Raw genomic sequence first — 55,138 nt, forward strand, 5'->3', positions numbered from 1 at the left:
GAGGCGGGCGGCAAACGCCTGCGCCCGATGCTGACGCTGGCCGCAGCGCGGCTGTGCGGTTACGCCGGGCCTTACCATGTTCATCTGGCGGCAACGGTTGAATTCATCCACACCGCAACGCTGCTGCATGATGATGTGGTGGACGAAAGCACCCAGCGGCGCGGGCGGCCGACGGCCAACCTGCTGTGGGACAACAAATCCTCGGTTCTGGTGGGCGACTATCTGTTCGCCCGCAGCTTTCAGTTGATGACTGAAACCGGCAACATGCGCGTGCTGGACATTCTGGCCAATGCATCGGCCACGATTGCCGAGGGCGAGGTGCTGCAACTGACCGCAGCCCAGGATCTGGCGACGGATGAGGGGATTTACCTTCAGGTGGTGCGCGGCAAGACCGCCGCGCTGTTTTCGGCGGCAACCGAAGTGGGCGGCGTGATTGCTGGCGCGGAAGAGGCGCAGGTGCGGGCGCTGTTCGACTATGGCGATGCGTTGGGCATTGCGTTCCAGATCGCCGATGACCTTCTGGATTACGGTGGCACCAGCGCCGTGATCGGCAAGAACACCGGCGATGATTTCCGCGAGCGCAAGCTGACGCTGCCGGTGATCAAGGCGGTGGCCCGCGCCAATGCCGCAGAGCGTGCCTTCTGGACCCGGGTCATCGAAAAGGGCCAGCAGGGCGACGGCGATCTGGAGCAGGCGATTGCCCTGATGCAGCGCCATGGCGCGATGGAAGATGCGCGCAGCGATGCGCTGATGTGGTCGGCCAAGGCGTGCGCCGCGCTGGAGCGGTTGCCCAATCACCCGTTACGCGATGTGCTGGCCGAGTTGGCCGATTTCGTTGTGTCGCGCATCCGCTAGGGCTGCGGGCGGTCTAACTCGCCATCGCAGCGGCCTGCACCCACCAGCCGGGTTGCGCGCGGCGCAGGGCTTGTGCCGCCCCCTCGGCCTGCGCTGCCCCGGAAAACAACCCGAAGCAGGTAGCGCCCGATCCTGACATTCGCGCCAACAGGCAGCCCGCTTGCGCCCCCAGCGCCGCCGTGACCTGTCCGACCTGCGGCACCAACGTCAGGGCAGCGGGTTCCAGATCATTGCGCTGCTGGCGCAGGAACGCCGCCAGGTCCTGCGCCGTTGACCAATACGGCAGCGCATCGGGCAAGCCCGGATTGTCACGCCGCGCCAAGGCACGAAACACCGCCGGAGTGGACAGCGAAACACCGGGATTGACCAGCACCAGCCAAGCGGCGGGCAGGCCACGAACCGGATCAACCTGCTCGCCCACCCCGCGCATCCGCGCAGGCACCCCGGCCAGACAGACCGGCACATCTGCCCCCAGCGTCAGCACCGCCGCCGCGTCTGGCAAGGCCACGCCCCACAGCCGCGACAGCGCCCCCAGCACCGCCGCCGCATCCGCCGACCCACCCCCGACGCCAGAGGCGACGGGCAGATGCTTGTCCAGTGTGATCGCCGCCCCCAACGACAGGCCAAAGACCCGCGCCGCCCGCAGGCACAGGTTGTCCGGACCGTCTCCCAGCCCAGCGCCTTGCGGGCCGGTCACCGTCAGAGAAAGATCAGCGGCCGGGGTGACGGTGATCCGGTCGCCGGTTCCGGCAAAAACCACCAGCGAATCCAGCAGATGATAGCCATCTGCACGCTGCCCCATGACATGCAGGCACAGGTTCACCTTGGCGCGGGCAAGCGCCATTTCAGCCGCCATTCGTCGCCGCTTCTTGCTTGACCGGATGGGCCGTCTCATCCGCCATCACCGCATCAAGGCCAATGTCCAGCTTTTGGCGAATGCGCTTGGCGTCGGCCTCGGTCGGCTTGAACGACAGGGCACGGTGCCATTGGAATTCCGCTTCGCGCTGGCGCCCGGCCTTCCAGTAGACATCGCCCAGATGGTCGGTAACCACGGGATCCACAGGTTCCAGCAGCGAGGCTTTTTCCATCGGCTCTACCGCATCGGCATAACGGCCAAGACGGAAATAGGCCCAAGCCAGACTGTCGATGATCATGCCCGACTCCGGCTCTGCCTTGACGGCGCGTTTGATCATGTCCAGCGCCTCATCCAGATTCTGGCCGCGATCGACATAGCTGTAGCCCAGATAGTTCAGCACCTGCGGCTGATCCGGGTTCAGCTTCAGCGCCTGCCGCATATCGGCCTCGGTCGCGGGGAAATCGCCGGACCGTTCGGCACAGATGCCCCGGCTGAAATAGATCGCCCAGTGGTTCGGCTGCGGGTCGGGCACCAGCGCAAGGGCGGCGTCATAGGCGGCACGCGCCTCGGTAAAACGCTCCTCGCGGCGCAGAATGTCACCCAGACCGACCTGCACCACCAACAGATCGGGGTGGCTGCGGGCGAGTGTCTGCATGATCTCGACCGCCGCGTCCTTGCGGCCAGATGCATAGGCAGCATCGGCGCGGCCCATTTCGGCAATGTGGAAAATCGGACTGTCGGCAGGCACCTTGGCATAGGCCTCGGTCGCCAGGTCGTGCTGGCCCAACTGCTCCAGCAGGCCCGCCGTCATCAGCACGGCATCGGCATTGTCGGGCCGCAGGTCGGTGGCGATCCGGCTGTAAAGCAGGGTATAGGCATCCTCTGCCTGCCCGTTCAGCGCGGTGGCAAGGGTGTAGAACGCCTCGGCCAGACCATCCTTGGCGTTGCGCGCCATGTCAAAAGGCAATGGCTCGCCCGCCGTCAGGCGGCGGCGCAGATCATCGGCCAAAGGGTCCGGCCCGGTGCCAAAGGCCTGATCCAGCAGTTTCAGCGCATCGGCGTTCCGCTCCATCTGGCTCAGGATCTGCAAATGCGCCACCACGCCACGCCGCGTCATCGAGATCGGCCCGGCGGCCTTGCCCGACAGGATGTTGTCGGCGCTTTGGTAGTCACCAGCCGAGGCAAGGGCCAGCGCCTTGTGATACAGGGCAAAATTGGCAAGCTGGCGGGTTTTGGCCAAGGTATCAAAGGCATCCAGCGCCTCGGACATGCGGCCTTGGCCCAGTTCGGACCACGCCGTCACCAGCCCAACCAGCAGCGTGCCTGCCCCCGGATCGGATTTGACGGTGGCCAAAACGGCACCGAAATCACCCTTGCGGGCACCGGCATCAATCTGGGTCAGAAAGCTGACAAGGCCGGGCTTGTCCGAGGTAGTCATTGCAGCGGCCAGCCGCGACGCCTCGTCCATCCGGCCAAGCGACAGGTTCGACAGGGCCGCCCCTTCCAGCAACAGGGGGTTCGTCGGATCGGCCAGCAGCGATTGGCCATACCAATCCGCCGCCCCGGCAAAATCATGCTGGGCCAGCGCCGCCTGCGCCGCAAGATAGGCTCCGGGGTTGCCGTCATCCGCCCATGCCGGATGGCCCAGCACCCACAGGGCCAAGGCAGAAGTGGCAAGGGCAGCTTTGACGGAACGCAAGACCATGAACACAATCTCCAAAGACTGGGGCAAAGCTAGAACGCGCAGGCCGCCAAAGCAATGCGGGCCGGGGAGATGTGCCCCCCGGCCCGCCGATTCTCGCGCAGATGTGTGGCGTTACATATTGGGATAGTTCGGCCCGTCACCGCCCATCGGCGTGGTCCAGACGATGTTCTGCGACGGATCCTTGATGTCGCAGGTCTTGCAGTGAACGCAGTTCTGGAAATTGATCTGGAAGCGCGGGTCTTTGCCCTCTTCCGCGATCACCTCATACACGCCCGCCGGGCAATAGCGCTGCGCCGGTTCGGCAAACTCCGGCAGGTTCACCTTGATCGGAACGCTGGCGTCTTTCAGCCGCAGGTGCGCGGGCTGGCTTTCTTCATGGTTGGTAAAACTGAACGCCACGTTGGTCAGCCGGTCGAACGACAGCACGCCATCGGGGCGCGGATAGTCGATCGGCTTGTGCTTGGCGGCCTTTTCGGTTGCCGCAGCATCGGTCTTGCCATGCTTCAGCGTGCCCAGAACGGTCAGGCCAAAGGTATTGGCCCACATATCCGCCCCGCCCGCCAACAGCGAGGCGATCAGGCCATAACGCGACCACAACGGTTTGACGTTGCGCACCTTTTTCAGATCTTTGCCAATCGCGCCGCCGCGCACATCAGCCTCATAATCATTCAGTTCATCGCCCGAACGGCCCGCCCCGATCGCGGCATAGGCGGCCTCGGCGGCAGCCTTGCCCGACAGCATGGCGTTGTGGTTGCCCTTGATGCGCGGCACGTTCACCAGACCTGCGGTGCAGCCCAAGAGCGCCACGCCCGGCGCCACCATTTTCGGGATCGACTGCCAGCCGCCTTCGCTGATCGCCCGCGCGCCATAAGCCACACGCTTGCCGCCTTTCAGCAGCTCGGCCACCATCGGGTGATGCTTGAACCGCTGGAATTCCATATAGGGGTAGAGGTAGGGGTTCTTGTAGTTCAGGTGAACCACGAAACCGACGTAAACCTGATTGTTCTCAAGGTGATAGATAAAGCTGCCGCCGCCGGCATTGCTGCCAAGGGGCCAACCCATCGTATGCGTCACAGTGCCTTCGCGGTGCTTCTTGGGATCAATCTCCCAGATTTCCTTCATGCCGATGCCGAATTTCTGCGGGCAATGTCCTTTGGACAGGTCGTATTTGGCGATGACTTCTTTGGCCAAGCTGCCGCGCACGCCTTCCGACAGGAAAACGTATTTGCCGCGCAGTTCCATCCCCGGCTCATAGTTCGGGCCGGGCGTGCCATCGGCAGCAAGGCCCATCTCACCGGCCACAACGCCGACCACCTGGCCTTTGTCGCCATAAACCAGTTGCGAACAGGACATGCCGGGGAAAATCTCGACCCCCAGCCCTTCGGCCACCTGCGCCATCCAGCGGCAGACATTCGCCATCGAGACGATGTAATTGCCATGGTTGTTCATCAGGGGCGGCATGGGGAAATTCGGGATTCGCATCTGACCGGCCGGGCCGAGGATGTAGAAATTATCCTCTTTCACCTCGGTCTTGATCGGCGCACCCATGCTGCGCCAGTCGGGCAGCAGCGCATCAAGGCCCGAAGGGTCCAGCACCGCACCAGAAAGGATGTGGGCGCCGACCTCGGAGCCCTTTTCCATCACCACGACCGACAGGTTCGGGTCCAACTGCTTCAGCCGGATCGCCGCAGACAGGCCCGACGGCCCCGCGCCAACGATCACGACATCATATTCCATCGCCTCGCGCTGGATATCCTGTGGCATGGCTGTTCCCCTCGTCCCGGTTCTGGCTCGCGTCTGCGTGATTGCCTTAAGGCAGGCCACAGGTCAACCACGACGCAACATCATATTTCGGCATCGCAGCATGAGGGAAACTTTCTTACCCGGTCGCGACAGACCATCGCCGAAACCCGGCATACCCTCTTGCAATCCATCCCTCCATCGGGTCAGGTGAAGCGAACGAGGTTCCAAGGTCATGGCCCGCAAGGCTGTGACCTTATCATTTGCGTGAATAAGGCCATGGAAAAAATTCCGATGACACGCGCGGGTTTCAACGCGCATGACGAAGAACTGAAGATTCTCAAGACGGTGGAGCGCCCCTCCGTGATCCGCGCCATTGCCGAGGCGCGCGAGCATGGTGACCTGTCGGAAAACGCGGAATATCATTCAGCGCGCGAAAAGCAGAGCTTCATCGAGGGCCGCATCAAAGAGCTGGAGGGCGTCTTGTCGCTGGCCGAGGTGATCGATCCGTCCAAGCTGTCGGGCGCGATCAAGTTCGGCGCGACAGTGACCCTTGTTGATGAAGACAACGAAGAGGAAAAAACCTATCAGATCGTGGGTGAGACCGAGGCGGATATTGAGGCGGGCAAGCTGAACATCCGCTCGCCGCTGGCCCGCGCGCTGATTGGCAAGGACGAAGGCGACAGCGTTGAGGTCCGCACCCCCGGCGGCCAGCGCAGCTATGAAGTTGTCACGATTCGCTACCTCTGACCACAGCGGGAACGGTGCATGACCCTGCCCGAAGACCAACGGCCCGACCCAAAGCTGCGCGATCTGACGCAAGCGCCAATGACCGAGATTTTCGCGGCATTGCTCAGTTTTGTCTGGATGGGGGCGGTGGGGGCTTATGCGCTGACCGCGCCGGGCGAATCCGCGCCGGGGCTGGCGCTGTCACTGCTGGTGGTGTTTTTGCCGCTGGTGCTGATCTGGACCGCCGTGGTCACTTTGCGGTCACTACGCACCCTGCGGGCCGAGGCGCGCAGGCTGCATGCCACGGTCGAGGCGCTGCGCCGCGACTATGCCGCCAATCAGGCCGGACCGAAGCCCTCTGTCGAGAAAAAGCTGACCGAGATCGAGCGCGCGACCCGCAGCACCGAAACCGCGATGGCAAGCTTTACCTCGCGCCGTGACAGCAGCCTGTCGGTGCCCTCGGCCGACCGCAAGGCGGCGATGGCGGCCCCCCGCCCCGAACCGCAGGCCGAGCAGCCTGCACTGGCGCTTGGCACTCCGGCAGAAGATCTGCGCCCGCCACTGTCGGTGCCCGATTTCATCCGCGCGCTGCAATTTCCCGAAAGCCCCGATGACAAAGAGGGCTTTCGTGCCCTGCGTCTGGCGCTGGAGGACCGTACCGCCGCCAAGCTGATCCGCGCGGCACAGGATGTGCTGACCCTGCTGGCGCAGGACGGCATCTTCATGGATGATCTGAAGCCCGACCGTGCTCGCCCCGAATTCTGGCGCAAGTTTGCTGCCGGAGAGCGCGGGCGCTCCATCGCCGCCCTTGGCGGGGTGCGCGACCGATCCTCTCTGGCGCTGACCGCCGGGCGTATGCGCGAAGACCCGGTGTTCCGCGATGCGGCCCACCATTTCCTGCGCACCTTCGACCGCGCCTTTCAGGAATTTGAACATAACGCCAGCGATGCCGATCTGGCCGATCTGTCCGACACCCGCACCGCTCGCGCCTTCATGCTGTTCGGGCGGGTCACGGGGACGTTCGACTAGACGCTGCTCTTTTGGCTGATGCCGGGGGGTTCACTCCCCCGCGACCATGGTTTCTTGAACCAATGGCGCAACCATGGTCGCACCCGTGGGATATTGCTACCAATGTGAAAGCAGAAGAGGGGCTGTGCGGGCTTTACGCTTCTCGGAGAACCTCGAGGAACGCTGCGCCGAAGCGGTCGATTTTCTGTTCGCCCATGCCGATGATCTGCGCCAGTTCGGACAGGGACGAAGGGCGCTGCTCGGCGATATGGCGCAAGGTTGTGTTGGTGCAGGACATCGGTTTGCCGGTGCCATCCTGTCCGCGTTGCAGGCGCAGTTGCACCTGCGACAACTGATCAAACAGGGTGCCCGCAGGCCGCCCCGCCAGTTTCATCCGCACAGGGTGCAGGGGCACCGCAGGCGCGCCGGTGATCACGGCCAGAAATTCTGCCCCGAAACTTTCCAGCTTTTTCGCGCCGATGCCCGTGATGCCCATCATGGCATCCAGCGTCTGAGGTCGCTGTTCGGCCAGTTCGATCAGGGTGCGGTCGGCAAAGATGACATAGGCAGGCACGCCCGCCGCCTCTGCCAGCGCGCGGCGCTTGGCCTTAAGGGCCGAGAGCAGCGGTGCATCCTCTTCCGCGACCTGCGATTTCACCGCCACCATCGGGCGGGCGCGGTCGATGGTATCTTGGCGCAGGGTGATGCTGGCCTCGCCTTTGAGCAGCGGAATCGCATTGTCGGTCATCCGCAGCGCGCCGTGTCGTTCGGCATCGGGGCGCAAGAGATCGCGGCCCATCATCTGGCGGAACACCGCGCCCCAGGCGGGCTTGGACAAATCCTTGCCCACACCAAAGGTGGGCAAGCCATCATGGCCGCGTTCCCGCACTTTGGGCGTGGCGGTGCCAGTCAGTACATCGATCAGATGGCCCGCGCCGAACCATTCGCCGGTGCGCAACACCGCCGACAGCGCCTTGCGCACCACCTCGGTTGCGTCAAACACCTTGGCCGGGCGGTCGCACAGGTCGCAATTGCCGCAAGGCTCGGCCAGCACCTCGCCAAAATAGCCCAGCAGCAGGCGGCGGCGGCAATCCACCGCCTCTGCCAGACCCAAAAGGGCGTTCAGGCGACCATGATCAGCCTCTTTCCGCTCTGCCGGGGCCAGCGATTCGTCGATCTGAGAGCGGCGCAGCCGGATATCATCGGGGCCATAAAGGGTCAGCGTTTCCGCCGCCGCCCCGTCGCGGCCACCGCGGCCGATTTCCTGATAATAGCCCTCGATCGACTTTGGCAGATCCGCATGGGCGACCCAGCGGATATCGGGCTTGTCGATGCCCATGCCGAAGGCCACCGTCGCCACCACGATCAGGCCGTCTTCCTGCTGAAACCGGATTTCCACACGGCGACGCTCATCCGCCTCCATCCCGCCGTGATAGTGGCAGGCGGGGTGGCCCGCCTCGCGCAGCGCCTGGGCAAGGGTTTCAGTCTTGGCGCGGGTGGCGGCATAGACGATGCCCGATTGGCCCCGCCGTGCATCGGCAAAGCGCAGGATCTGGTCGCGGGGGCTGTCCTTGACGGCAAAGGCCAGATGGATGTTCGGCCGGTCGAACCCGCGCAGAAAGGTTTCGGGCGGCTGGCCATCGAACAGACGGGCGACAATCTCGTCCCGCGTCTCAGCATCGGCCGTGGCGGTAAAAGCGGCCAGTGGCACGCCCAGGGCGCGGCGCAGCTCGCCGATGCGCAGATAATCGGGGCGGAAATCATGGCCCCATTGGCTGACGCAATGCGCTTCGTCCACTGCGATCAGCGACACACCGACGCGGCGCAGCATCGGCAGGGTCGCAGATTGGGCCAGCCGTTCGGGCGCGATGTAAAGCAGCTTCAGCCGCCCCTCCTCCAGCGCCTGAAACACGGCCTCGGTCTCTTCCTCGGTGTTGCCCGAAGTCAGCGCCCCCGCCTCGACCCCCGCCGCACGTAAACTGCGGACCTGATCGCGCATCAGCGCAATCAGCGGCGAGATCACCACCGTCACCCCCGTCCGGCACAGCGCGGGCAGTTGAAAGCACAGCGACTTGCCGCCGCCCGTCGGCATGATGGCCAGAGTGTTGCGCCCGGCACAAACCGCATCAACAATTTCCATTTGACCAGGCCGGAACGAGGCAAAGCCGAACACGCGCGCCAAAAGCACCTGCGGATCATCGGTCAAAGGGGAATCGAATGTCATTTAGACTGGTTTGCCCCGCTGCGGGTTAAGGCCGTTTCAAAGTCAGCCAAGGGCATACATGTTGTTCACTATGGCCTGCCGCAGCGCGAAAATGCCGATCAGCAACACCAGCGGCGCAAAGTCAATGCCGCTGATCACGGGAACCACTCGGCGGATCTGGGCATAGATCGGCTCCAGAATGCCTTTCAGCCCATACCAGATTTGCGAAACGATGGGCTGGCGCAGGTTCAGCACCTGAAAGTTCACCAGCCAGGACATGATCACATTGGCCAGCACGATCCATTTCGCAATATCGACGATCAGCAACAGCACCTGAAAGATGGTGGTCATATTCGGCTCCGGCCACAAGGGATTGTGGATTTCTAGGGCGATACCCCCAAAAGGGCAAGGCTTGCCGCAGCGTTTCGCTTGACGCCCGCGCAGGCGCGCGGCACCGATGGCCCGGAACAGGAGCGTACCGATGTATCCCTATCTTCGCATGTGGCAGGAGCTGTGGAAGTTCCGCAAAGCCCCCCGTCTTGGCCCGTTTGAGCCGCATGTCTCTACCGTCCGCATCTGGCCCTGGGATCTGGACCCGTGGCGCGAGCTGAACAACGGCCGCACCCTGACGCTTTATGATCTTGGCCGCCTGCCGATGCTGAAGCGGATCGGCTATGACCGGCTGGTCAAGGAAAAGCGCTGGGGGGCGACGGTCGCGGGCAACACCACCCGCTATCGCCGCCGGGTTACGCTGTTTCAAAAGCTGACCATGGTCAGCCGGGTGATCGGCTGGGATGCCCGGTTCATCTATATTGAACAAAGCATGTGGCGTGGCGGCGATTGTACCTCGTCCATCCTGATCCGTACCGCCGTCATCTCAAAAGGTGGGATGGTTCCGGCAACCGAGGCGATGGCGGCCCTCGGCGTGGCCGAGGCCAGCCCCCCTCTGCCCGATTGGGTTCAGGCCTGGATCACCGGTGATGCGGTGCGCGCCTGGCCGCCCGAAACGCCCGGGGTCACACCATAGCTTGCCATTTGCCAAGGCATCGGGCTTGATCGCCTGAAACAAGGGGGCAGGAATGGCAACGCAGCGACAGCGCATCTGGGGCTGGTGGTTTTTCGACTGGGCCAGCCAGCCCTATAACACCCTTCTTCTGACCTTTGTCTTTGCCCCCTATTTTGCCGAGGTCGCCCGTGGCTATTACATGGGCACCGGGTTGGAGGAAGAAGCGGCCAAGGCGGCGGCGCAATCCTACTGGAGCTTCTGGTATGCCTGTTTCTCGGTGATCATCGCGCTGATGGCGCCGGTTCTGGGCGCGGTGGCGCAGGGCACCGGGCGGCGGCTGGTCTGGGTCTGGCTGTTCTCGGTGCTGTATGTCGGGGGGGCGGCCAGCCTGTGGTGGATGATGCCGGGGGGAGAGTTGAATACCCTGCGCTGGGGTGCCATCATGTTCGGCATCGGCCTGATCGGCATGGAATTTGCCACGATCTTCACCAATGCCCTGATGCCCACGCTGGCCGAGGGCGATGATATCGGAAAGGTTTCGGGCAGCGGTTTTGCCTTTGGTTATCTGGGCGGGTTGATCGCGCTGACACTAATGCTGGGGTTCTTTATCTCAAAGGGCGATACAGGCCTTTCTTATTTTGGGTTGCCCCCTCTTCTGGGCGATGATCCGGAAACGCGTGAAGGCACTCGCGCGGTTGGCCCATTCACCGCGATTTGGTTTATCGTTTCCATGGTCCCTTTCTGGCTATGGGTAAAAGAGCCACCGGGCGGAGCGGGCGCGCTGCATGTGGGTCGCGCACTATCCAGTCTTTGGGAGCTGATTAAGGGGCTGCGGTTCCGGAAAAGCCTCTCTGCCTACCTGGGTTCTTCACTGGCCTATAGCGATGCGCTGACAGGAATATACGCCTTTGGCGGCATCTATGCCTCGAACGTTATGGGCTGGGAGATTGGTCAGATCGGCGTATTCGGCATTCTTGGCGGGGTGACGGCGATGATCGCAAGCTGGTGGGGCGGCAAGCTTGACAGCCGCTTTGGGCCGAAACCCGTCATCGTCGGGTCGATCATTGTGCTGATCCTGGTCTGCGCCGTGATCGTCGGGATGGAGCGCGACAGCCTGTGGGGCATACCGATGGATTCGGCGTCGAACCTGCCGGACATCATCTTTTACATCTGCGGCGCACTGATTGGCGCTGCGGGCGGGCCGTTGCAGGCCGCCAGTCGCACCATGGTGCTGCGCCACACCACGCCAGACCGCGCGACCGAGGCGTTTGGCTTGTTCGCCCTGTCGGGCAAGGTCACCAGCTTTATCGCACCCGCGCTGATCAGCATTGCCACCACCATCACCGGCAGTGCGCGGCTGGGAATTTCGCCCATCATCCTGTTGTTCCTTGTGGGGCTTGTGCTGCTGGTCTGGGTCAATCCACGGGGGGAACAGGCATGATCCGCAAGCTGCTGCTTCTTGCCCTTCTGGCCACCCCCCTGCCGGCAGAGGCCGAGAAACTGGCCAACAAGCTGTTCGGCGCTGTCGATGGGCCCAGCCAGCAAGACCCTATGCCCGTTGGCAGCTATGCCAAGGGCTGTGCGGCGGGGCTGATGGAACTGCCGGAAACCGGGCCGACCTGGCAAGCGATGCGCCTGTCGCGGCACCGCAACTTTGGCCAACCTGCGATGATCGGTTTTCTGCAAGACCTGTCGGTGATGGCGACGCAGGTTGGCTGGCCGGGCATCTATGTGGGCGACATCAGCCAGCCGCGCGGCGGCCCGATGACATCGGGGCACGCCAGCCACCAGATCGGGCTGGATGCGGACATCTGGTGGCTGCGGCCCCGGTCCCTGTCGCTGTCGCGCGACCAGCGGGAAAGCATCTCGTCCATCCCCGTCCGCTCGGCCGACCAGAAATCGGTGACCGAGGCCTGGACACCGGATCGCGCGGCACTGTTGCAGATGGCCGCCTCTGACCCGCGGGTGGACCGGATTTTCGTGGCTGCCGCCGTCAAAATCCAGATGTGCCAGTCTGCCAGCAAGGCCGACAAGAAATGGTTGCAGAAAATCCGTCCCATCGGCGGGCATGACACCCATTTCCATGTGCGCCTGAAATGCCCCAAGGGCGCGCGCCTGTGCGACACGCAAAAGCCCACCGTGGCCGATCTGTCAAACGGTGGCGATGGCTGCGACGATACGCTGATGTGGTGGGTGTCGGATGACTATCTGCACCCCAAACCGTCGAAGAAAAAGCCCGAGGATGAGGACACGCCCAAAAAGAAGGGCCCGCGCCAATACACCATGGCCGACCTGCCCAAGCAGTGCATGGATGTGCTGACATCGCGCTAGGCGATTGACGACCATCACCGTTTGGGGCTAAGGCCACGCGTCCCCGACTTGGGGCCAAGTCTCCGCGACCTTGTAAAAAACGGATCAAATCATGCGCGCACTTCTTCCCGCCGTTCTGGCGATGGCCGTCATTGTGGTGGCCTCCAACATCCTTGTGCAGTTTCCGGTCGGCCAATGGCTGACCTGGGGAGCCTTCACATATCCCGTGGCCTTTCTGGTCACCGACCTGACCAACCGCTTTTACGGGGCAGCCGCCGCGCGGCGTGTGGTCTATGCCGGTTTCGTCACCGGCCTGCTGTGTTCGATGATCGGCACGCAGATCATGGGCGAGTTTGGCCCCATCGTCACCCTTCGCGTCGCAGTGGCCTCTGGTACGGCCTTCCTGATCGGGCAGTTGCTGGACATTGCAGTCTTTTCCCGCCTGCGCCGCGCGCCATGGTGGCAGGCACCATTCTTTGCCTCTTTTTTAGGCTCTGCCATTGATACCGCGATTTTCTTCCCGCTGGCCTTTGCCACCGCTTTTGTCTGGATCGAACCGGCGAATGACGTGTCCTGGGCCGCAGGATCAGTGTCGCTTTTGGGCTTTGGGGCAGCGGTTCCCCTTTGGGCATCGCTGGCTGTGGCCGACTTTTGCGTCAAGGTTCTGGTCGATGGCGTGGCACTTTTGCCCTTCAGACTGGCAGTTGCACGACGCACGGCACGGGTAGCGTAAAAACTTTTGACAAACACAAAATCTGTGTCAGGCTCACCTCATCGGCAACTTTTCGAAAGGAGGTGATCCAGTGTCTAGAGTGACGTTGGAGAGACGTGTCGGGACAGTCATCAGGGGGATTTTTAGGGCAAACCCTTGAAATCACACTATGATTGGGCTTGAACCTAACTGGCCCATCTCCTTGGATCTCGGAAGGGGTCGCCACCAACGGCGGCCCTTTCTCTTTGGTGCGATATGCTGCGAATTACAGATACCCTGAGCATCGCCGACTGGGAAATCAGCGAAAATTTTGTGCGGTCTTCCGGCCCCGGCGGGCAGAACGTCAACAAGGTGTCAACTGCCGTCGAACTGCGGTTCGAGGCAGAGCGGTCGCCCCATCTGCCTGCCCCGGTCAAGGCACGGCTCAAGCGGATCGCCGGTCGGAAATGGACATTGGAAGGTGCACTGGTGATTCAGGTCGAAGACACCCGCAGCCAGGCGCGCAACCGCGAAATCGCGCGTGAACGGTTGGTCGAGATGATCCGCGCCGCCCTTGTCACCCCGAAACGCCGCATCGCAACCAAGCCCACGCTGGGCAGCCAACGCCGCCGTATTGCCGCCAAACAGGCGCGCGGCGATGTGAAATCCCTGCGCGGGAAAGTGGACGACGACGAATGACTGACACCCTTGCTCAACAAGCCGCCACGCACTGGGGGGCCGAGGTGGTCCGCCTGCTCAGCCACCGCGAAAACGCGGTTTACGAGATTCGCCTGCCCGGCGGTGCCCGCGCCGCCCTGCGCCTGCACCGCCCCGGCTATCAGGATTTTGCGGCGATCCGGTCAGAGCTGTGGTGGTGTGCCGCGCTGGCGGGCGAAGGCGTCGCGGTGCCCGCCGCCCTGCCGCACCAAGGCGGTGACCTTTTGGCCGAATTGCCCGGCGGCCGGGCGGCCTCGGTCATCGAATGGGTTGCGGGCATCCCTCTTGGCGCGGGTGGCACGCTACTGCCCTATCCGCCCGCCCAGACCCTGCGACTGCACCACGCTTTTGGCGCGCTGGTTGCCCAGTTCCACGCCGCGACCGACCGGCTTACCCTGCCTGCCGATTTCACCCGCCCCCGCTGGGACATTGCGGGCCTTGTGGGCGAGGCCCCCCTGTGGGGCCGGTTCTGGGACCACCCGGAGGCGACGCCCACCCAAACCGCCCGACTGGCCGAGGCGCGCGACTTTCTGCATGACCGCATGGCCGCGCATCTTGCGGCGGGCGCCAAAATCGCCCCGATCCACGCCGACCTGCTGCGCGAGAATATCTTTGTAGATGGCGACCGCCTGTCGCTGATCGACTTTGATGACAGCGGCTGGGGGTTCCGCCTGTTCGATCTGGGCACGGCGCTGGCGCAGAACCTGGACGAACCCGCCTATGCCGACATTCGCGATGCGCTGATGCAGGGCTATGGCACCGCTGACCGCGCGATGGTGGAAACCTTCACGCTGATGCGGTGCTGCGCCTCGGTCGGCTGGGCGATGACGCGGCTGGGGCCGGGCGATCCGGTCCACCCCCGCCATCTGGCCCGCGCGCTGGATTGCGCGGCCCGCGTGATCGGCTGATCAGACGCGCACCTCGGTTGCCACCTGATCCCCCACGCCGAACACCCGTTTATAACGCGCAACCTCCTCGGCCGGGCCCATCGCCTTGCTGGGGTTGTCCGACAGTTTGACGGTGGGGTGACCGTCCGCCGACACCGCCTTGCACACCAGACTAAAGGGTGCCAGCGCATCATCCGGCACCAGCCCGCGGAAATCATTGGTCAACAAAGTGCCCCAGCCGAACGAAGCCTTCACCCGCCCGTTGAACTGGGCATAAAGGCTTTCGATCTGTTCCACATCCAGCCCGTCGGAAAAGATCACCAGCTTTGTCATCGGGTCTTCGCCGCGTTCCTGCCACCAGCGGATCGCCAGCTCACAGGCCCCTGCCGGATCGCCCGAGTCAATGCGGATGCCGGTCCAGCTTGCCAGCCAGTCGGGCGCGTTTTTCAGGAAACCCGCTGTGCCATAGGTATCGGGCAAGATGATGCGCAGATTGCCATCATGCTCTTCATGCCAGTCGGCCAGCACCTGATAGGGGGCGCGCGCAAGTTCTTCGTCACTCTTGGCCAGTGCCGAATAAACCATGGGCAGTTCATGGGCATTGGTGCCGATCGCCTCGATATCGCGTTTCTGCGCGATGCGGCAGTTCGAGGTGCCGATGAATTTGGACCCCAGCCCTTCTTGCATCGCCTGCACGCACCAGTCTTGCCACAGGAAGGAATGGCGGCGGCGGGTGCCGAAATCGGCAATCTTCAGGTCGGGCAGCGCGCGCAGGCGCTCAATCTTTTCCCAGATCCGGGTCATGGCGCGGGCATAAAGCACCTGAAGTTCAAACTTGCGCATGTCTTTCAACACCGCCCGGCTGCGCAATTCCATCAGCACGGCCAGCGCGGGAATTTCCCACAACATCACCTCTGGCCAACTGCCTTCAAAGGTCAGCTCATACTGGCCGTCGCGCTTTTCCAGATGGTAGGGCGGCAGGCGCAGCTTTTCGAACCATTCCATGAAATCGGGGCGGAACATCTGGCGCTTGCCGTAAAAGGTGTTGCCGCGCAGCCAGGTGCTTTCGCCACGGCTCAGCGACAGGCCGCGCACATGATCCAGTTGCTCGCGCAGTTCACCCTCGTCGATCAAATCGGCCAGCCGTACGTTTTTGGAACGATTGATCAGGCTGAACGTCACCCGTGTGTCGGGCTTGTTGCGAAAGATCGACTGGCACATCAGCAACTTGTAAAAGTCATCATCGATCAGAGACCGGACAATCGGGTCGATCTTCCAGTTGTGATTGTGGACCCGCGTCGCGATATCGACCATGCCCTGCCCCCCTGTTCAGCCGTCTTTATGCCATGCGCCGGGGCGGGCTCACAACCCGCCTGCCCGGCAATGCGGGCGATCAGCGCATAAAGATCGGCCCGCGACAAGGGCTTGGTCAGCACGCCGTCAATTCCGGCAGCACGGCGGGCGGCTTCGTCCTCGGGCGCGGCAAAGGCGGTCAGGGCGTGAATCGGGCAAGGGGCCAGCCCATGGGCCGCCTCATGAGCACGAATGGCGCGGCTGGCAGACAGCCCATCCATCTCTGGCATCGAGACATCCATCAACACCAGATCGGGCGGCTGATCCAGATAGCGCTCTACCGCGATACGGCCGTTTTCCGCCTGCGTCAGGCGGGCCACCGCGGGTTCCAGCAGCTTGCGCGCGATCAGCATGTTGGTGCGGTTATCTTCGGCCACCAGCACATGCAGCGACGTGCGCGGCACAACCACACCCTGCCGCGACGGGGCGGCAACCGCCGCCGCCGCTCGCGCCAGCCGCACCGTCAGCGTGAAGACCGACCCTTCACCGATGACAGAGGCCACCTCGATATTACCGCCCATTTGTTCCGCCAGCAGGCGAGAAATCGTCAACCCCAGCCCGGTGCCGCCGAACTGTCTGCTGATCGTGGCATCCGCCTGGGTAAAGCTGTCGAACACCTGTCCGATGCGGTCAGGGGCAATGCCAATGCCGGTATCGGCCACGGCGATGCGAATTTCGTCATGCCCAGCCAGCTGGGTCACGCCCAGACTGACCGCCACCTGCCCTTCGGCGGTGAATTTCACCGCATTGCCCATCAGGTTCAGCAATATCTGCCGCAACCGCCCGGCATCGCCCAGATAGCGCGGCAAGCCATCAAGGCAGTCGGCGGTCAGCGCGATGCCCTTCTTCTCTGCCGTAGGGCGCAACAGATCAACTGCCCTGACCACGCTTTCCGTCAGCGAAAACGGCTCCAGCCGCAGCTCTGCCTTGCCTGCCTGCAACTTGGACAGGTCAAGCACATCGTTCAGAATGGTCAAAAGCGCGCGGCCAGATTCGACGATGGTGGCGGTATACTGGCGTTGCTGGGGGTCAAGCTGTGTATCCTCCAGCAACTCCCCCATTCCGATCAGGCCGCCCAAGGGAGTGCGGATCTCATGGCTCATCGTGGCAAGAAATGCCGCCTTGGCCTGCGCCGCCGCCTCGGCGGCGATGCGCGCGGCAGACAGTTCGGCAGCATGGGCCTTGGCTTGCGTCACATCACGCTCAATGGCGATGTAAACATCTGGCCGCCCATCAGGTTTCAGGACAGGCGTCATCGACACCTCCATCCAGATATCCCGGCCATCCTTGGTGCGATTGGCGATCTCTACCAGGCAGGGGCGACAATCCTGCTGCGCGCCAGCCAGAATCTGGAGGGATTCGTCCGAGGTCAGCGGGCTGTTCAGAACATCGCTGGGCATCCTTCCAACAGCCTCGGCTGCGGAATAGCCGGTCACGCGGCTGAACGCCTCATTCACCCATTCGATGCGCCCATCTGGCGTGGTGAAAATGATGCTGTCATTGGCCTTGCGCGCCACCAGCGCCAGCCGTTCCGACAGACGCGCCGCCTGATCCAGCGCGCTGCGCGAGGCTTCAAGCGCGCCCTGCTCCTCTAACAGCGCGGCTTCAAACCGCAACCTCTGTTGTCGGCCATGCTCCATCGCCTGAATGAACAGCGCCGCGACATAGGCCAGAATCGTGATCGAGAGAACAACGAACCAGTCGCTGGCCTGCCCATGCAACAGGCCGGGCGCGATGCTGCCCGTCATCACCAGCCCGGTCAGCGTGTAAACCACCAACCGCATCAGGCTGCCTTCGGCGAAATGGTGGCGCACAAGGCCCGCGTTGATTGCTGCGCTCATCAGAAAGACGGCAGCGAACAGGCGCGCCTCGGAATAGGGCACCTTGGCCCAGCACAAAAGGATGCAGGCCGAAATGGTGATGGCCTGCACTGCCCCGCTGGCCGCCGCCGCCCGCCGCAAGCGGGCCGTTATGCTGACCTGTCGCAGCGTGGTGGCCAGAACAAGACAATCGACCGCCTCGCCCAGAACCGCCGTGAACGCGGCGACGAAACCGATCCAGGGGGCGCCAAAAATACCGATGGTCAGCGCCCCGAACACCGTCATGGTCTGGCGCATCGCAAAACCGCGCACCCGCGCGCGGGCATAGCGGCGAAACCGCCCCTCAGCACTGTTGCGGGCCGCAAAATCCGCCAATGCGGTGCGCTGCCCGATGGCAGGTCCGGCATCAGGTGTGGTGGCCATCCCCGTGGTCATCCGCGCAAAATCCCCTTTTCGGGGCAGATTGCGCGGGAAAGGTTAAGGCCGGGTGCAGGGCGCTAGCCCCAGATCACCCCGGCAGAAATCGTGTTGGCCCGCGCCTCGGCCAGACTGCCGTTCATGTCAATCGCGCGGCAGGCCACCTCGAGAATGGTCACGGCAAAGCCAAGCCGGGCTGCATCCAGCGCCGAATAGGCCACGCAGTAATCGGTCGCCAGACCGACCAGCGTGACCGTGCTGATCCCGCGGGCGCGCAGATACCCCTCCAACCCGGTCGGCGTGGTGCGGTCATTTTCGAAAAAGGCGGAATAGCTGTCGATCTCGGGGCGAAAGCCCTTGCGAATGACAAGTTGCGCCGGATCGGTGCGCAAACCTGGGTGAAAGGCCGCGCCGCTGGTACCTTGCACGCAATGCACCGGCCACAGAACCTGCGGGCCATAGGGCATTTCGGTCAGGCTGAAGGGGGCAGCGCCGGGGTGATTGGCGGCAAAAGACGCATGGTCGGCGGTGTGCCAGTCTTGCGTCAGCACCACGGTTTCAAACTCTTCCATAAGATCGTTGATCTGGGCGATGATCTCATCGCCCCCCGCCACGGCCAAGGCACCGCCGGGGCAGAAATCATTCTGCACATCAATCACGATAAGGGCTTCGGTCGGTGCGCGCATGGAAACCTCCGGTTCAGGGCGGGCAAAGGGTGGCGCGCAATGGTCGCATGGTCAACCGCCGGGCTTGCCCGCAGCCTGCGGTTGGCCTATCCCCGCCCACATGCTGACCATTGCCGCGCTCTATCACTTTACCCGCTTTGACGACCCCGCCGCCTTGCGCGGGCCGCTGTTGGATCTGTGCCTTGCCCAAGGCGTCACCGGCACCCTGCTGCTGGCGCGCGAAGGGGTGAACGGCACCATCGCCGGGCCACGCGACGGGATTGATGCGGTGATCGCCCATCTGCGCGCCCTGCCGGGGTGCGAGGGGCTGGAGTGGAAAGAAGCCACCGCCGACACCCCGCCCTTTGGCCGGATGAAGGTAAAGCTGAAGGCCGAGATCGTCACCATGGGTCAGCCTGATGTGGACCCTACTGCCCGCGTCGGCCATTACGTTGCCCCCGAAGATTGGAACGCCCTGATAAGCGACCCCGACGTGGCCGTGATCGACACAAGGAACGATTATGAGGTCGCCATCGGCACCTTTCGCGGCGCGGTAGACCCTGCCACCCACAGCTTCCGCGAATTTCCCCAGTGGTGGGAAGAAAATCGCGAGAGATTTGCCGGCAAGCGCATCGCCATGTTCTGTACCGGCGGCATCCGGTGCGAGAAATCTACCAACTTCCTGCTGGGGCAGGGCATCAATCAGGTTTACCATCTGAAGGGCGGCATCCTGAAATATCTGGAAGAGGTTCCGCAAGAGGACAGCCTGTGGGACGGAGAATGCTATGTCTTTGACGGACGCGTCTCGGTCGGGCACGGGCTGGTGCAGGGTGCCTATGACAGTTGCCACGCCTGCCGCCGCCCCCTTTCACCCGAGGACAAGCTGCGCCCGGAATATGAACGCGGGGCCTCGTGTCACCATTGCCTTGCTGAATATTCCGATGACGACCGCGAGCGGTTCCGTGAACGGCAAAAGCAGATGGATCTGGCCGAAGCGCGGGGCGCGCGGCATCTGGGGGGCTGATCGGCCTGTCCCCTGACCCGAGGTGCGATCTGGCGAAGGCCATCGCCTTCGCCATGCGATGAAGGTGCAATCAGAACCGCCGGGCCTCAAAGGCCCGGCCAGCGCCCGACCCGCCCCCGGCGGGCGCTGGCCTCTCGGTGGCTCTTGCTACCACCGGCTCTAGCGGACATGTCGCGCACGGGCGGGGAAACGCGGTGCGTTTCCTGAACCGCCCGAACATGGGCGGCCTAAAACCCCGCCCCTGATCATCCCCGCGCAAGTCCTGTGCGCCAATCCGGCTTTCCCGACCCGCCCGCACCCCCTATGTCTGATCCAACAGCAAAGGGGCACAAAGATGAGCGCGATTGAACTTGGCCTTGATACCTTTGGCGATGTGACGGTCGATGAAACCGGCGCGTTGAAGCCAATGGATCAGGTGCTGCGCGATGTGGTCGAACAGGGCGTGCTGGCCGATCAGGTGGGCATCCATTTCATCGGCCTTGGCGAACATCACCGCCCGGATTTCGCAATCTCCTCGCCCGAAATCCTGCTGGCCGCCATCGCCGCCCGCACCGAAAAGATTCAGCTTGGCACCGCCGTGACTGTTTTGTCCTCGGACGATCCGGTCCGCGTGTTCCAACGCTTTTCCACCCTGAACGCCATTTCGAACGGCCGGGCAGAGGTGATTCTGGCGCGCGGCAGCTTTACCGAAAGCTATCCTTTGTTCGGGTATGACCTGAACGATTACGACATGCTGTTCGAGGAAAAGCTGGACCTGTTCGCCAAGCTGGTTCACGGGGCAGATGTCACCTGGCAGGGCCAGCACCGCACCGCCCTGACCAACCAGCGCGTCTATCCGCCGGTGGGTGACAAGCCCTTTACCACCTGGGTCGGCGTCGGCGGCAGCCCGGAGTCGGTGGTGCGCGTGGTGCGGCAAGACCTGCAACTGATGCTGGCGATCATCGGCGGCGATCCGCGCCGGTTCCTGCCCTATATCGATCTCTATCAACGCGCCTGCCAGCAGATGCAGCGCCCGGAACGGCCCGTCGGCATCCACTCCCCCGGCTTTGTTGCGGCGACGGATGAGGCCGCGCGCGAAACCTTCTGGCCGCATTACAAGGACATGTATGGCCGTCTGGGGCGCGAACGCGGCTGGCCGCCAGTCACCAAGGACCGCTATATCGACGAGATTGAAAACGGTTCGCTTTACATCGGCGGCCCGGAAACCGTGGCGAAAAAGATCGCCGCCGCAATGCGCGACCTTGGCATCCAGCGGTTTGACATGAAATACACCACAGGCCCGGTGCCCCACGAACAACAGATGACCTGTATCGAGCTTTACGGCACCAAGGTCATTCCGATGGTGAAGGATATTCTTGCCCGATGATCAGCGACCAGATTGCCAGCAAGCTGCAAACCTCGTCCCTGCCGCGCAATCTGGGCATCCGCGTGCTGCGTGCCCTGCCCGGCGACAGCACGCTGGAGGTGACGGTTGCGGCCGAGCATCTGAATCTGCACGGCGCCTGTCATGGCGGGCTGATCTTTACGCTGGCCGATACCGCCTTTGGCTTTGCCGCGAATGCGGGCGATGAAAATGCGGTGACGCAGGAAGCCTCCATCCACTACGTCACCCCGGCCCGGCTGGACGAGGTGCTGACCGCGCAGGCCACCCAGATCTCGCGGCAGGGCCGCAGCGCGGTTCTGGATGTGACGGTGACGGCAGGCGATGGCCGGGTGGTCGCGCTGTTTCGCGGCCTAGCCCGGTTTGTCGGCTGATCAGATCATGCGGATGGCATCCTTGCCCACCGCCAGCATATAGCCGCGCCGCGCGACGGTTTTCACCAGCAGTTCGCTGACCAACTGGTTGCCAAGGGCATCGCGCAGGCGTTTCACCCGCGTCGCCCCCGCCGCCTCTTCGCAATCCGCCTCATTGCGGCCAGAGATGACGGCTTCAATCTGAACGCCGGTCATCACCTCATCATCCAGTCGCGCTTCGGCCAGAACCGACAGGGTTTCAATCGCCGCCTCGGTCAGTTGAAACTCCATGTCGTTGATGTAAACCGCCCGCGCCTCGCGGCTGATCAGCATCGACGACACCTGAATGCCCGACCGCTGAATGGCCGAAATCCGGCGGTTCAGCGTGACGATGGTGACCAGAAACACCAGCGACGCCACCAGCAGAGCGGTGGAAAACAGCAACAGCACAAAGATCACGCTGCGATAGCTGGCCAGAACTTCGGAAAAAGAGGTGCCGGATTGGGCAAGGATTTCCAGCAGCTTGATTTCCGCCGCCGTCGTCAGGTCATTGTTTTCAACGAACAGCCGTTCAACCCGTGCGTTGAAGGCATTGGCGTCGGGCAGGCTGACAAACAGAAACACCGCCGCGCCCAACAGGATCACGACAATGGCAGCGATACCGTAAGCCACCACGCGGTTGCCCGCGCGCAGGCTGTCAGAAACGGAGGAAGTAGTCTCCGGCACTGCCTTTCCTTTCATTCAGACCTTCCGGCCCGAACACCGAAAGCACGTTCAACAATGTCCAACCGGCCTGCTCCAGCCGGGGCCGCAATTCTGCCGCTGCCGCCTTCTTGTCGCAGGCAGACACCTGCGCAACCCCGTAATGCAGGCGCAAGGGATTGTCTTGCTTGGCCTTGTAATCGGCATAGCAATCGGCGGACGCAGGCCCACACAGCGCAAATAGCACCGCAAAGGCCATAAGGAAGGGCGCTAGGCGCGTCATCTCGCTTCTCCGTCAAGGTAGCCTCATCCTGCGCCGGGCGGGTGGGGTTATTCAATAACCAACGGCGGGTTTCCGCGTTGATATCGCATATCACCGCCGCGTTATTGTCCTTCACCACGGCTAAGGCGCAGGTTTGCTGCATGGTCCCATCGGCCGAGTCGCCAGTTGGCTCCTCACTTTGGCGGGACACAAGAACGGCAACAGGAGGTCACGATGACCGCATACAGCTTGAACGACATGAACTCGGAAACCCTTGCCGAGACAGCGCTTTTGCAGGCCCGCAACGCGGCTGCTCCCAAGCCGGTGCGCCTATGGAAAGGCATCGCCATGCTGGCTGCCGCCGCTGCGGTTGTTCTGGTCGGCGCCACCCCGATGCAGGCCGATGAAGACAGCGATAATCTGGCCAAAATCATCGTCGGCGGCCTGATCGTCGGTGCCATCGTGAATGACATGAAGCACCGCGATGGCGACCGTCCGCAGTATGACGACGAAGATTACTATGGCAGTGGCGATTATTACCGCGGGGATCATTACAAAGCGCGCGACCGTCACAACCGCCGCCGCATCCCCGAGGATTGCGCCATCACCATCGACAGCCGCGACAGTGGCAGGGTGACGTTGTATGGCGGGCGGTGCCTGCGCGACTATGGCTTCCGTGACCTGCCAGACTGCGGCCGCTCGGTCCGTATCTATGGCCAGCGCGACAAGCTGTTTTCGGCCCAGTGCCTGCGCCGCGCAGGCTTTGGCGGATCAAGATTGCCGCGCAGCAGCGACCGCGACTAAGCCCCCAAGGTCGCGCTGCGCCGGGGCTGCGCAAGGCAAGTTGTGGCCCCGTTCGGGGGTGGGGGAACAGGCGCCCTCACCCCCTTTTTTCGCGCCCGGTTTCGCGCTAGGCCAAAGCCATGCCCAGACCGATCCCCGATTTCAGCTTTGAATCCGCCGCCCTTGCGCGCGGCCTGTCCCCCATATGTGGTGTGGACGAGGTGGGGCGCGGCCCCCTTGCCGGGCCGGTCACCGCCGCCGCCGTCATCCTGGACCCCGCCCGCATTCCGTCCGGCCTGTCGGATTCCAAGGCCCTGACCGCCCGCCAGCGAGAGGTGCTGTTCGACCAGATCGCCGAAACAGCACAGGTTTGCATCGCCCATGCCAGCGTGGAAGAGATCGACACGCTGAACATCCTGCGCGCCTCTCATCTGGCGATGGAGCGCGCGGTGGCAGGGTTGGGCGCGGTGGGCCACGCGCTGATTGACGGCAATATTTTGCCCCCCGGGCTGCGGCCCCGGGCCGAGGCGATCATCAAGGGCGATGCCAAAAGCCTGTCGATTGCCGCCGCTTCGATCATGGCCAAGGTGACGCGTGATCGCCTCATGGTGGATTTGGCGCAACAATACCCCGGCTATAGCTGGGAGCGGAACGCCGGATACCCGACAAAGGCCCATCTTCAGGCGCTTCTAGATTTGGGCGTAACCCCCGTTCATAGACGTTCCTTCGCGCCCGTCCACAAGATATTGTATCAAGATATTTATATAACCCCTTGATTCAAAAAAGAATTTGACGGCGAATCAGGTCTGAATCATCTTTTCGTCAACGAACGGCGCATCAAGCAGCCGTCAGACGAGGCAGATATGGCGACCAAGAATGCTCCGGCCAAGGCACCGACCTTGCCGCTGAACCAGATCATTGCAGGTGACTGCATCGAGGTGATGAACGCCCTGCCCGCAGGGTCAGTGGACCTGATTTTCGCCGATCCGCCCTATAACCTGCAACTGAAGGGCGACCTGCACCGGCCCGACAACTCCAAGGTCGATGCGGTCGATGACCACTGGGATCAGTTCTCCAGCTTTGCCGCCTATGACAAGTTCACCCGCGACTGGCTGGCTGCCGCCAAGCGGCTTTTGAAGCCGAATGGGGCGATCTGGGTCATTGGCAGCTACCACAACATCTTCCGTGTCGGCTCTGCCTTGCAGGATCAGGGGTTCTGGATGCTGAATGATGTGGTCTGGCGCAAGTCGAACCCAATGCCGAACTTTCGCGGCAAACGCCTGACCAACGCCCATGAAACCCTGATCTGGGCCAGCCGGGATGAGGACAGCAAATACACCTTCAACTACGAAGCGCTGAAGGAACTGAATGACGGCGTGCAGATGCGGTCCGACTGGGTGATCCCGCTGTGCACCGGGCATGAGCGGCTGAAGGATGACAACGGCGACAAGGCGCATCCGACACAAAAGCCAGAGGCGCTGTTGCACCGCGTGCTGATCGCCACCACCCACCCTGGCGATGTCGTGCTGGACCCGTTCTTCGGCACCGGCACCACCGGCGCCGTGGCCAAGATGCTGGGCCGCGATTTCATCGGGATCGAACGGGAAGAAGCCTACCGCAAGGCCGCGCATGCCCGCATCGAACGTGTCCGCCGTTTCGACGCCTCGGCCCTTGAAATCACCGGGTCCAAGCGCGCCGAACCGCGCGTGCCCTTTGGCCAGGTGGTCGAACGCGGCATGCTGCGCCCGGGCGAGGAATTGTTCTCCATCGGCAACCGTTTCAAGGTCAAGGTCCGCGCCGATGGCACGCTGATCGGCAATGATGTGAAGGGCAGCATCCACCAGGTTGGCGCCGCGCTGGAAGGCGCGCCAAGCTGCAACGGCTGGACCTATTGGCACTTCAAGCGCGATGGCAAGATGGTGCCCATCGACCTGCTACGCCAGCAGATCAGGGCCGAGATGGAGGCCGATCAGGGCCGCCCGCACTGACCTTTCGACATTCCAGAACGCCTGTGCCGCGGTCCGCCTGCGGCACACCTCCCCGCCATGTCCGCATGGCGGGGCTTTTTGCTTTGGCCTAGCATGGCTCCAGTCCCGCGTGATTCCCCCTTCACCCCGAGGCCGCGATGTTTTCCACCGACCCGGAAGTCTATGGTGCGGGTCTAGACCTGCGCAGCGCCGCCGCCCGGATCGAAACCGGGCTTCGACCGCTGGTCATAGCACTGGCGCAGGAGATCCGGCCCCCCTTCACCCCGGCCCGCCGCCGCGCCATTCTAGGCGCACTCCATATTGCGCAGGAACAGGTCATCCGCCTGGGCCAGATCACCGCACGCTATTTCGTTGAATCCCAAGACCCGCTTGCCGCGCGGCTCGATTTCCTGCGCCGCTCTCGCAGCCTTAGCCTGTGGTACGATTGCACGACACGACTGGAACAGGTGATCCACCAGCGCCCACTGCCTCTGTTGCCCGACGTACCAGCCGACTCCACGCTCGAGCGGCTGTTCGAACATCTGCATCTGGCCCTGTCACCCACCGCTCCGGCGCTGATCGAGGACGGTCGGCATGGCGATATACCGTTGCCGATGGGCCGCTTCCTGCACCTGATCCGCGCTGCCGGGCGGCTTTTGCGCGCCATGGACCGGCCAGAGCCATGGTCGTTCCTTGATGTCGGCTGCGGGCTGGGTCTGAAACTTTTGGCTGCGCAAGAGATGTTTGATTATCTGGAAGGGATCGAGATCACACCTGCAACCGCCCGTCGTGCCAAAACGCTGTTGGCAACCGCCCGCCGCAACCGCGCTGCTGCCGAGGCGACACCAACCCCTTGGCTGACCGGCAACCTGCCGCTTGCCCGCACCCATATTCATTTCGGAAATGCGCTGGATTTTCCAGATTACGGCAATTTTGACGTGATCTACGCCTACCGCCCGATCGCCAATACCGCCCAGCGCCATCTGCTGGAACACCGCATCGTGGCACAGGCCCGCCCCGGCGCTTTGCTGATCCTGCCCTATCCCGATGCAGAAGCGACGGGCTGCTATACCCTTGCGCCCGGCCTTTATTGGAAGCAAGCGCCCGGCCTGACCACTGCCTCATTGCTGGCACGCGCCGCCCATATCGGCCCACAGCGCGCGGTGCCGGTGGCCGAACGCCACAGCGACGAAGGATTTGTCGCCCCCTTGGCCCAAGCCCTGCGCCACTGGGGCCACCTGCCCTGACAGACAGGCCCTTACGGCGCGCCCTTTGGCAGCGGGTTCAATGCCTTGTTATAGGGTTTCCAGTCGGTCACATCGGGGTAAAACTGCCGCCGCCACGCCTTGACCCGCCGGTTCATCACCCGTTTCCATAACGGCGGAATCATCGCCACCGCACTCATCAGCGGATAGCCATAGGGCAGTTGCGGCGCTTCTCGCGCGTCATAGGTCTGCAACAGGGGAAACCTTCGGTCGGGCTTGTAATGATGGTCCGAATGGCGTTGCAGGTTGATCAGCAGCCAGTTCGATGCCTTGTGCGCCGCGTTCCAGCTATGGCGCGGCAAGACATGCTCATACCGCCCTTCGCCCAGATACCTGCGGGTCAACCCGTAATGCTCAACGTAATTCACCAGTTCCAACTGCCAGACGGCCACCCCCGCCTGCCAGACAAACAGCCCCAGCCCCAGCCAGCCCCCCAAACCAAAGGCCAGCGCCAGCATCACCGCTTGCAGCGCGCCATAACGCCAGACCGGGTTGCTGCGGTGCCACCACGGGCGCCCCTGCCGCGCCAGCATCGCCGCCTCGGCCCGAAAGGCCGATTGCGGGCAGCGCCACAACACGCGCGGGAAAAAGCGGTGAAAGCCTTCATTATACCGCGCGGTCACCGCGTCGCGCGGGGTGGCGACGTACAGGTGATGCACCCGTAGATGCTCGGAGCGGAAATGGCTGTACAGCACCATGGCCAGCAACAGATCGCCCATCCAGCGCTCAACGGCAGCTTTCTGATGCATCAGCTCATGCGCGTAATTGATGCCAATGGTGCCCGAGGCAACCCCCATGCCCAAAAACAGCACCAGCCGCTCGGCCCGGTCCAGATGCGGGGCCTGCGGCACATACCAGATCAGCCAGAACAGCAGCCCCGCCTGCACCGGAAACCAGATCAGCGTGATCAGCCGATACCAGAGCAACTCGCTCTCGGGTGTCGTGGGATCAACATTGTCGCGGTTCATCCCCAAGGCCGCATCCAGCAACGAAAACAGCACCCAACTGTAAACGGGCAGCAGACAAACCGTCCATCCGCCGACCAACGCCCCCAGCACCGCCAAAGGCACCGTCCCCAGCGAGGCCCAGAATGGCAAGGCATCGGTCATTCGCACGCGCGTCATCCCTCCTCCCCCTCCATACTGCCCGGCAGGCTTTCATACTGGCCCAAATATCCCACGGGGTGGGACAATTGGTTCGCCATTGGTTCAAGAGCCAATGGTCTCGGGGGGTGTGCCCCCCCCGCTGCCACGGCCAGATCATGCGCCTTGCGCATCAGCGTGGGCAGATCGGTGGCATGAAACGCGGGCATCGCCATCCACTCTCCGCGCAACGGCACAGCCTCGGTATCCGCAACGGCAACCGACAGGATCAGGTGGAAATGGGTAAAGGTATGGCGCACCTCACCCACCACCCGCCAGTCGGCAGACAGCGGGGCTTCCCCGCCCGCACCATCCCAGCCATCCCCCGGAAAGCCCAGCATTCCGCCCAAAAGCCCCTTGTCCACCCGCCGCTCCAGCACCAGCGCGCCATCGGGCCGCCGCGCCACCCAAACAATGCCCTGCCGCGTGGGCTTGGCTGCCTTTGGGACCTTGCGCGGCAGATCGTCGGCGATGCCCTGCTTGCGGCCTTCGCAGAACGCCATCACCGGGCAAATCCCGCAGGCCGGTTTGCGCGGCGTGCAGATCGTGGCACCCAGATCCATCATCGCCTGCGCATGATCGCCGGGGCGGTCGGCGGGGGTCAACAACCCGGCCAGCCGCGTCAGTTCCGCCTTCGCCGCTGGCAAAGGTGTTTCCACCGCAAACAGCCGCGCCACAACCCGTTCCACATTGCCATCCACCACCACGGCAGGCCGGTCAAAGGCAATCGAGGCGACGGCGGCGGCGGTATAGGGCCCGATGCCGGGCAAGGCGCGCAAGCCCTCAACCGTGTCAGGAAAGCGCCCGCCATGACGCTGTGCCACCGCCCGCGCGCAAGCCAGCAGGTTGCGCGCCCGGGCATAATAGCCAAGCCCCGCCCATTCCCCCATCACCGCCGCATCGGGCGCGGCGGCCAGATCGCCCACCGTCGGCCACAGCTCGGTGAACCGGCGGAAATAGGCGCGCACGGCGGCCACGGTGGTTTGCTGCAACATCACCTCGGACAGCCAGACGCGATAGGGATCGGGCCGAACCCCGGCGGCCCGATCCGCCGGACCGACCCGCCACGGCATTTCCCGCGCATGGGTGTCATACCATGCAAGCAACGCAGCACCCGCCGCATCCAGATCGCCCCCGGCAATCACTTCGGCAGTCACTTCGGCGTCACGCAATCTTTATTCCTTTCCCCCAGCCTGACGGCTGGCCCTACCGGCATCTGCCCGCGTAAGATAGCGCCAAGCAAAGCAGGAACCAGTGGCCAAATCACCGCCCCCCCATTCGCCGTTCCGTCGGGAACGCGGCTTCGAGCCCGCCTCGCGCCTTTTGGCCGAGCGGATTCGCACCGCCGGGGAATCGCGCGGCTTTGCCGTGGCCCGGCTTTTGACCCAATGGCCAGAGATCGCGGGCGAAGAGCTGGCCCGCATCACCCGCCCGGTCAAGATTTCCTATGGCCGCGAAGGCTTTGGCGCCACGCTGACCCTGCTGACCACCGGCGCGGTCGCCCCCATGGTTGAAATGCGCAAGGATCATCTGCGCGAACGGGTCAACGCGGTCTACGGCTATTCCGCCATTGCCCGCATCCACCTGACGCAAACCGCCAGCACCGGCTTTGCCGAAGGTCAGGCCCAGTTTGCCCATGCACCAAAGGCTCCCGCCGCGCCCGATCCGGTCCTTGTCGCAAAAGCCACCGAAACCGCCGCCGAGATCAAGGACGATGGCCTGCGCGCCGCCCTTGAACTTCTGGCGCGCAATGTCTTAACTCGCCGCAACCCGAAGGAAGGCGCATGACCATGACTTTCAAGACCGGCCTGACCGCATTTGCCCTGGCCATTGGCCTTGGCTTCACGGCAGCCCCCCTGCTGGCCCAGACCGCAACCACCCCTGCCCCCGCCACCGAAACCGCCCCTGCGGTTGGCGACATCTCGATCGGTCAGGCCGATGCCAAGGTAAAGATCGTTGAGTACGCCTCTTTCACCTGCCCGCATTGCGCCGATTTCCATGAATGGAACTGGGCCAAGCTGAAGGCCGATTACATCGACACCGGCAAGGTGCAGTTCACGCTGCGCGAGGTGTATTTTGATCGCTATGGCCTGTGGGCTGCGATGATGGCCCGCTGCGGTGGCGAGATGCGCTATTACGGGATCGTCGATATCCTCTACAGCACCCAGCGCGAATGGGTGAATTCGGAAGACCCGAATGTCATTGTCGGCAACCTCAAGAAAATCGGCCGCACCGCTGGCATGGATGACGCCAGCCTTGATGTCTGCATGAAGGACGGGGCGACGGCAGAGGCGTTGGTCAAGCAGTTCGAGACCAACTTCAAGGCAGATGGTGTGGAAGGCACGCCCACCATCTTTATCAACGGCGTCAAGCATTCGAACATGCAGTATGACGAGCTGAAGGGCCTTCTGGACGCGGAACTGGCCAAGTGACGACTGCGCCGCTGCATGGCCTGAAGGTCGTCGAACTGGCGCGGATTCTGGCTGGCCCCTGGGCCGGTCAGACCTTGGCCGATCTGGGCGCCGATGTGTTGAAGGTAGAGGCAGCAGAGGGCGATGACACCCGCCGCTGGGGTCCACCCTTCATAGACCACGACGGCGAACGCGCCGCCGCCTATTTCCACGCCACCAACCGTGGTAAGCGGTCGGTCACCTGCGATTTCCGCACTGCCGAAGGGCAGGAAATGGTGCGCCGTCTGGTGGCCGACGCCGATGTGGTGATCGAGAATTTCAAGGTCGGCGGGCTGGCAAAATACGGGTTGGACTGGGAAAGCCTTCGCAAGGTGAACCCCAGGCTGATCTATTGCTCGATCACCGGCTTTGGCCAGACCGGGCCTTACGCCCACCGTGCCGGATATGACTTCATCATTCAGGGTATGGCCGGGTTGATGAGTGTAACAGGCGAGGCCGAGGGCCAGCCGCAAAAGGTGGGCGTCGCGGTGGTTGATGTGTTCACCGGCATCTATGCCGCCACCGCCATCCTTGCCGCGCTGCACCAGCGTGACCGCACGGGCCTGGGCGAGATGGTTGACATGGCGCTGATGGATGTGGCTGTGTCCGTGATGGCCAATCAGGCGATGAACTATCTGGCGACCGGGGTCGCGCCGGTCAAACTGGGCAATGCCCACCCCAACCTTGCGCCCTATGCGGTGTTTGACTGCGCCGATGGCTGGATCATCCTTGCCACCGGGAATGACGGGCAATATCAACGCCTTTGCGCAATTTTGGGGTTGCAGGCGCTGGCCACTGACCCCCGCTTTCTGACCAACGCCGACCGGGTGACCAACCGCCCCACGCTGACTGTGCTGCTGACCGAAGCCACCCGGCGCTGGACCAAGGCCGACCTGCTGGCCGCGTGCGAGGGCCAAGGCGTTCCCGCCGGACCGATCAACAACATGGCCGAGGTTTTTGCCGATCCGCAGGTGGTGGCGCGTGGAATGCAGATTGCGCCCGGTGGTGTGCCGGGCGTTCGCACACCGATCAGCTTTGGCAGCGCCAGCCTGTCGCTGGATCGACCGTCACCGCATCTGGGGCAGGACGACTAGCCCCAAAGGTGAAGCCGTCGCAACGCCGCGTCCAGCGGCGCGCCATGCGCCAGCCGCAGCCGCACCACCAGCGTCAGCACCCGCTGGCGAAAGGCGGGCGGCAGGCGGGCGGCGTCTTTCTCGGTCGTGACCAGGTGCGCGCCGGTGGTAAAGGCCTCCATCTCCAGCCGCTTCAACAGCGCCTCGGACAGCGGCTGATGATCGTCCAGCGCCTCGGCCCGCACCACGTCGGCCCCCTCGGCGCGCAGGGTGGCAAAGAACCTTTCGGGCCGACCGATCCCGGCAAAGGCAATGACCCGCTCGCCTGCCCAATCCATCCCCATCCTCAGCGGCTTCAGCTCACCCTCAACAACTGGCATTTCCTTCAGCGCCCCAACCCATTGCTGGCGAAACGCGCCACGCGCCGCATCGGGGCCGATCAACATCACCAGATCGGCCCGCGCAAGGCCAACCGCCACAGGCTCGCGCAGTGGACCGGCGGGCAGACAGCGGCCATTGCCGAACCCCTGTTCGGCATCGACGACGACAATCGACAGATCCTTGATGACCGAAGGGTTCTGAAACCCGTCATCCAGCAAGACCACCCCTGCCCCCGCCGTCTCGGCCGCCTTGACCCCCGCCGCGCGATCCTTGGCCACCCAGACCGGGCAAAAGGCCGACAGCAGCAGCGGCTCGTCGCCCACATCCGCCGCGACATGGCGCGCGGCATCCACCCGCACCGGCCCCTCCAGCCGTCCGCCATGGCCGCGGCTGACGACATGCACCGCATGGCCCGCCGCCACCAACCGCTCGGCCAGCAGCACGGCGGTCGGCGTCTTGCCGGTGCCACCTGCGTTCAGGTTGCCGATGCAGATCACCGGCACCACGGCAGTATAGCCCGCCTGCCGCAGCCGCCGCGCCGTTCCCGCCGCGTAAAGTGCTCCCAGCGGTGCCAGCAGCCGCGCCCATACCCCCGGCGCGTCGGGTGCCCGAAACCAGAACCCCGGCGCGCGCATCAGCCGCCCCCTTCGGTCAATTGCCGGATCAGGCCCAAAACCTTCTCGGTCGCCTCCGCCCCGTCAGAGGCGACAGCCCAGGCCGCCTGCGCCAGCCGCGCCGCCTTGTCGGGGGCCAACAGATCGCCCAGCGCCTCGGCCAGATCATTGGCCGACCCCACCGCCCGCGCCGCCCGTGCCGCGCCCAATCGGCCAAAGGCGGTGCCGTAAACGCCGGTGCGCGGGCCGTGCAGAATGGCCGACCCCAGCGCCGCAGGCTCCATCGGGTTGCGCAGCGCCCCCTGCGCGGCAAGCGTTCCACCGACAAAGGTCACCGGCGCAAGCCGATACCACAGGCCGAATTCCTGAAGGTTATCTGCGATATAAACCTCAACCTCCGGGTCCGGCTCCTCATCGCGCGCCCGCAAGGCAACCGTCCAGCCTTCATCCTCAGTCAACCGCGCCGCAAGCGCCTCGGCCCGGTCGGGGTTTTCCGGCACCATCACCAGCAACAACCGATGTGCCAGCCGCAGGCAGGCGCGATGTGCGGCAATCACCGTAGCCTCTTCGCCCTCTGGCACCATAGCGGCCAGCCAGACCGGCCGCGTCGCCATCACCTTGGCCAAAGCGGCGCGTTCAGCCTCCAGACAAGGTAGAGCGGCGCTTTCCTCTTCCAGCCGCCCGGCCACCTCGACCTGCGCCGCACCTGCCCGGCGAAAGGCCCGAGCCGCGCCATCATCCAGCGCCAGCACCAGCCGTACATCGGCCAGTGCGCTGCGGATCAGACCGGGTAGCAGCGCCTCTCGGCCCCGCACCAGCCATGGCTCACGCGCCTCCAAGAGCAGAATGGGAATGTTGCGCTGCACCGCCTCGCGGAACAGGGCGGGCCGCAACTCGCCCTCGGCAATCGCGATCAACTCTGGTCGCCAATGGTCCAGAAAACTGCGCACTTCTGGCGTGCGGTCAACGGGCGCCTCGGCGCCAAGGGGGCTGCGCAGTATGGCGAACCCGTCCTCTTCGGCCAGCCGCCGCCCCAGTTCAGCCATGCCACAAGCCACCGTGGGGCGCGGGCTGTGCAGCCAGATCAGTCGCCCGGCAGGCCGGGGAGGCCAAGCGGGGCGATCCGTCGCCTCGCTGCGCCAGGCAAGATCATAGAGCCTGCGGCCCAGCGAAAACGCCATGACCCGGCCTTAGGACCGCAGCTCTTCCGTAACCGATCCCTGCGTCGCTTCGTCCCGCAGGCGGTGGATATGGGCGATGAAATACCGCATGTGGGCATTGTCCACCGTGCCTTGCGCCGCCGCCTTCCAGGCCGCAAAGGCCGTGGCATAATCGGGAAACATTCCTACGATATGAATGTCGGCGACATCCCTGAACACGTTCTTTTGCGGGTCCACCAATTCGCCGCCGAAAACAAGGTGCAGGCGTTGGGTCATCTTCTCGGCTCCGGCCATGAGGTTTGGCGCAGGGTATCCGATACACCCGCACCGTCAAGCCGTGCCGCAACGCAGCATCCCGCCGCCGCTTGCCCCCGCCCTGCCACCCGGCTAGCGTGCCCCGAATATCTGCCGGAACAGGAGGCCGCCATGTCCACCATCGAAACCCGCCTTGCCGAACTGGGCGTCACCCTGCCCGACGCGCCTGCACCCGCGGCCAATTATGTGCCCTTCGTGATCGTGGGCAATCTGGTGCATATCTCGGGCCAGATCAGTGCCAATGCCGGGGGCCAGATCAAGGGCCGCCTTGGTGACAGCATGAGCGTGGAACAAGGGGCAGAGGCCGCAAAAGCCTGCGCAATTTCGCTGCTGGCACAGTTGAAAAAAGCCGTGGGCGGTGACTTCAGCCGCGTGGTGCGCGCAGTAAAACTGGTGGGCTTCGTCAACTCGACGCCAGAATTCACCGACCAGCCCAAGGTGATCAACGGCGCTTCCGATTTCATGGTTGCAGCCCTTGGTGATGCCGGTCGTCATGCGCGCTCTGCTGTCTCCGCCGCCTCGCTGCCCTTTGGCGTCGCGGTGGAAATCGAAGGCATTTTCGAGATCAAGTGATGCGCGTTCCCCTGCCTGCTGCTTTTCTGACCACCCCCCTCGCCCACCGCGCCTATCACAAGCGCAGCGAGGGGCGGCCGGAAAACTCGCTGCCCGCCATTCGGGCGGCGATTGCAGCGGGCTACGGCATCGAATGCGATCTGCAACTGACCAGGGACGGCCAGGCCCTTGTTTTCCATGATGAATGGCTGGAGCGGCTGACCAAGGCCACCGGCTTTGTCAAAGACAAGACCTTGGCCGAAATGCAGGCGATAGGGCTGAAAGACTGCGCCGAACCGCCGCCCTCTTTCGCCGAAATGCTGGCACTTGTGGCGGGCCGTGTGCCGCTGCTGGTCGAGTTGAAAGACCCGACCGACAGCATGTCTGACACCGATGGCCGTCTGGAGGCAGCGGTGGCAAAAGCCCTTGAAACCTATCGCGGCCCCGTCGCCCTGATGTCCTTCAACCCCCATTGCATCGCCCATCTGGCCCGGCTTGCCCCGCATATCCCGCGCGGGCTGACCACCGCCGCCTATGACCATGCCGGCTGGGCCCCGCTTTCTCCTGCCCGCTGCGATGAACTTCGCCCGATCCCCGATTACGACCGCACCCTGTCCAGCTTCATCAGCCACGAAGCCGCCGACCTTGCCCGCCCCCGCGTGGCCGAGTTGAAAGCCCAAGGCGCCGCGATCCTGACCTGGACCATCCGCTCGCCCACCGAAGAGGCACAGGCCCGCAAGGTCGCGCAGAACATCACGTTTGAAAACTACCCCGCCGCCCTGCCCGCTTGACACAAGGCCACAGCACCCCATTTGCACCTTTTGAAATACTCTCGGGGGCACGGGGGGCAGACAGCCCCCCGCCGTTGCAAAAGGCGACCGCCATGATCGTTAAAGCATGACCTTAGACGCCACCCTGCATACCGGCATGGCAGAGATTCCCGCGCCGGAGTGGGATGGGCTTGCCTGTCACGAATCCGGCCGCCCGCACGACCCGTTCACCACCCACCGCTTCCTGTCGGCGCTCGACCGTTCCCGGTCTACCGGCAAGGGCACTGGCTGGCAGACGCGGCCCTTGGTGCTGCGCGATCAGGGCCGCCTTGTCGCGGCGATGCCGCTTTATGTGAAAAGCCACAGCCAGGGCGAATACATCTTTGATCACGGCTGGGCCGAGGCGCTGGAACGGGCGGGCGGCAGCTATTACCCCAAACTGCAATCTGCCGTGCCCTTTACCCCCGCCACCGGGCGGCGGTTTCTGGGCGCGCCGGACTATCGCACGGCGCTGATGGAAACGGCGATAGACCTGACGCGCGGCAACGGCCTGTCGTCACTGCATGTGACCTTCTGCACCAAGGAAGAGGCACTGGCGCTGACCGGCCTTGACGGGACCTTGCGCCGGATTACCCAGCAATATCACTGGGAAAATCCCGGTTACACCAGCTTCGACGCCTTCCTTGCTGAACTTTCCAGCCGCAAGCGCAAGATGATCCGCAAGGAACGCGAAACCGCCCGCAGCCACGGCCTGACGATCCACGCCCTGACCGGCGATGACATCACGCCCGACCATTGGGCGGCGATGTGGGCATTTTATCAGGATACCGGCAGCCGCAAATGGGGCCGCCCCTATCTGACCCGCGAATTCTTTGACGAGTTGCACACCACCATGCGCGACGATGTGCTGCTGGTGCTGGCCTATGACGGCACGAAACCCGTCGCGGGGGCCTTGAACTTCATCGGGCGGCAAACGCTTTATGGCCGGTATTGGGGCTCTGTGGCCGAATATCCCTGCCTGCATTTCGAACTGTGCTACTATCAGGCGATGGACTACGCCATCGCCCATGGCCTGCGGGTCGAGGCGGGGGCGCAGGGCGAACACAAGCTGGCGCGCGGCTATCTGCCGGCCGAAATCCATTCCTTGCACTGGATTGAAAACCCCAGCTTCCGTGCCGCCGTTGCCCGCTATCTTACCGAAGAACGCCGCGCCGTGGGCGAAGAGATCGAGGTCTTGACCAGCTATGGCCCCTTCCGCAAGGTGACCACCGACGACTGAGCCAAACGGGAGGAACCAATGGCCCTGACGTTTTACACCAACCCGATGTCGCGCGGCCGTATCGTCCGCTGGATGCTGGAAGAGGTGGGCCAGCCCTATGACACCGTTGTCATGGCCTTCGGCCCGCCGATGAAAACGCCCGACTATCTGGCGATCAACCCGATGGGCAAGGTTCCCGTGCTGGTCCATGATCATGGCGTGGTGACCGAGGCGGGCGCTATCTGCACCTGGCTGGCCGATACCTTTCCGCAGGCAGGCCTGATGCCCGCCGATCGGGGTGCCTTGTATCGCTGGATGTTCTTTGGCGCGGGGCCGCTGAAACAGGCCGTGACCAACGGGTCCAAAGGCTGGGTGCCCACGGCAGAAGAGCGCGGTCGCTTTGGCTATGGCAGCATGGATTCGGTGATGACCACGCTGATCGGGCATCTTGGCCGCAACACCTATTTCTGTGGCGATACTTTCAGCGCCGCCGATGTTTATGTCGGCAGCCAGATCGGCTGGGGTCTGCGCTTTGGCACCCTGCATACCGACCCGATGCTGCAAGCCTATTGGGACCGGATCGCCACCCGTCCCGCCCTTTCCCGCGCCAATGCGCTGGATGATGCGCTGATGCCGCCAAAATCCTGATCGCGAAAGGACAGACCATGCCCGCAACCCTGTTGTCAGACGAAGACCGCGTGACCCGCCTGCCCGCCTTGGGCGAAACCGGCTGGATGGGCGTGGCCGACCGCGACGCCCTGCGCAAAATATGGAAATTCAAAAGCTTTTCTGAAGCCTGGGGCTTCATGTCCCGCGCGGCACTGGCGGCGGAAAAGCTGAACCATCACCCGGAATGGTCGAACACTTACAATGTGGTCGATGTCACGCTGACCACGCATGACTGCGACGGCCTGTCAGCGCTGGATGTGGAACTGGCGCAGCGGATGGACAAGCTGGCGGGCGACGCCACCGTGGTGCGCAACCATTCCGAGCCGGTAGACTGCCTGTGCAAGCTGCACGCAGGTGGCAAAGGGGCGGCCTGAGCCGCCCCCCAAAGATCAGATCGCGTCCAGCATCGCCTCGCCGCCCGAAATCTCGCAGGCGCTGGTTTCCTGCCCATGGTGCAGAACCTTGACCACGCCATCTTCGGCATAAAGCGCATAGCGCTTGGACCGGTCATTCAGCCCCAGATGCGGTACCGAAAACTCCATCCCGATTGCCTTGGTAAAGCTGGAATCGGCATCGCCCAGAAAAGTGATGCCCGCCGTGGTTCCACCCGTGCTGTCACCCCAGGCCTTCATCACAAAGGGGTCGTTGACCGAAAGGCAGATGATCTCATCGACACCCTTGGCATCAAACTTGCCTTTGGTACGGATAAAGCTGGGCACATGCGCCGTGGTACAGGTGCCGGTATAGGCCCCCGGCAGACCAAAGATCACCACTTTGCGGCCCGCGAGCTTTGCCCCCAGATCGACCGCTTCGGCGCCATTTGCCCCCATCTGCAAAACCGTTGCCGCTGGCAGCTTGTCGCCCACTGAAATCGTCATTCTTCGTCCCTCGTCACGTTGCGTTTCCTGTATCACGGGATATAGGGTCCGGCCCTGACAAGGGCCAGAGGGGGCAAAGATGGCGCATGTGGTGATTGTGGGCGCGGGGCAGGCAGGAGCGGCGGTGGCGGCCAAATTGCGCGCGCTTGGCCATGACGGGCAAATTACGATGATTGGCGAAGAGCCGAGTCCTCCCTATCAACGCCCGCCCCTGTCAAAGGCCTATCTGTTGGGCGAGATGGAGGAAGAGCGTCTGTGGCTGCGCGCGCCCGATTTCTGGGGCCAGCACAACATCGCGCTGAAACTGGGGACCAAGGTGACGGCTATCGACACCGGCGCACAGACCGTGACTGTTGGCGGCGAAACCATTGCCTATGACGATCTGGTGCTGACCACCGGGTCCACCCCCCGCCGTCTGCCTGCCGCCGTGGGTGGCGATCTGGGTGGCGTCTACACCGTGCGCACCTTGGCCGATGTCGATGCGATGCGGGCCGAGTTTCAGCCGGGCCGCAATCTTGTGGTTGTTGGCGGCGGCTATATCGGGCTGGAGGCGGCGGCAGTTGCGCGCAAGCTGGGCCTGAATGTCACCGTGATCGAAATGGCCCCGCGCATCCTGCAACGGGTGGCGGCGCCCGAAACCTCGGCCTATTTCCGCAAGTTGCATGGCGATGCGGGCGCGGTCATTCTGGAAGAAACCGGGTTAGACCGGCTGGTGGGCGACGGGCATGTCAGCGCGGTGCGTCTGAAAGACGGGCGCGAGTTGCCCGCCGATTTCGTCATTGCAGGCGTGGGCATCACGCCGGGCGCGGAATTGGCCGAGGCTGCGGGCATCGCGATTGAAAACGGCATCCGCACCGATGAGACGGGCCAGACCAGCGCGCCACATGTCTGGGCCGCGGGCGATTGTGCCAGCTTTCCGCATAACGGCGGGCGCATCCGGCTGGAATCTGTGGGCAATGCGATTGATCAGGGTGAACTGGTCGCCGAGAATATCATGGGCGCGGGCGTGGTCTATCAGGCCAAGCCGTGGTTCTGGTCCGACCAGTATGATTGCAAATTGCAGATCGCGGGCCTGAACACCGGCTATGATCGCGTGGTAACGCGCCAGACCGAGGGCGAGGCGGTCAGCTACTGGTATTATCAGGGCGACCGCCTGCTCGCGGTGGATGCGATGAACGACAGCCGAGCCTACATGGTGGGCAAGCGCCTGATCGAAATGGGGAAAGCCCCGGACGCTGCCAAAATTTCCGATCCGGCGACGGATCTGAAGGCACTGCTCAAGGGATGATGTCCGCTCCCATCTCCATCCCCTTTCCCCGAACGGGAGAGGGGTGCGCCCCTTTGGCAGCGCCATGAGGATCATCGGCGGCGCAAGGCGCGGGCTGAAACTGGCCGAGGTGGGCGAAGGTGATCCGGCGGCGCATCTGCGCCCCACCTCTGACCGCGTGCGAGAGGCGATCTTCAACCTGTTGATCAACGGGGGCTATGGCGACCCGGTGACCGACGCACGGGTGCTGGACCTGTTTGCAGGCACCGGCGCGCTGGGGCTGGAGGCGCTGTCGCGTGGGGCGGCGCGGGTGGCATTTGTCGATGATGGCGCCACTGCCCGCGCGCTCTTGCGCCGCAATATCGAGGCCATGCAGGCGATGGGCACCACCGATGTCTGGCGGCGCGATGCCACCCGCATGGGGCCGAACCGGGGGCCTGAGTATGGGTTGGTGTTCCTTGACCCACCCTATGGCAAGGCGCTTGGCGAGGCGGCCCTGGCAAGCTGTGTTGAAGGCGGCTGGCTGGCCCCCGGCGCGCTGGTGGTGTGGGAAGAAGGCACTACCCCCCTCGTGCCCGACGGGTTCGAGGAGTTGGATCAGCGCAAATACGGCGATACGCTGGTTACAATCCTGCGGGCACCGGATGGTGCGTGAAATCACGCACCCTACCGCCAGACCATGAGACTTAGCGTGCTACGCACGCACCGCCTATTCCCAGCCCTTGAAGAACTTGCCCGCAGGCGACGCGGTGAAAATCTCGCATCCCGTGGCGGTGACGCCGATCGAATGCTCATATTGCGCGCTGTCGCGGCCATCGCGGGTCACGGCGGTCCAGTCGTCTTTCAGCACCTTGGTTTCGGGGCGGCCCAGGTTCACCATCGGCTCGATGGTAAAGAACATGCCCTCTTCAAGCACCGCGCCCGACCCCGGGCGGCCATAGTGCAGCACATTCGGCGGGGCATGAAACACCCGGCCCAAGCCGTGGCCGCAGAAATCGCGCACCACAGACATGCGCGCCGCCTCGACATAGGTCTGAATGGCATGGCCGATGTCGCCAAAGGTGTTGCCGGGCTTGACCGTGGCAATCCCGCGCATCAGCGCCTCATGCGTGATCTCGATCAGCCGCATCCGCCAGGGTTTGACGTTGCCCGCCACATACATCCGGCTGGAATCGCCGAACCAGCCATCGACGATCACGGTCACATCGACGTTCAGAATGTCACCATCCTGAATCACATCCGACGAACGCCCCGGAACCTTTGCCCCCGGAATGCCGTGGCAGACCACCTGATTGACGCTGATGCACGAGGCGTGCTGATAGCCCTTGTAGCCGATGGTCGCCGACACCACCCCGCGCCGGTCAACTTCGGCGCGGATGAAATCATCAATCTCGCCCGTGGTGGCGCCGGGCTTGACCAGCGCTGCCACCATGTCGAGGATTTCGGCCACAACCCGCCCCGCCACGCGCATTCCTGCGAAATCCGCATCCTCATAGATACGAATGCCATCACGGGTCACGCGGCCGCGGGTCTCTTCCAAGGTGTCCTCATCGCATTTGGCGCCAGATCACGGCCTAGATAGGGGATCGGGCGGGGCTTGACCAGTAGGGCGCAGGTCACACCTATAACGAACATCAAGATCGGAGGCACAGATGCCGAATCCTACCGCCGCCATGCTGGTCATCGGTGATGAAATCCTTTCGGGCCGCACCCGCGATTCGAACATGCACTATCTGGCGGGCGAGCTGACCCGTATCGGCATCCGTCTGGTCGAGGTGCGGGTGGTGGCCGATGATCACGCCGCTATTGTTGCGGCGGTGAACGCGCTGCGGGCGGGGGTGGACCACCTTTTCACCTCGGGCGGTATCGGACCAACGCATGATGACATCACCGCCGATGCGATTACGGCAGCCTTTGGGGCGCATATCGGCCACCGTGCCGATGCCATGGCGCTGCTGCAAGCCCATTACGACCGCGCGGGCCTGCCTTTCAACGAGGCGCGCCAGCGCATGGCCCGCATTCCTGACGGAGCCATTCTGATCGACAATCCAGTCTCGACCGCGCCCGGTTTCACCCTTGGCAATGTGCATGTCATGGCAGGCGTGCCGAACATCTTTCAGGCCATGGTCGCCAGTGTCCTGCCCACCCTGACCGGCGGCGCCCCCCTGTTGTCGCAATCCCTGCGCGTGAACCGGGGCGAGGGCGAGATCGCCAGCGATTTCGGTGCGCTGGCCGCACAGTTCCCCGATCTGTCGATGGGTTCCTATCCCTTCATCCAGAACGGTGCGCATGGCACCAACCTGGTGATCCGCGGCACCGATCCGGCCCTGCTGGCCGAGGCGATGAAGCGGCTGGTGGCGCTGTTCGGATGACGAAGGCCCCATCCCCTACCCCCGATCGCCTGTTTGCCGCGATGGAGGCAACATGGCCCCCTGCCCGGCGCTGGCCACTTGGCCCCTTTGCCCTGCGCGATGGTGCGGGGGGCGGCAAGCGCGTGTCGGCGGCAAGCGCCACCGGCCCATGGCTCTCGGCTGATCTTGACGCAGCAGAGGCCGCGATGGACGCCCCCCTGTTCCTGATCGGCCCGCAAGATCAGGCGCTGGACATGGAACTGGCAGCGCGGGAATACACGGTGATTGATCCGGTGCTGGCCTATGCCGCTCCCGTGGCCGATTTGGTGCAGATGCTGCCGAAACGGATGACCACCTTTCCCCACTGGCCACCGATGCAGATTGCCCGCGACCTGTGGGCCGAGGGCGGCATCGGGCCCGCACGGGTGGCGGTGATGCACCGCGCCAAGGGGGCCAAGACCGCCATTCTGGGCCGCGCGCAGGACCGCGCCGCGGGTGTTGCCTTTGTCGCCTGCGACGGTGATCTGGCGATGCTGCACGCGCTGGAGGTGTCGCCTGCCTTTCGTCGGCAGGGTTCCGCGCACAACATCCTGCGGGCGGCAGCACTTTGGGCGCAAGACCAAGGGGCAACCACCCTCTCGCTGGTGGTCACAACCGCCAATGCCCCGGCCCGTGCCCTTTATACTTCCGTCGGAATGCAGGTTGTGGGACACTATCATTATCGACAGAAATGAGCCCGCGAGAGGCCAGAACTGGTGAAAGCCACAAGACCCAGATTGCAGCCGCTTTGCACGGCAGCCCTTGCGGTGCTTGCCGCCTGTCCGGCCATTGCCGTCGAGGCGCCCCTTACATTTCCGGCCACCGCCGAAATCACGGCCAGCCATAGCCAACCGATGACCTCTTATAGCCTTGCCATCGGCCCGTTTCGGGATGGGGCATTGCAGGTCCGTCCGATCGAGGGCGCAGTCGATCAGACCGCCTGGCGCTTTGGAGCCGACGGGGTAGGCACACTGGAAATTCTGGCACCCCTGCGACAACAACTTCGGGATCAGGGGTTTACCTCACTTTACGAATGCCAGAGCGAGGGCTGCGGCGGCTATGATTTCCGCTATGCCAGCGATGTGCTGGCCGAACCGGATATGCACGTCGATCTGGGCGATTTCCGGTATTTCGCCGCCGAACGGGCGGGGGCTGCGGGGCCGGTCTATGTTGCGTTGCTGATCAGCCGGTCGGCCCATGACGGCTTTGTCCAGATGACGCGCATCGGCCCCGAACTTGCGGCACCCGATGCACTGACCACCTCGACCAAATCACCACAGCAACTGGCCCCCGCCACGCCCTTGGACGCTGTTGCGCCAGTCGCGGCTGCGCCCGTGACCGCGCCGCCCGACATGGCGGGCAAACTTGCCTCTGGTCAGCCGGCGGTGCTGGACGGGTTGGTGTTCCCGTCCGGCTCGGCAAATCTTGCCGCAGGTGAGTACCCGGAACTGGTGGCACTCGGTGATTGGCTGCGCGCCGATCCGGCGCGCAAGGCGCTGCTGGTCGGCCATACCGATGCCTCTGGCACGCAGGCGGCCAACCTGCGGCTGTCAAAGGCGCGGGCCGAAAGCGTGCGGCGCTGGCTGATCGATACGCTTTCGGTCGATGCCGCACAGGTTTCGGCCGATGGCGCGGGCTTTCTGGCCCCCCGCGCCAGCAACGCCACCGACGAAGGCCGCCGTCAAAACAGAAGGGTCGAGGTCATTGCGACCTCGACCCTTTCCGTCAGCCCTTAGGCAGATTTCACCAGTTGTCGGGGCCTTTGTCGAGGAACCGCCGTGCCAGAAAGTCGATGAAGGCGCGCACCTTGGGCTGGGTGAACCGGCCCGGCGGATAGACGGCATAAATGCCCAGAACTTCGGTCGGCAGGCCGGGAATGGCCTCTTCGATCTGCCCAAGACGCATCGCATCAGCATAAAGGAACGACGGCAGGAACGCGATGCCAAGGCCCGAAATCGCAGCATTCAGCAGGCTTTGCCCGTCATTCACCGTCAGCCACCCGGCAGAGCGGACCTGACGCTTTTCCCCCGATGGCGCGGTGATTTTCCAAACATTGCCATTGGCTTGGTTGGAGTAATGCAGCAGCTTGTGGTCGTTCAGATCGTCGATCTTCATCGGACGCCCGAACTTCTGGTAATAGGCGGGCGAGGCGATCATCCGCTTGGTCGTCTCGGTCAGCTTGCGGGCCCGCAGCGACGAGTCTTCCAGTTCACCCACCCGGATCGCAAGGTCAAAGCCTTCGCTGATCAACTCGACATAGCGGTTGTTCAGCACCATGTTCACGGTGATGTCGGGATATTCCAGCAGGAAATCGCCCAGGATCGGCGACAGCAGGTTCACCCCGAAATCGGTGGCGACGCTGATCCGCAACAGACCCGAAGGCGCGGATTGCATACTTGTCACTAGGGCATCGGCCTCTCCGGCGTCGTTCAGAACGCGGCGGGCACGGTCGTAATAGGCCAAGCCGATTTCGGTCGGCGAAACGCGGCGAGTCGTGCGGTTCAAAAGCCGGGCGCCGAGACGCGCCTCCAGCGCAGAGACATGCTTGGAAACGGCGGATTTCGAAATCCCCATCTTCTTCGCGGCATCCGTGAATCCGCCCTGATCCACCACGGTGGCGAAGGCTTCCATTTCTGTCAGTCGGTCCATTTGTTTCCCCAAGGTGGCAGCAAGGGCAGATGGAGTGTTATTGACCGCCAATTCGGGCAGGATCGGGGCGCAGACGCGACCGATCCGGGGTAATGTCGCGGATCGTTGAAGGCAGGGAAACGACCAAGCAAGGCAAATCCGGCGAAAGCGCCACGAATGACCCAAGGATTACTGATCAACGCAGGGTATTTTGCCTGATTTTCGCTCGCAACTATAGAGAGAATTTTTCGGGCGGCAAACGTAGGATCAAATTCGGATCAGGCGAGACAGATTGCCATAGCTCCCAAAGGCTTTCATGGCCCACGCCAAAGAAGTTGCCCTGATCCTGAGCCAGAAGGTCGGTAATCACCTGAAAATGCAGATGCGGCGCCCAACCGCCATTTTCAGGCCAATCCCCCAGATGCGCGATGGTTTGGCCGGGGCTCACCGGATCGCCCAAACGCAAGATATGGGGAAGGCTTGCCCCAAGATGGCCATAAAGTGTGTAGAACGGCACGCCATCGGCCTCATGTTCCAAAATCAATGTGTGGCCATAGTCCAGCGGATCGGCGTTGTAGGTCAGATATCGCACCCGCCCGGCCAGTGGCGCATGAACCGCGGTTCCGGCGGGCGCGAACACATCGATGCCCAGATGAATCATCCGCCGTTCAGAACTCGCGGCATCAGCGAATTGTGCGGTGGCATAGATACTGCGCTTTTCGCCATAAAGGCCAAGACCATAGGACACGCCCTGCGCCGCGAACCAGTCATCAAAGGCATGATCGGAAAAGGCGGGCATGTCGGGGCGCTCACCCCGCGTTGGCAGGGCGATACTGGTTGCGTCGGCAATCGCCGGGGCAAAGACCGGCGCGACCGCAACGCGGCCCAGATGCTGGCGCACCTGCGCCTCTGCCGCGCTGGCGGGCAGGCCGCGCCCAACCCGCATCACGGCGCGCAGCAGCCCCAGATCAACCTGCGCCAGCCGCCGCGCCACAGCCTGCGCCGCCGCATCGCCCCCGGCCAGCCCGCCCAGAACCTGCGCCAGCGTCATATCTGGCACCCGCGCCGCCAGCGTCCGCAGGGCGGCATAAAGATCATCCTTGCCGATCAACTCCCTGTAAATGCTGTTCATCTGCCCCACCCAAAGCATCGTTCATCCGCAGGTTGTCCGCCGCGGCCCCGATTTGTCCAGCCTATTCCGCCGGAAGTTTTCCGCCGTTGCCCGCTTGCCCCCGCCGGATGCGCGCCCTATCCCTAGGCCAAACCAGCCGGAAAGAGCCTGACGTGACGCCGCCAATCCCCTCTTTGCCCCGCCGTGCCCGCGTTGCCGCCTTGTTGCTGACGGGGTTGGCGCTGGCGGCTTGTCAGGTTGCGGGCAGTGCCCGGCAGGCGCCGGTTCTGGGCGGAGCCGTCACCATGGGCCTGCCCGCCGGCTATTGCATTGATCGCAGCACCAGCCGCGAGGGGGCGGATTCCGCCGTTATCATCATGGGGCGCTGCAATTCGGACGCCAGCGCCGTGCCCGCCATCGTTACCGCCACAGTTGGCCGTCCCGGTTCTGCCGGGGTGATGACGGCCAGCCCCGCCGAACTGGCGGCCTTTTTCGCCACGACCGAAGGCCGCGCCACCCTGTCGCGAGATGGCAAGGCCCGCGATGTGCGGCTGATTTCGGCGGTTACCTCGGGCAATGCGCTGCTGCTGCATTTGGTGGATCGCAAACAAGGCGAATACTGGCGGGCCTTTGTCGGCGCGCGCGGGCGGCTGGTGTCGATCTCGGCCAGCGGCACACCCGGCATTCCGCTGGCGCCAGAAGCAGGGCGGCAGGTGCTGGACGCCTTTGTCGCCGCGCTGGCAACCGCAAACGCCACCCGCTGAACCGGGCATGACACCGGGGGAATACAACTTCTCCGTGGACCGCCGCAGACCAAATCTTTACTCCTTTGTTTCAAGAACGAATCGTTTCCATGCCGTGGGCAATGGCGACAACGACACAAACGGGCAGGCATGTCGGGCGTACTCTCGAACCTTCTGGAGAATTTCCTGCACCGGCGGGTCTTGCGCCGCTGGGCGCAATCGGCCGATGCCGCCCCTGCGACAGATCTGGAATCCCTGCGCAGCCTGCGGTCGCGCGCGCGGGGCCTGCGCCGCAACCTTGACCGTGTGATCCACGAGGCTGACCACCGCCTTGCCTTGCCGGTCATCGGATCAAACGCGATCCGCAAACCCTTTGGCACCGATTGGGCCTGGCGCCCCGAAATGTGGAAGGGTCCGATGCCCGTCCCCGGTTTCTCCGGCGTGCCCGGCAAGGCCGAGATCGGCCCCGGCACCACACTGTTCCATGATTGCCGCCGCAGCGAGCTGACCGCCCGCCAGATCAGGAACACGCGAGAAGCCGACATCGCCCCCTTTGGCCTGCGGATGGATGTGTTCCGGTTCGACGGGTCGTTCCTGTCGCTGGTGCTGGAGCTGCCACCCGAGGCTGCACTTGGCCTGCGCCTGCGCCACCTGATCCGCTGCGATGTGATCGTGGAGATGGAAAAGCCGCTGGAAATCTTTGCCCGGCTGAACATCAAGCACGGGCCCAACGTCGAACAGATCGTGCGCGAACTGCCCCTGAACGAAGAAGAGGTGATGGTGGAATTCGACCTCGCCTATTCCAAAATCAACGAAAAGCGGGTCGAACGGCTGTGGGTCGATCTGATCTTTGAAGGGCCGGAGATGAACCAGATCATCCTGCGCGACGTGACTTTCAGCCGCCGCCCCCGCGCTGATTTGTGAGGATGTGATGCCCGACACCACGCTGACCAAAACCCGCATCCGCGCCGGAATCTGGGAGGGGATTCTGACTGGACCGGCCAGTCCGCCAGCGCTGGAGGTTACCCTGCTGGAAAAGCCGCTGGCTGGCGTCACCGTCACCGCCCTGCCCGATCAGCTCGGATCATGGGCCGTGCGCGTGCCCGTCCCGGCCGAGGTGCTGAGCGACGGGGTGCAGACCTTCCTGATCCGCGACACCGCGACCGGAGCAACGCTGCAACATTTTACCATCATCACTGGCGTGGCGATGGAGGACGACCTGCGGGCAGAGGTGGATCTGTTGCGAGCGGAGCTGGACATGCTGAAACGCGCCTTCCGGCGGCATTGTCTGGAAACAGTTGGCTGAATGGAATGGTGCGTGCATAGCACGCACCGATCTAAACGCCTTCGCGCAAAATACGCGGCACTTTGAACTCAATGTCTTCCTGCGCGGTTTCCACCAGTTCAACCTGGGTGTCGAACCGGGCGCGAAAGGCATCCAGAACCTCATCCACCAGAACCTCCGGCGCGCTGGCACCTGCCGTCACACCCACCGCGCCAATACCCTGAAGCGCGCGCCAATCGATTTCCGCCGCCCTCTGGATCAGTTGTGCATAGCCGCAGCCCGCCGCGCGCCCTACCTCGACCAGACGTTTCGAGTTGGAGGAATTGGGCGCGCCAATCACCAGCAGCGCGTCGATCCGGGGCGCAACCGCCTTGACCGCCGCCTGACGGTTGGTAGTGGCATAGCAGATGTCTTCCTTGTGTGGCCCGATGATTGCGGGAAACCGCGCCTTCAGCGCCGCGACGATGCCGGCGGTATCATCAACCGACAGCGTGGTCTGGGTGATGAAGGCCAGCTTGCCCTCATCGCGCACCACCAGCCCCGCCACATCCTCGGCAGTTTCCACCAGCAACACCTCGCCCACAGGCAATTGCCCCATTGTGCCGATGGTTTCAGGGTGCCCGGCATGGCCGATCATCACCATCTGAAGACCCGCCTCGGAATGGCGGTGCGCTTCGGAATGGACCTTGGTCACCAAGGGGCAGGTGGCATCGACCGCAATCATGTGCCGCGCCGCGGCCGCCTCTGGCACCGATTTCGGCACGCCATGGGCCGAAAAGATCACCGGGCGGTCGGCGGGGCATTCGTCAAGCTCTTCAACGAACACCGCACCCTTGGCGCGCAAGGCATCGACCACGAATTTGTTGTGCACGATCTCGTGGCGCACATAGACTGGCGCGCCCCATTTGCCGATCGCCATTTCAACAATCTTGATCGCACGGTCCACGCCGGCACAAAAGCCGCGGGGGGCTGCAAGATACAGGGTCAGCTTTGGCTTCATCGCGCGCCTCTTCAGTGTCCGACCCTAGCTAGTCGCTTGGCCCCATCAGGTCCACCCTGCGCCAGCATGAAATGCAATGGGGCCAGAGGTTCCCCAACCTCTGGCCCCATGCGTTATTGACCCTGCGTTCCGCAGCCGATGTTACTTAACCGAAACCGGCACCATCTCGGCCTCGATCGGGCGCGGTTCGCGCGGCGGGCGACCGATGACATCGCGCAACTCATCCAGCTCGATGAAGTTATCGGCCTGGCGGCGCAGTTCGTCCGCGATCATCGGCGGCTGGCTGCGAATGGTCGAGACGACCGAAACGCGAACCCCTTGCCGTTGCAGGCTCTCCACCAGCGGACGGAAATCGCCGTCACCGGAAAACAGCACCACATGATCGACGCGCGGCGCCAGCTCCATCGCATCGACCGTCAGTTCGATGTCCATGTTGCCCTTGACCTTCCGGCGCCCCTGGCTGTCGGTATACTCCTTGGCCGGTTTCGTCCGCATGGTGAAGCCGTTGTAATGCAACCAATCCACCAATGGGCGGATCGGCGAGTAATCGTCGTTCTCCAGCAGCGCGGTGTAATAGAACGCACGCAACAACTTGCCACGACGAATGAATTCTTGCCGCAGCAGCTTATAGTCGATGTCAAAACCCAGCGCCTTGGCGGCGGCATACAGGTTCGACCCGTCTATGAACAGCGCAAGCCGTTCGTCCTTATAAAACATCCAGTCTTCCCCTCGGTAATAAATTCATCCACCAATCGCGTTCCGTGAGTGACCAACGTATTTTCAGCAATATGGCAGTGACATAAGAAGATATGGCGAGATGGATGAACCGCCACAAGGCGGCTGAAGGACTAGGTACCCATCCGAAAGGATAGGGTAGCAAATGGGCGGGCCGTGGAAAAGACAGCACTCATAGCACTGGGCGGCAATCTGCCATGGAATGGTCAGTTGCCGCGCCAGACCATAATCGAGGCTGTCGAAGCGGTTTTACAGGCCTTCGGCGGCCCGATTGTTACCAGTAAGTTGTATCGTACGCCCGCTTTTCCCGCAGGCTCTGGCCCCGACTATGTTAACGCTGCCACTTTGGTGACGCTACGTCACAACGCGCGGGCCGAGGAAGTTCTTGTCATACTGCACGAAATAGAGAGCCGATTCGGGCGAGAGCGCCTGCAGCGCTGGGGAATGCGCAGCCTTGACCTTGATTTGCTGGCGATGGGCGATCTTGTGCAGCCCGATCTGGCCACCTGGCAGCACTGGCACGACCTGCCGCCTGCCGAACAGATCCGCAACACGCCCCCGGGCCTGATCCTGCCCCATCCCCGCCTGCAAGACCGGGCCTTCGTGCTGGTACCTCTGGCCGATGTAGCGCCCGACTGGCGCCATCCCGTGCTGGGCCTGACCGTCCTTCAGATGCGGGATGCCTTGCCCAAGGTCGAGCTTGATCAGGTTGTGGCGCTTGACTCTGACGGAATGTCCTGATTATGCGCTTGTAATGATACCCTCCGGCGCTTAAATAGGCGTTCCCGATCCCCTGCCCGACTGGAGTTTCCAATGGCCCGCGTGACGGTTGAAGATTGCGTTGACAAGGTCCCGAACCGGTTTGACCTGGTGATGCTTGCTGCGCATCGTGCGCGCGAGATCCAGTCCGGTTCTGCCCCCACAGTTGACCGCGACAACGACAAGAACCCCGTCGTTTCCCTGCGCGAGATCGCCGAGGAAACCCAGAATGCCGGTGCCCTGCGCGAACGGATGATCGAAAGCTATCAGACCCAGATCGAGGTTGACGAGCCGGAAGACGACCAGATGGCGCTCTTGATGTCGGGCGAGATCGACCGCCCGATGCAGGACGATATGTCGGAAGAAAAACTCCTCCGCGCGCTGATGGAAGCGCAGGGCGAGCTTTAAGGCCTTTCTTGGCCGTTCGGGGCGATGATGATCGATGTCGAAGACCTCATCGCCCTGGTCCGCAACTACAATCCGCGTTGCAATGCCGATCTGATCCGTCAGGCCTATGCCTACGGCACCAAGATGCACGAAGGCCAGTTCCGCAAATCGGGTGAGCCGTATTTCACCCACCCGGTCGCGGTGGCGGCGATTCTGACCGAACAGCACCTTGATGATGCCACCATCATCACCGCCCTGCTGCACGACACGATCGAAGACACCAAATCCACCTATACCGAGGTGGAGCGCCTGTTCGGTCACGAAGTTGCCGAGCTGGTCGATGGCGTCACCAAACTGACAAACCTTCAGCTTTCATCCACCCACAGCCAGCAGGCGGAAAATTTTCGCAAGCTGTTCATGGCCATGTCGAAAGACCTGCGGGTCATTCTGGTGAAACTGGCCGACCGTCTGCACAACATGCGGACGATCAAGTCGATGAAAGTGGAAAAGCAGGCCCAGAAGGCCCGCGAGACGATGGAAATCTTTGCCCCCCTTGCTGGCCGCATGGGGATGCAATGGATGCGTGAAGAGCTGGAGGATCTGGCCTTCAAGGTGCTGAACCCCGAAGCGCGCGCCTCGATCATCCGCCGCTTCCTGATGCTGCAACGCGAGGCGGGCGATGTGATCCACAAGATCACCGCCGATATCCGGACAGAGCTGGAAAAGGTGCAGGTCGATGCCGCCGTTTATGGCCGGGCCAAGAAGCCCTATTCGATCTGGCGCAAGATGCAGGAAAAGGATCTGGCCTTTTCGCGCCTGTCTGACATCTATGGCTTTCGCGTCATCTGCGGCTCTGTCGCTGATTGCTACACCATTCTTGGCGTGATCCACCAACGCTGGCGCGCCGTGCCGGGCCGGTTCAAGGATTACATCAGCCAGCCCAAGTCGAACGGTTACCGCAGCATTCACGCCACCGTCTCGGGCCGCGATGGCAAGCGGGTCGAGGTACAGATCCGCACGCAGGAAATGCACGAAGTGGCAGAGGCCGGGGTGGCCGCGCATTGGTCTTACCGCGAAGGCGTGCGCGCCAAGAACCCCTTTGCTGTCGATCCGGCCAAGTGGATCGCGCAGTTGACCGAACGCTTCGACGAAGGCGACCACGACGAGTTTCTGGAAAACGTCAAGCTTGAGATGTATTCCGATCAGGTGTTCTGCTTCACCCCCAAGGGCGATGTGGTGCAACTGCCGCGCGGGGCAACACCCCTTGATTTCGCCTATGCCATCCATACCCGCATCGGCAATTCCACCGTTTCGGCCAAGGTAGACGGCATCCGCGTGCCCTTGTGGACGCGCCTGAAGAACGGCCAGTCGGTTGAGATTATCACCGCCGAGGGCCAGCGCCCGCAGGCCAGCTGGGTGGATATTGTCACCACCGGCCGTGCCAAGGCCGCGATCCGGCGGTCTTTGCGCGAAGAGGACAAGGGCCGCTTCATCCGTCTGGGGCAGGAACTGGCCCGTGCCGCGTTTGAGCATGTTGGCAAGAAGGCGACCGACAAGGCGCTGCGCACCGCCGCGCGGATGCTGGGTCAACCGGATGAGACGGAACTGCTGGCCCGCCTTGGTTCTGCTGAACTGACGGCGCGCAAGGTGGTGGAAACCCTTTATCCCGAACTGTCGCAAAAGGTGGTGGATGAGGTGGACGCGGCCCGCCCGGTTCTGGGCCTGCCCGATGACCAGACCGTCCGCCGCGCGCCCTGCTGCCAACCGCTGCCGGGTGAACGCATCGTCGGCATCACCTATCGCGGGCAGGGCGTGGTGGTTCACGCCATCGACTGCCCCGCGCTGGAAGAGTTCGAAGAACAGCCAAACCGCTGGATCGACCTTCATTGGCATGCCGGTCGTCACAAGGCGGTGAATACGGTCGGACTTGAGCTGACGATTTCCAATGATGCCGGCGTTCTGGGCCGCATCTGCACCCTGATCGGCGAGCAGAAGGCCAATATCTCTGACCTGAAATTCACCGAGCGCAAACCCGATTTCTATCGTCTGCTGGTCGATGTCGATTTGCGCGATGTCGAGCATCTTCATATGGTTATGACAGCGCTTGAGGCGGAAACCGATGTGGCGCAAGTCTCGCGTCACCGCGATCTGGCCCGCAGACCCTGACCCTGCGGATTGCCATCACCGCGTCATGGTTGTGACACAGGCGCGCGGCATCACAATCGCAGCGTTTCGGTTGGTGACGCGCCGATCGTAACTATGTAAGGCAGGGCAGCGGCCCCTTTCGGGGTGCTGAAATCGGATAGGAATCGGCGTGGTTTTCAAGCGGCGGGAAAAGCTGGGCTGGGCAGCCTGGATACGCGAGATGGTCTACCCCCGTGGGGGGTTCAAACGCGCGACCCGCTATGTCATCCACCGTATGCGCCGCGTTCCCGATACGCCGCACCGCGTGGCCCGTGGCATCTTTGCCGGCTGTCTTGTAGGGTTTTTGCCGCTGCCGGGTCTGCAATTCGTGGGGGCCTGGCTGGCGGCGCGTCTGGTGCGTGGCAACATCCTTGCTGCCCTTCTGGGCACCTTCAACACCAACCCGCTGACCACGCCGTTCTTTGCCGTTCTGGCGATGACGCTGGGCCATTGGATCATGGGCATTCAGGCCCCGCTGAACGCCGATTACATCGCATCCGCCTTTGCCCATGCCGGCGCCGATCTGTGGTTTAACGTCAAGGCGATATTCGGCCCCGAAACCGCGCGCTGGGGTGGGCTGAAACAGTTCTGGCACGAGATTTATGTGCCCTATTTCATCGGCGCGCTGCTGCCCGGAATCGTTCTGTCGGCCATTGCCTATTGGCTGACCATTCCTTTGGTCAGCGCCTATCAAAAGGCCCGGGCCGCCAAGGCGAAAGACCGCCACGAACGCCGCCGCAAGATCAAGGCCGCCCTGACCGAAGCCGCCCATCGCCTTGCTCACCCACGGGAAACCGCGGCAGGGGATGACTCCCGCCCCGGAGAGCCGTAGTCTGCCCCGAAGCAACCGGGACGGAACAACGATGACGGGCAGAAAATTGCGGCTGGGCGTGAACATTGACCATGTGGCCACCGTACGCAACGCACGCGGCTCTGCCTGGCCTGATCCGTTGCGCGCGGCCCTGCTGGCCGAGGCGGCGGGGGCCGATGGCATCACCGCCCATCTGCGCGAAGACCGCCGCCACATCCGTGATACGGATATGGAGGCGCTGCGCGCGGGCCTTGGCATTCCGCTGAACTTTGAATGCGCCGCCACGGATGAAATGCAGGCCATCGCCCTGCGGCTGAAACCGCATGCCGTCTGCCTTGTTCCCGAAAAGCGCGAAGAACGCACCACCGAGGGCGGGCTGGATGTGGCCAGCGACCAGAACCGCCTGACAAGCTATATTGCCCCCCTGCGCGCAGCGGGCTGCCGGGTAAGCATGTTCATCGGCCACGACTCCCGCCAGATCGAGGCGTCGGCCCGGATCGGCGCGGCGGTGGTCGAGCTGCACACCGGCCATTATTCCGACCTGCACGCCGAAGGCCGTCTGGACGAGGCCGAGGCCGAACTTGCCGCCCTGCGCAACGGTGCCGCCCTGGCCGACAGCCTTGGGCTGGAGGTTCACGCCGGTCACGGCCTGACCTATGACAACGTGGCCCCCATCGCCGCCATTCCGCAAGTGATAGAGCTGAACATCGGCCATTTCCTGATCGGCGAGGCGATCTATCTGGGTCTTGGCCCCGCGATTGAGGAAATGCGCCGCCGTATGGACGAAGCCCGGCGCTAGGCCGCCGCAAACAACGAGGACCGAAATGTCGAACCGAGTCTGGCTTGTGCTTTTGGGCATCCTGTTCCTGCTGGGCGGGGCGCTGACGCTGATCCACCCCTTTCCCGCCTCGCTGACGATTGAGCTGTTCGCGGGCTGGGCCTTCCTGATTCTGGGCGGTATGCAAATCATCACTGCCATCCGCCACCGTGCCGAAGGGGCGGCGTTGTGGTTGCTGCTGCTGGGCGGAGTCATGGCGCTGATCGGGGTTGAACTGTTGCGCAACCCCTTGGGCGGGCTTGTGGCGCTGACCGTGGTGGTGGCGGTATCGTTCCTGATCTCTGGCCTTTTCAAGCTGTTCATCGGGCGCATGGTCCAACCTGCCCGACTTGGCTGGGGCGTCATGCTGTCGGGTGGGGTCTCTGCCCTGCTGGGGGTGATCGTGCTGGCCGACCTGTCCACCTCTGCCCCGGTGCTGCTGGGGGTTCTTTTGGGGATCGAGATGCTCTCCACCGGCGTCACCGCCCTTATCATGGCCGCCGCGCTGCGCTGACCATGATTCTGGGCATCGGCACCGACCTTGCGAATATCGAACGGATCGAGGCCACGCTGGCCCGCTTTGGCGACCGCTTTCGTGACCGCGTGTTCACCCCCCGCGAACAGCGCAAGGCCGAAAGCCGTCCGCGCAATGTCGCCGCCACCTATGCCAAACGCTGGGCCGCGAAAGAGGCTTGCTCCAAAGCGCTGGGAACCGGGTTGCGCATGGGAATTTCGTGGAAAGACATGGCGGTGTCGAATCTGCACACCGGCCAGCCTGTCATGCACCTGACCGGCTGGGCCGCCGAACGTCTGGCGCAGATGACGCCGCCGGGCCACCACGCCGTCGTTCACGTCACTTTGACCGATGATCACCCCTGGGCGCAGGCCTTTGTGCTGATCGAGGCCCTGCCAATCGCCCCTTGACCGCGCCGTGAACTTGACTCGCCCAACCCCAGCGCGCATGTAGCCCCCGACCAAGGCCCCCCGACCCAAAGCGAAGGCACCGATCATGGCGAAATCCGAAGGCGGCATTCTTGAAACGGTGAAAACCGTCGTCTGG

General features: G+C 63.4%; 61 protein-coding genes (2 of these 61 cut by a window edge). 40 read left to right on the top strand and 21 right to left on the bottom strand.

The window, feature by feature from the left end; genetic code table 11:
* A protein-coding gene (locus JI744_RS02760; protein ID WP_202658086.1) for a polyprenyl synthetase family protein crosses the window boundary here: on the top strand, positions 1–855 show its 3' portion. The gene continues 147 nt to the left of window position 1, outside the view; 855 of the gene's 1,002 nt are visible here — the last part of the coding sequence; the start codon falls outside the window, past its left edge; it ends in the stop codon at positions 853–855.
* 13 nt (positions 856–868) lie between these two features.
* Here the strand turns inward: JI744_RS02760 and JI744_RS02765 are convergent, their stop codons facing one another.
* From JI744_RS02765 to JI744_RS02775, 3 genes are all read right to left on the bottom strand, one after another.
* On the bottom strand, positions 869–1,711 hold the full coding sequence (locus JI744_RS02765; RefSeq protein WP_202658088.1) for a 4-(cytidine 5'-diphospho)-2-C-methyl-D-erythritol kinase: 843 nt from the start codon (positions 1,709–1,711) through the stop codon (positions 869–871).
* Positions 1,701–3,416: a tetratricopeptide repeat protein gene (locus tag JI744_RS02770; RefSeq protein ID WP_236019201.1), complete on the bottom strand. Its 1,716-nt coding sequence runs from the start codon at positions 3,414–3,416 to the stop codon at positions 1,701–1,703. The genes JI744_RS02765 and JI744_RS02770 overlap by 11 nt, the downstream gene beginning before the upstream one ends.
* 111 nt (positions 3,417–3,527) lie before the next feature.
* Positions 3,528–5,180: an electron transfer flavoprotein-ubiquinone oxidoreductase gene (locus JI744_RS02775; protein ID WP_236019202.1), complete on the bottom strand. Its 1,653-nt coding sequence runs from the start codon at positions 5,178–5,180 to the stop codon at positions 3,528–3,530.
* 255 nt (positions 5,181–5,435) lie between these two features.
* Between JI744_RS02775 and greA the strand changes: the two genes are divergently transcribed.
* Positions 5,436–5,906, top strand: a complete 471-nt coding sequence (gene greA, locus JI744_RS02780; RefSeq protein ID WP_202658090.1) for a transcription elongation factor GreA — start codon at positions 5,436–5,438, stop codon at positions 5,904–5,906.
* A gap of 18 nt (positions 5,907–5,924) precedes the next feature.
* Entirely contained in the window at positions 5,925–6,914 is a 990-nt protein-coding gene (locus tag JI744_RS02785; protein WP_202658091.1) for a hypothetical protein, read from the top strand.
* A 133-nt stretch (positions 6,915–7,047) separates the two neighbouring features.
* Here the strand turns inward: JI744_RS02785 and recQ are convergent, their stop codons facing one another.
* Together recQ and JI744_RS02795 are read right to left on the bottom strand one after the other, a co-directional pair.
* Positions 7,048–9,117: a DNA helicase RecQ gene (gene recQ, locus JI744_RS02790; RefSeq protein WP_202658093.1), complete on the bottom strand. Its 2,070-nt coding sequence runs from the start codon at positions 9,115–9,117 to the stop codon at positions 7,048–7,050.
* Positions 9,118–9,159: 42 nt separating this feature from the next.
* Positions 9,160–9,447 (bottom strand): YggT family protein, encoded by a 288-nt coding sequence (locus JI744_RS02795; RefSeq protein ID WP_202658095.1) that lies wholly within the window; start codon positions 9,445–9,447, stop codon positions 9,160–9,162.
* A 130-nt stretch (positions 9,448–9,577) separates the two neighbouring features.
* On the opposite strand from JI744_RS02795, the gene JI744_RS02800 reads away from it, so the two are divergent.
* The 6 genes from JI744_RS02800 to JI744_RS02825 all read left to right on the top strand — a co-directional run bounded on the left by JI744_RS02800 (position 9,578) and on the right by JI744_RS02825 (position 14,728).
* On the top strand, positions 9,578–10,123 hold the full coding sequence (locus tag JI744_RS02800; RefSeq protein WP_202658097.1) for an acyl-CoA thioesterase: 546 nt from the start codon (positions 9,578–9,580) through the stop codon (positions 10,121–10,123).
* Positions 10,124–10,175: 52 nt separating this feature from the next.
* Positions 10,176–11,543 (top strand): MFS transporter, encoded by a 1,368-nt coding sequence (locus tag JI744_RS02805; RefSeq protein WP_202658099.1) that lies wholly within the window; start codon positions 10,176–10,178, stop codon positions 11,541–11,543.
* Positions 11,540–12,433, top strand: coding sequence for a penicillin-insensitive murein endopeptidase (gene mepA / locus JI744_RS02810; RefSeq protein WP_202658111.1), 894 nt, complete (start codon positions 11,540–11,542; stop codon positions 12,431–12,433). Before JI744_RS02805 ends, mepA begins: the two co-directional genes overlap by 4 nt.
* 88 nt (positions 12,434–12,521) lie before the next feature.
* Positions 12,522–13,145 carry a queuosine precursor transporter gene (locus JI744_RS02815; protein ID WP_202658249.1) on the top strand — a complete coding sequence of 208 codons (624 nt, stop codon included), beginning with the start codon at positions 12,522–12,524 and terminating at the stop codon, positions 13,143–13,145.
* A 234-nt stretch (positions 13,146–13,379) separates the two neighbouring features.
* Positions 13,380–13,802, top strand: coding sequence for an alternative ribosome rescue aminoacyl-tRNA hydrolase ArfB (gene arfB, locus JI744_RS02820; protein ID WP_202658114.1), 423 nt, complete (start codon positions 13,380–13,382; stop codon positions 13,800–13,802).
* Positions 13,799–14,728, top strand: coding sequence for a phosphotransferase enzyme family protein (locus JI744_RS02825; protein WP_202658126.1), 930 nt, complete (start codon positions 13,799–13,801; stop codon positions 14,726–14,728). The genes arfB and JI744_RS02825 overlap by 4 nt, the downstream gene beginning before the upstream one ends.
* Here the strand turns inward: JI744_RS02825 and pncB are convergent, their stop codons facing one another.
* From pncB to pncA, 3 genes are all read right to left on the bottom strand, one after another.
* Positions 14,729–16,021: a nicotinate phosphoribosyltransferase gene (pncB, locus tag JI744_RS02830; RefSeq protein WP_202658128.1), complete on the bottom strand. Its 1,293-nt coding sequence runs from the start codon at positions 16,019–16,021 to the stop codon at positions 14,729–14,731.
* A complete protein-coding gene (locus JI744_RS02835; RefSeq protein WP_202658130.1) occupies positions 15,955–18,315 on the bottom strand; it encodes a hybrid sensor histidine kinase/response regulator in 2,361 nt (786 codons plus the stop codon). Before JI744_RS02835 ends, pncB begins: the two co-directional genes overlap by 67 nt.
* A 62-nt stretch (positions 18,316–18,377) precedes the next feature.
* Positions 18,378–18,983, bottom strand: coding sequence for a bifunctional nicotinamidase/pyrazinamidase (gene pncA / locus JI744_RS02840; RefSeq protein WP_202658132.1), 606 nt, complete (start codon positions 18,981–18,983; stop codon positions 18,378–18,380).
* A 100-nt stretch (positions 18,984–19,083) separates the two neighbouring features.
* Here pncA and trhO point away from each other — a divergent pair, with 100 nt between their 5' ends.
* The 3 genes from trhO (at position 19,084) to paaI (ending at position 21,741) form a co-directional block, all read left to right on the top strand.
* On the top strand, positions 19,084–19,986 hold the full coding sequence (trhO, locus tag JI744_RS02845; RefSeq protein WP_202658134.1) for an oxygen-dependent tRNA uridine(34) hydroxylase TrhO: 903 nt from the start codon (positions 19,084–19,086) through the stop codon (positions 19,984–19,986).
* Between the two features lie 334 nt (positions 19,987–20,320).
* Positions 20,321–21,352 carry an LLM class flavin-dependent oxidoreductase gene (locus JI744_RS02850; RefSeq protein WP_202658136.1) on the top strand — a complete coding sequence of 344 codons (1,032 nt, stop codon included), beginning with the start codon at positions 20,321–20,323 and terminating at the stop codon, positions 21,350–21,352.
* Entirely contained in the window at positions 21,349–21,741 is a 393-nt protein-coding gene (paaI, locus tag JI744_RS02855; RefSeq protein ID WP_202658138.1) for a hydroxyphenylacetyl-CoA thioesterase PaaI, read from the top strand. The genes JI744_RS02850 and paaI overlap by 4 nt, the downstream gene beginning before the upstream one ends.
* On the opposite strand, the gene JI744_RS02860 is transcribed toward paaI, so the two are convergent.
* A complete protein-coding gene (locus JI744_RS02860) occupies positions 21,742–22,446 on the bottom strand; it encodes a winged helix-turn-helix domain-containing protein (RefSeq protein WP_202658140.1) in 705 nt (234 codons plus the stop codon).
* Complete coding sequence (locus JI744_RS02865) at positions 22,418–22,705, bottom strand: hypothetical protein (RefSeq protein WP_202658142.1); 288 nt, start codon at positions 22,703–22,705, stop codon at positions 22,418–22,420. The genes JI744_RS02860 and JI744_RS02865 overlap by 29 nt, the downstream gene beginning before the upstream one ends.
* A gap of 213 nt (positions 22,706–22,918) precedes the next feature.
* Here JI744_RS02865 and JI744_RS02870 point away from each other — a divergent pair, with 213 nt between their 5' ends.
* The 4 genes from JI744_RS02870 (at position 22,919) to JI744_RS02885 (ending at position 26,681) form a co-directional block, all read left to right on the top strand.
* Positions 22,919–23,488 (top strand): hypothetical protein, encoded by a 570-nt coding sequence (locus JI744_RS02870; RefSeq protein WP_202658144.1) that lies wholly within the window; start codon positions 22,919–22,921, stop codon positions 23,486–23,488.
* 119 nt (positions 23,489–23,607) lie between these two features.
* Complete coding sequence (locus tag JI744_RS02875) at positions 23,608–24,243, top strand: ribonuclease HII (protein ID WP_202658146.1); 636 nt, start codon at positions 23,608–23,610, stop codon at positions 24,241–24,243.
* An 87-nt stretch (positions 24,244–24,330) separates the two neighbouring features.
* Positions 24,331–25,455, top strand: coding sequence for a site-specific DNA-methyltransferase (locus JI744_RS02880; protein WP_202658148.1), 1,125 nt, complete (start codon positions 24,331–24,333; stop codon positions 25,453–25,455).
* Positions 25,456–25,592: 137 nt separating this feature from the next.
* A complete protein-coding gene (locus JI744_RS02885) occupies positions 25,593–26,681 on the top strand; it encodes a methyltransferase domain-containing protein (RefSeq protein ID WP_202658151.1) in 1,089 nt (362 codons plus the stop codon).
* 11 nt (positions 26,682–26,692) lie between these two features.
* Here JI744_RS02885 and JI744_RS02890 read toward each other — a convergent pair whose 3' ends face one another.
* Entirely contained in the window at positions 26,693–27,823 is a 1,131-nt protein-coding gene (locus JI744_RS02890; protein ID WP_202658153.1) for an alkane 1-monooxygenase, read from the bottom strand.
* The gene (gene mutY / locus JI744_RS02895; RefSeq protein WP_407927490.1) at positions 27,820–29,013 is read right to left on the bottom strand and encodes an A/G-specific adenine glycosylase; all 1,194 of its coding nucleotides are present in this window, start codon (positions 29,011–29,013) and stop codon (positions 27,820–27,822) included. The genes JI744_RS02890 and mutY overlap by 4 nt, the downstream gene beginning before the upstream one ends.
* 82 nt (positions 29,014–29,095) lie before the next feature.
* On the opposite strand from mutY, the gene JI744_RS02900 reads away from it, so the two are divergent.
* Genes JI744_RS02900 through JI744_RS02910 form a run of 3 tightly spaced genes read left to right on the top strand, consistent with a single transcriptional unit; the run spans position 29,096 to position 31,385 of the window.
* The gene (locus JI744_RS02900) at positions 29,096–29,629 is read left to right on the top strand and encodes a DUF721 domain-containing protein (protein ID WP_202658155.1); all 534 of its coding nucleotides are present in this window, start codon (positions 29,096–29,098) and stop codon (positions 29,627–29,629) included.
* 2 nt (positions 29,630–29,631) lie between these two features.
* Positions 29,632–30,273: a DsbA family protein gene (locus JI744_RS02905; RefSeq protein ID WP_202658251.1), complete on the top strand. Its 642-nt coding sequence runs from the start codon at positions 29,632–29,634 to the stop codon at positions 30,271–30,273.
* A complete protein-coding gene (locus JI744_RS02910; RefSeq protein WP_202658157.1) occupies positions 30,270–31,385 on the top strand; it encodes a CaiB/BaiF CoA transferase family protein in 1,116 nt (371 codons plus the stop codon). Before JI744_RS02905 ends, JI744_RS02910 begins: the two co-directional genes overlap by 4 nt.
* Here JI744_RS02910 and lpxK read toward each other — a convergent pair.
* The 3 genes from lpxK to JI744_RS02925 are packed head-to-tail and all read right to left on the bottom strand — an operon-like array spanning position 31,382 to position 33,795.
* Complete coding sequence (gene lpxK / locus JI744_RS02915) at positions 31,382–32,380, bottom strand: tetraacyldisaccharide 4'-kinase (RefSeq protein WP_202658159.1); 999 nt, start codon at positions 32,378–32,380, stop codon at positions 31,382–31,384. The genes JI744_RS02910 and lpxK overlap by 4 nt on opposite strands.
* Positions 32,380–33,540, bottom strand: a complete 1,161-nt coding sequence (locus JI744_RS02920) for a 3-deoxy-D-manno-octulosonic acid transferase (RefSeq protein WP_202658161.1) — start codon at positions 33,538–33,540, stop codon at positions 32,380–32,382. The genes lpxK and JI744_RS02920 overlap by 1 nt, the downstream gene beginning before the upstream one ends.
* A 9-nt stretch (positions 33,541–33,549) precedes the next feature.
* On the bottom strand, positions 33,550–33,795 hold the full coding sequence (locus JI744_RS02925; RefSeq protein ID WP_202658163.1) for a DUF4170 domain-containing protein: 246 nt from the start codon (positions 33,793–33,795) through the stop codon (positions 33,550–33,552).
* 150 nt (positions 33,796–33,945) lie between these two features.
* On the opposite strand from JI744_RS02925, the gene JI744_RS02930 reads away from it, so the two are divergent.
* The 5 genes from JI744_RS02930 (at position 33,946) to JI744_RS19045 (ending at position 37,457) form a co-directional block, all read left to right on the top strand.
* A complete protein-coding gene (locus JI744_RS02930) occupies positions 33,946–34,407 on the top strand; it encodes a RidA family protein (protein WP_202658165.1) in 462 nt (153 codons plus the stop codon).
* Entirely contained in the window at positions 34,407–35,177 is a 771-nt protein-coding gene (locus JI744_RS02935; protein WP_202658168.1) for a glycerophosphodiester phosphodiesterase family protein, read from the top strand. Before JI744_RS02930 ends, JI744_RS02935 begins: the two co-directional genes overlap by 1 nt.
* A 106-nt stretch (positions 35,178–35,283) precedes the next feature.
* The gene (locus JI744_RS02940) at positions 35,284–36,435 is read left to right on the top strand and encodes a GNAT family N-acetyltransferase (protein WP_202658171.1); all 1,152 of its coding nucleotides are present in this window, start codon (positions 35,284–35,286) and stop codon (positions 36,433–36,435) included.
* Between the two features lie 18 nt (positions 36,436–36,453).
* Entirely contained in the window at positions 36,454–37,062 is a 609-nt protein-coding gene (locus JI744_RS02945; protein ID WP_202658173.1) for a glutathione S-transferase family protein, read from the top strand.
* Positions 37,063–37,079: 17 nt separating this feature from the next.
* Positions 37,080–37,457 carry a 4a-hydroxytetrahydrobiopterin dehydratase gene (locus JI744_RS19045; RefSeq protein ID WP_202658174.1) on the top strand — a complete coding sequence of 126 codons (378 nt, stop codon included), beginning with the start codon at positions 37,080–37,082 and terminating at the stop codon, positions 37,455–37,457.
* 15 nt (positions 37,458–37,472) lie between these two features.
* Here JI744_RS19045 and JI744_RS02955 read toward each other — a convergent pair whose 3' ends face one another.
* A complete protein-coding gene (locus JI744_RS02955; protein WP_202658175.1) occupies positions 37,473–37,961 on the bottom strand; it encodes a peroxiredoxin in 489 nt (162 codons plus the stop codon).
* 79 nt (positions 37,962–38,040) lie between these two features.
* Between JI744_RS02955 and JI744_RS02960 the strand changes: the two genes are divergently transcribed.
* Complete coding sequence (locus JI744_RS02960; protein WP_202658176.1) at positions 38,041–39,249, top strand: NAD(P)/FAD-dependent oxidoreductase; 1,209 nt, start codon at positions 38,041–38,043, stop codon at positions 39,247–39,249.
* A 64-nt stretch (positions 39,250–39,313) separates the two neighbouring features.
* The gene (rsmD, locus tag JI744_RS02965) at positions 39,314–39,883 is read left to right on the top strand and encodes a 16S rRNA (guanine(966)-N(2))-methyltransferase RsmD (protein WP_202658177.1); all 570 of its coding nucleotides are present in this window, start codon (positions 39,314–39,316) and stop codon (positions 39,881–39,883) included.
* A 54-nt stretch (positions 39,884–39,937) separates the two neighbouring features.
* Here the strand turns inward: rsmD and map are convergent, their stop codons facing one another.
* Entirely contained in the window at positions 39,938–40,768 is an 831-nt protein-coding gene (map, locus tag JI744_RS02970) for a type I methionyl aminopeptidase (protein WP_202658178.1), read from the bottom strand.
* Positions 40,769–40,880: 112 nt separating this feature from the next.
* Between map and JI744_RS02975 the strand changes: the two genes are divergently transcribed.
* Genes JI744_RS02975 through JI744_RS02985 form a run of 3 tightly spaced genes read left to right on the top strand, consistent with a single transcriptional unit; the run spans position 40,881 to position 43,354 of the window.
* Positions 40,881–41,600 carry a competence/damage-inducible protein A gene (locus tag JI744_RS02975; RefSeq protein WP_202658179.1) on the top strand — a complete coding sequence of 240 codons (720 nt, stop codon included), beginning with the start codon at positions 40,881–40,883 and terminating at the stop codon, positions 41,598–41,600.
* 41 nt (positions 41,601–41,641) lie between these two features.
* Positions 41,642–42,313: a GNAT family N-acetyltransferase gene (locus JI744_RS02980; protein WP_236019206.1), complete on the top strand. Its 672-nt coding sequence runs from the start codon at positions 41,642–41,644 to the stop codon at positions 42,311–42,313.
* A 42-nt stretch (positions 42,314–42,355) separates the two neighbouring features.
* Positions 42,356–43,354, top strand: coding sequence for an OmpA family protein (locus tag JI744_RS02985; RefSeq protein ID WP_202658181.1), 999 nt, complete (start codon positions 42,356–42,358; stop codon positions 43,352–43,354).
* Between the two features lie 7 nt (positions 43,355–43,361).
* On the opposite strand, the gene JI744_RS02990 is transcribed toward JI744_RS02985, so the two are convergent.
* Both JI744_RS02990 and JI744_RS02995 read right to left on the bottom strand, forming a co-directional pair.
* On the bottom strand, positions 43,362–44,267 hold the full coding sequence (locus JI744_RS02990) for a LysR family transcriptional regulator (RefSeq protein WP_202658182.1): 906 nt from the start codon (positions 44,265–44,267) through the stop codon (positions 43,362–43,364).
* A gap of 211 nt (positions 44,268–44,478) precedes the next feature.
* Complete coding sequence (locus JI744_RS02995; RefSeq protein ID WP_202658183.1) at positions 44,479–45,378, bottom strand: peptidoglycan DD-metalloendopeptidase family protein; 900 nt, start codon at positions 45,376–45,378, stop codon at positions 44,479–44,481.
* 152 nt (positions 45,379–45,530) lie between these two features.
* Between JI744_RS02995 and JI744_RS03000 the strand changes: the two genes are divergently transcribed.
* From JI744_RS03000 to JI744_RS03010, 3 genes are all read left to right on the top strand, one after another.
* Positions 45,531–46,121: a cation transport ATPase gene (locus JI744_RS03000; RefSeq protein ID WP_202658184.1), complete on the top strand. Its 591-nt coding sequence runs from the start codon at positions 45,531–45,533 to the stop codon at positions 46,119–46,121.
* 129 nt (positions 46,122–46,250) lie between these two features.
* The gene (locus JI744_RS03005) at positions 46,251–47,024 is read left to right on the top strand and encodes a DUF6478 family protein (protein WP_202658185.1); all 774 of its coding nucleotides are present in this window, start codon (positions 46,251–46,253) and stop codon (positions 47,022–47,024) included.
* Between the two features lie 7 nt (positions 47,025–47,031).
* Positions 47,032–47,406 (top strand): hypothetical protein, encoded by a 375-nt coding sequence (locus JI744_RS03010; protein WP_202658186.1) that lies wholly within the window; start codon positions 47,032–47,034, stop codon positions 47,404–47,406.
* 31 nt (positions 47,407–47,437) lie between these two features.
* On the opposite strand, the gene ispH is transcribed toward JI744_RS03010, so the two are convergent.
* Positions 47,438–48,385, bottom strand: a complete 948-nt coding sequence (ispH, locus tag JI744_RS03015) for a 4-hydroxy-3-methylbut-2-enyl diphosphate reductase (RefSeq protein ID WP_202658187.1) — start codon at positions 48,383–48,385, stop codon at positions 47,438–47,440.
* Positions 48,386–48,526: 141 nt separating this feature from the next.
* Positions 48,527–49,102: a LabA-like NYN domain-containing protein gene (locus JI744_RS03020; RefSeq protein WP_202658188.1), complete on the bottom strand. Its 576-nt coding sequence runs from the start codon at positions 49,100–49,102 to the stop codon at positions 48,527–48,529.
* A gap of 174 nt (positions 49,103–49,276) precedes the next feature.
* Here JI744_RS03020 and folK point away from each other — a divergent pair, with 174 nt between their 5' ends.
* From folK to lepB, 8 genes are all read left to right on the top strand, one after another.
* Positions 49,277–49,861, top strand: a complete 585-nt coding sequence (gene folK / locus JI744_RS03025; RefSeq protein WP_202658189.1) for a 2-amino-4-hydroxy-6-hydroxymethyldihydropteridine diphosphokinase — start codon at positions 49,277–49,279, stop codon at positions 49,859–49,861.
* A gap of 72 nt (positions 49,862–49,933) precedes the next feature.
* Positions 49,934–50,287, top strand: a complete 354-nt coding sequence (gene rpoZ / locus JI744_RS03030) for a DNA-directed RNA polymerase subunit omega (RefSeq protein ID WP_202658190.1) — start codon at positions 49,934–49,936, stop codon at positions 50,285–50,287.
* Positions 50,288–50,314: 27 nt separating this feature from the next.
* On the top strand, positions 50,315–52,432 hold the full coding sequence (locus JI744_RS03035) for a RelA/SpoT family protein (RefSeq protein WP_202658191.1): 2,118 nt from the start codon (positions 50,315–50,317) through the stop codon (positions 52,430–52,432).
* A gap of 148 nt (positions 52,433–52,580) precedes the next feature.
* Positions 52,581–53,282 carry a DUF2062 domain-containing protein gene (locus JI744_RS03040; RefSeq protein WP_328756757.1) on the top strand — a complete coding sequence of 234 codons (702 nt, stop codon included), beginning with the start codon at positions 52,581–52,583 and terminating at the stop codon, positions 53,280–53,282.
* Positions 53,283–53,313: 31 nt separating this feature from the next.
* Positions 53,314–54,060 (top strand): pyridoxine 5'-phosphate synthase, encoded by a 747-nt coding sequence (locus JI744_RS03045; protein WP_202658192.1) that lies wholly within the window; start codon positions 53,314–53,316, stop codon positions 54,058–54,060.
* Positions 54,061–54,085: 25 nt separating this feature from the next.
* On the top strand, positions 54,086–54,592 hold the full coding sequence (locus JI744_RS03050; RefSeq protein WP_202658193.1) for an HdeD family acid-resistance protein: 507 nt from the start codon (positions 54,086–54,088) through the stop codon (positions 54,590–54,592).
* A gap of 2 nt (positions 54,593–54,594) precedes the next feature.
* Positions 54,595–55,002: a holo-ACP synthase gene (acpS, locus tag JI744_RS03055; protein WP_202658194.1), complete on the top strand. Its 408-nt coding sequence runs from the start codon at positions 54,595–54,597 to the stop codon at positions 55,000–55,002.
* 85 nt (positions 55,003–55,087) lie between these two features.
* Positions 55,088–55,138, top strand: the 5' end (the start) of a protein-coding gene (lepB, locus tag JI744_RS03060; protein WP_202658195.1) for a signal peptidase I. 729 nt of this gene lie beyond the right edge of the window; only the first 51 of its 780 coding nucleotides appear in the window; the start codon lies at positions 55,088–55,090; its stop codon lies beyond the right edge, outside the window.

It is taken from the genome of Fuscibacter oryzae (assembly GCF_016765795.1).
GTDB lineage: Bacteria > Pseudomonadota > Alphaproteobacteria > Rhodobacterales > Rhodobacteraceae > Fuscibacter > Fuscibacter oryzae.

Coding starts and splice junctions, on each gene's coding strand:
- trhO (WP_202658134.1), top strand. CDS start 19,084: ATGCTGACCATTGCCGCGCTCTATCACTTTACCCGCTTTGACGACCCC.
- JI744_RS03020 (WP_202658188.1), bottom strand. CDS start 49,102: ATGTTTTATAAGGACGAACGGCTTGCGCTGTTCATAGACGGGTCGAAC.
- JI744_RS03035 (WP_202658191.1), top strand. CDS start 50,315: ATGATCGATGTCGAAGACCTCATCGCCCTGGTCCGCAACTACAATCCG.
- JI744_RS02805 (WP_202658099.1), top strand. CDS start 10,176: ATGGCAACGCAGCGACAGCGCATCTGGGGCTGGTGGTTTTTCGACTGG.
- JI744_RS02920 (WP_202658161.1), bottom strand. CDS start 33,540: ATGGCGTTTTCGCTGGGCCGCAGGCTCTATGATCTTGCCTGGCGCAGC.
- JI744_RS19045 (WP_202658174.1), top strand. CDS start 37,080: ATGCCCGCAACCCTGTTGTCAGACGAAGACCGCGTGACCCGCCTGCCC.
- JI744_RS02825 (WP_202658126.1), top strand. CDS start 13,799: ATGACTGACACCCTTGCTCAACAAGCCGCCACGCACTGGGGGGCCGAG.
- JI744_RS02800 (WP_202658097.1), top strand. CDS start 9,578: ATGTATCCCTATCTTCGCATGTGGCAGGAGCTGTGGAAGTTCCGCAAA.
- JI744_RS02980 (WP_236019206.1), top strand. CDS start 41,642: ATGGAGGCAACATGGCCCCCTGCCCGGCGCTGGCCACTTGGCCCCTTT.
- JI744_RS02835 (WP_202658130.1), bottom strand. CDS start 18,315: ATGACCACGGGGATGGCCACCACACCTGATGCCGGACCTGCCATCGGG.
- JI744_RS02765 (WP_202658088.1), bottom strand. CDS start 1,711: ATGGCGGCTGAAATGGCGCTTGCCCGCGCCAAGGTGAACCTGTGCCTG.
- JI744_RS03005 (WP_202658185.1), top strand. CDS start 46,251: ATGTCGGGCGTACTCTCGAACCTTCTGGAGAATTTCCTGCACCGGCGG.
- JI744_RS02955 (WP_202658175.1), bottom strand. CDS start 37,961: ATGACGATTTCAGTGGGCGACAAGCTGCCAGCGGCAACGGTTTTGCAG.
- JI744_RS03045 (WP_202658192.1), top strand. CDS start 53,314: ATGACGGGCAGAAAATTGCGGCTGGGCGTGAACATTGACCATGTGGCC.
- greA (WP_202658090.1), top strand. CDS start 5,436: ATGGAAAAAATTCCGATGACACGCGCGGGTTTCAACGCGCATGACGAA.
- rpoZ (WP_202658190.1), top strand. CDS start 49,934: ATGGCCCGCGTGACGGTTGAAGATTGCGTTGACAAGGTCCCGAACCGG.
- JI744_RS02885 (WP_202658151.1), top strand. CDS start 25,593: ATGTTTTCCACCGACCCGGAAGTCTATGGTGCGGGTCTAGACCTGCGC.
- JI744_RS02870 (WP_202658144.1), top strand. CDS start 22,919: ATGACCGCATACAGCTTGAACGACATGAACTCGGAAACCCTTGCCGAG.
- JI744_RS02890 (WP_202658153.1), bottom strand. CDS start 27,823: ATGACGCGCGTGCGAATGACCGATGCCTTGCCATTCTGGGCCTCGCTG.
- JI744_RS02925 (WP_202658163.1), bottom strand. CDS start 33,795: ATGACCCAACGCCTGCACCTTGTTTTCGGCGGCGAATTGGTGGACCCG.
- JI744_RS02990 (WP_202658182.1), bottom strand. CDS start 44,267: ATGGACCGACTGACAGAAATGGAAGCCTTCGCCACCGTGGTGGATCAG.
- acpS (WP_202658194.1), top strand. CDS start 54,595: ATGATTCTGGGCATCGGCACCGACCTTGCGAATATCGAACGGATCGAG.
- JI744_RS02875 (WP_202658146.1), top strand. CDS start 23,608: ATGCCCAGACCGATCCCCGATTTCAGCTTTGAATCCGCCGCCCTTGCG.
- JI744_RS02785 (WP_202658091.1), top strand. CDS start 5,925: ATGACCCTGCCCGAAGACCAACGGCCCGACCCAAAGCTGCGCGATCTG.
- JI744_RS02935 (WP_202658168.1), top strand. CDS start 34,407: ATGCGCGTTCCCCTGCCTGCTGCTTTTCTGACCACCCCCCTCGCCCAC.
- JI744_RS02975 (WP_202658179.1), top strand. CDS start 40,881: ATGCCGAATCCTACCGCCGCCATGCTGGTCATCGGTGATGAAATCCTT.
- pncA (WP_202658132.1), bottom strand. CDS start 18,983: ATGCGCGCACCGACCGAAGCCCTTATCGTGATTGATGTGCAGAATGAT.
- JI744_RS03010 (WP_202658186.1), top strand. CDS start 47,032: ATGCCCGACACCACGCTGACCAAAACCCGCATCCGCGCCGGAATCTGG.
- JI744_RS02940 (WP_202658171.1), top strand. CDS start 35,284: ATGACCTTAGACGCCACCCTGCATACCGGCATGGCAGAGATTCCCGCG.
- JI744_RS03050 (WP_202658193.1), top strand. CDS start 54,086: ATGTCGAACCGAGTCTGGCTTGTGCTTTTGGGCATCCTGTTCCTGCTG.
- JI744_RS02775 (WP_236019202.1), bottom strand. CDS start 5,180: ATGCCACAGGATATCCAGCGCGAGGCGATGGAATATGATGTCGTGATC.
- pncB (WP_202658128.1), bottom strand. CDS start 16,021: ATGGTCGATATCGCGACGCGGGTCCACAATCACAACTGGAAGATCGAC.
- JI744_RS02880 (WP_202658148.1), top strand. CDS start 24,331: ATGGCGACCAAGAATGCTCCGGCCAAGGCACCGACCTTGCCGCTGAAC.
- JI744_RS02960 (WP_202658176.1), top strand. CDS start 38,041: ATGGCGCATGTGGTGATTGTGGGCGCGGGGCAGGCAGGAGCGGCGGTG.
- JI744_RS02995 (WP_202658183.1), bottom strand. CDS start 45,378: ATGAACAGCATTTACAGGGAGTTGATCGGCAAGGATGATCTTTATGCC.
- JI744_RS02930 (WP_202658165.1), top strand. CDS start 33,946: ATGTCCACCATCGAAACCCGCCTTGCCGAACTGGGCGTCACCCTGCCC.
- rsmD (WP_202658177.1), top strand. CDS start 39,314: ATGAGGATCATCGGCGGCGCAAGGCGCGGGCTGAAACTGGCCGAGGTG.
- JI744_RS02850 (WP_202658136.1), top strand. CDS start 20,321: ATGAGCGCGATTGAACTTGGCCTTGATACCTTTGGCGATGTGACGGTC.
- lpxK (WP_202658159.1), bottom strand. CDS start 32,380: ATGCGCGCGCCGGGGTTCTGGTTTCGGGCACCCGACGCGCCGGGGGTA.
- JI744_RS02795 (WP_202658095.1), bottom strand. CDS start 9,447: ATGACCACCATCTTTCAGGTGCTGTTGCTGATCGTCGATATTGCGAAA.
- ispH (WP_202658187.1), bottom strand. CDS start 48,385: ATGAAGCCAAAGCTGACCCTGTATCTTGCAGCCCCCCGCGGCTTTTGT.
- paaI (WP_202658138.1), top strand. CDS start 21,349: ATGATCAGCGACCAGATTGCCAGCAAGCTGCAAACCTCGTCCCTGCCG.
- arfB (WP_202658114.1), top strand. CDS start 13,380: ATGCTGCGAATTACAGATACCCTGAGCATCGCCGACTGGGAAATCAGC.
- JI744_RS02905 (WP_202658251.1), top strand. CDS start 29,632: ATGACTTTCAAGACCGGCCTGACCGCATTTGCCCTGGCCATTGGCCTT.
- JI744_RS02865 (WP_202658142.1), bottom strand. CDS start 22,705: ATGACGCGCCTAGCGCCCTTCCTTATGGCCTTTGCGGTGCTATTTGCG.
- recQ (WP_202658093.1), bottom strand. CDS start 9,117: ATGACATTCGATTCCCCTTTGACCGATGATCCGCAGGTGCTTTTGGCG.
- JI744_RS02770 (WP_236019201.1), bottom strand. CDS start 3,416: ATGGTCTTGCGTTCCGTCAAAGCTGCCCTTGCCACTTCTGCCTTGGCC.
- mepA (WP_202658111.1), top strand. CDS start 11,540: ATGATCCGCAAGCTGCTGCTTCTTGCCCTTCTGGCCACCCCCCTGCCG.
- JI744_RS02945 (WP_202658173.1), top strand. CDS start 36,454: ATGGCCCTGACGTTTTACACCAACCCGATGTCGCGCGGCCGTATCGTC.